Annotated in this window: 33 protein-coding genes (1 of these 33 running past the window's edge); 6 read left to right on the top strand and 27 right to left on the bottom strand. The window is 48.5% G+C overall.

Translation table 11 applies throughout. The features are described 5' to 3' along the window. Positions 1-309: 309 nt before the first annotated feature. On the bottom strand, positions 310-1,149 hold the full coding sequence (locus tag ACFPOF_RS23610; RefSeq protein ID WP_378137296.1) for a phytanoyl-CoA dioxygenase family protein: 840 nt from the start codon (positions 1,147-1,149) through the stop codon (positions 310-312). A gap of 221 nt (positions 1,150-1,370) precedes the next feature. Between ACFPOF_RS23610 and ACFPOF_RS23605 the strand changes: the two genes are divergently transcribed. Continuing rightward, positions 1,371-2,249 (top strand): helix-turn-helix domain-containing protein, encoded by an 879-nt coding sequence (locus ACFPOF_RS23605; RefSeq protein ID WP_378137294.1) that lies wholly within the window; start codon positions 1,371-1,373, stop codon positions 2,247-2,249. A 602-nt stretch (positions 2,250-2,851) separates the two neighbouring features. Here the strand turns inward: ACFPOF_RS23605 and ACFPOF_RS23600 are convergent. From ACFPOF_RS23600 to ACFPOF_RS23590, 3 genes are all read right to left on the bottom strand, one after another. Beyond that, entirely contained in the window at positions 2,852-3,070 is a 219-nt protein-coding gene (locus ACFPOF_RS23600) for a hypothetical protein (protein ID WP_378137302.1), read from the bottom strand. 110 nt (positions 3,071-3,180) lie between these two features. Continuing rightward, positions 3,181-3,516: a hypothetical protein gene (locus tag ACFPOF_RS23595; protein ID WP_378137292.1), complete on the bottom strand. Its 336-nt coding sequence runs from the start codon at positions 3,514-3,516 to the stop codon at positions 3,181-3,183. Between the two features lie 80 nt (positions 3,517-3,596). Beyond that, complete coding sequence (locus ACFPOF_RS23590; protein WP_378137290.1) at positions 3,597-4,172, bottom strand: xanthine phosphoribosyltransferase; 576 nt, start codon at positions 4,170-4,172, stop codon at positions 3,597-3,599. Positions 4,173-4,440: 268 nt separating this feature from the next. Between ACFPOF_RS23590 and ACFPOF_RS23585 the strand changes: the two genes are divergently transcribed. Continuing rightward, on the top strand, positions 4,441-5,184 hold the full coding sequence (locus tag ACFPOF_RS23585; protein WP_378137288.1) for a hypothetical protein: 744 nt from the start codon (positions 4,441-4,443) through the stop codon (positions 5,182-5,184). A gap of 383 nt (positions 5,185-5,567) precedes the next feature. Here ACFPOF_RS23585 and ACFPOF_RS23580 read toward each other — a convergent pair whose 3' ends face one another. Together ACFPOF_RS23580 and ACFPOF_RS23575 are read right to left on the bottom strand one after the other, a co-directional pair. Then, entirely contained in the window at positions 5,568-7,553 is a 1,986-nt protein-coding gene (locus ACFPOF_RS23580; protein WP_378137286.1) for a glycoside hydrolase family 15 protein, read from the bottom strand. Positions 7,554-7,804: 251 nt separating this feature from the next. Further along, positions 7,805-9,100 carry an ArsB/NhaD family transporter gene (locus tag ACFPOF_RS23575; protein ID WP_378137284.1) on the bottom strand — a complete coding sequence of 432 codons (1,296 nt, stop codon included), beginning with the start codon at positions 9,098-9,100 and terminating at the stop codon, positions 7,805-7,807. Positions 9,101-9,191: 91 nt separating this feature from the next. Here ACFPOF_RS23575 and ACFPOF_RS23570 point away from each other — a divergent pair, with 91 nt between their 5' ends. Continuing rightward, complete coding sequence (locus ACFPOF_RS23570) at positions 9,192-10,226, top strand: YkvI family membrane protein (protein ID WP_378137282.1); 1,035 nt, start codon at positions 9,192-9,194, stop codon at positions 10,224-10,226. A 16-nt stretch (positions 10,227-10,242) separates the two neighbouring features. Here ACFPOF_RS23570 and ACFPOF_RS23565 read toward each other — a convergent pair whose 3' ends face one another. From ACFPOF_RS23565 to ACFPOF_RS23555, 3 genes are read right to left on the bottom strand one after another with little or no spacing between them, the layout of a single operon-like run. After that, the gene (locus tag ACFPOF_RS23565; RefSeq protein ID WP_378137280.1) at positions 10,243-13,656 is read right to left on the bottom strand and encodes an AAA family ATPase; all 3,414 of its coding nucleotides are present in this window, start codon (positions 13,654-13,656) and stop codon (positions 10,243-10,245) included. Next, positions 13,657-14,964 carry a metallophosphoesterase family protein gene (locus ACFPOF_RS23560; protein ID WP_378137278.1) on the bottom strand — a complete coding sequence of 436 codons (1,308 nt, stop codon included), beginning with the start codon at positions 14,962-14,964 and terminating at the stop codon, positions 13,657-13,659. Beyond that, positions 14,961-16,142 (bottom strand): glycosyltransferase family 4 protein, encoded by a 1,182-nt coding sequence (locus ACFPOF_RS23555; protein WP_378137276.1) that lies wholly within the window; start codon positions 16,140-16,142, stop codon positions 14,961-14,963. Before ACFPOF_RS23555 ends, ACFPOF_RS23560 begins: the two co-directional genes overlap by 4 nt. Positions 16,143-16,237: 95 nt before the next feature. Between ACFPOF_RS23555 and ACFPOF_RS23550 the strand changes: the two genes are divergently transcribed. Continuing rightward, entirely contained in the window at positions 16,238-17,431 is a 1,194-nt protein-coding gene (locus ACFPOF_RS23550; RefSeq protein ID WP_378137274.1) for a GGDEF domain-containing protein, read from the top strand. Between the two features lie 206 nt (positions 17,432-17,637). Further along, positions 17,638-17,730 carry a YjcZ family sporulation protein gene (locus ACFPOF_RS23545; RefSeq protein ID WP_378137272.1) on the top strand — a complete coding sequence of 31 codons (93 nt, stop codon included), beginning with the start codon at positions 17,638-17,640 and terminating at the stop codon, positions 17,728-17,730. 404 nt (positions 17,731-18,134) lie between these two features. On the opposite strand, the gene ACFPOF_RS23540 is transcribed toward ACFPOF_RS23545, so the two are convergent. The 4 genes from ACFPOF_RS23540 to ACFPOF_RS23525 all read right to left on the bottom strand — a co-directional run bounded on the left by ACFPOF_RS23540 (position 18,135) and on the right by ACFPOF_RS23525 (position 22,207). Beyond that, the gene (locus ACFPOF_RS23540) at positions 18,135-18,926 is read right to left on the bottom strand and encodes a Cof-type HAD-IIB family hydrolase (RefSeq protein ID WP_378137270.1); all 792 of its coding nucleotides are present in this window, start codon (positions 18,924-18,926) and stop codon (positions 18,135-18,137) included. After that, entirely contained in the window at positions 18,923-19,768 is an 846-nt protein-coding gene (locus tag ACFPOF_RS23535) for a pseudouridine synthase (RefSeq protein ID WP_378137300.1), read from the bottom strand. The genes ACFPOF_RS23540 and ACFPOF_RS23535 overlap by 4 nt, the downstream gene beginning before the upstream one ends. 529 nt (positions 19,769-20,297) lie before the next feature. Beyond that, positions 20,298-21,101: a GTP diphosphokinase gene (gene yjbM, locus ACFPOF_RS23530; RefSeq protein ID WP_378137268.1), complete on the bottom strand. Its 804-nt coding sequence runs from the start codon at positions 21,099-21,101 to the stop codon at positions 20,298-20,300. Positions 21,102-21,112: 11 nt separating this feature from the next. Next, positions 21,113-22,207 (bottom strand): quinone-dependent dihydroorotate dehydrogenase, encoded by a 1,095-nt coding sequence (locus ACFPOF_RS23525; RefSeq protein WP_378137266.1) that lies wholly within the window; start codon positions 22,205-22,207, stop codon positions 21,113-21,115. Positions 22,208-22,444: 237 nt separating this feature from the next. Between ACFPOF_RS23525 and ACFPOF_RS23520 the strand changes: the two genes are divergently transcribed. Beyond that, positions 22,445-22,588 carry a hypothetical protein gene (locus ACFPOF_RS23520; protein WP_378137264.1) on the top strand — a complete coding sequence of 48 codons (144 nt, stop codon included), beginning with the start codon at positions 22,445-22,447 and terminating at the stop codon, positions 22,586-22,588. Positions 22,589-22,602: 14 nt separating this feature from the next. Here the strand turns inward: ACFPOF_RS23520 and ACFPOF_RS23515 are convergent, their stop codons facing one another. From ACFPOF_RS23515 to ACFPOF_RS23445, 14 genes are all read right to left on the bottom strand, one after another. Beyond that, the gene (locus tag ACFPOF_RS23515) at positions 22,603-24,090 is read right to left on the bottom strand and encodes a L,D-transpeptidase (RefSeq protein WP_378137262.1); all 1,488 of its coding nucleotides are present in this window, start codon (positions 24,088-24,090) and stop codon (positions 22,603-22,605) included. Positions 24,091-25,083: 993 nt separating this feature from the next. Then, the gene (locus tag ACFPOF_RS23510) at positions 25,084-25,323 is read right to left on the bottom strand and encodes a hypothetical protein (RefSeq protein ID WP_378137260.1); all 240 of its coding nucleotides are present in this window, start codon (positions 25,321-25,323) and stop codon (positions 25,084-25,086) included. 27 nt (positions 25,324-25,350) lie between these two features. After that, a complete protein-coding gene (locus ACFPOF_RS23505; protein WP_378137259.1) occupies positions 25,351-29,109 on the bottom strand; it encodes a YobI family P-loop NTPase in 3,759 nt (1,252 codons plus the stop codon). An 803-nt stretch (positions 29,110-29,912) separates the two neighbouring features. Next, entirely contained in the window at positions 29,913-30,557 is a 645-nt protein-coding gene (locus ACFPOF_RS23500) for a hypothetical protein (protein ID WP_378137257.1), read from the bottom strand. Between the two features lie 9 nt (positions 30,558-30,566). Then, positions 30,567-37,070, bottom strand: a complete 6,504-nt coding sequence (locus ACFPOF_RS23495) for a S8 family serine peptidase (protein WP_378137255.1) — start codon at positions 37,068-37,070, stop codon at positions 30,567-30,569. A 167-nt stretch (positions 37,071-37,237) separates the two neighbouring features. Further along, on the bottom strand, positions 37,238-40,555 hold the full coding sequence (locus ACFPOF_RS23490) for an RCC1-like domain-containing protein (RefSeq protein ID WP_378137253.1): 3,318 nt from the start codon (positions 40,553-40,555) through the stop codon (positions 37,238-37,240). Positions 40,556-40,751: 196 nt separating this feature from the next. Further along, positions 40,752-41,192, bottom strand: coding sequence for an RCC1 domain-containing protein (locus tag ACFPOF_RS23485; protein ID WP_378137251.1), 441 nt, complete (start codon positions 41,190-41,192; stop codon positions 40,752-40,754). Between the two features lie 43 nt (positions 41,193-41,235). After that, complete coding sequence (locus ACFPOF_RS23480) at positions 41,236-41,385, bottom strand: hypothetical protein (RefSeq protein ID WP_378137249.1); 150 nt, start codon at positions 41,383-41,385, stop codon at positions 41,236-41,238. A 379-nt stretch (positions 41,386-41,764) separates the two neighbouring features. Further along, the gene (locus tag ACFPOF_RS23470; protein ID WP_378137247.1) at positions 41,765-42,331 is read right to left on the bottom strand and encodes a cadherin repeat domain-containing protein; all 567 of its coding nucleotides are present in this window, start codon (positions 42,329-42,331) and stop codon (positions 41,765-41,767) included. Between the two features lie 118 nt (positions 42,332-42,449). Next, positions 42,450-42,680, bottom strand: a complete 231-nt coding sequence (locus ACFPOF_RS23465; protein WP_378137245.1) for a hypothetical protein — start codon at positions 42,678-42,680, stop codon at positions 42,450-42,452. Between the two features lie 260 nt (positions 42,681-42,940). Beyond that, entirely contained in the window at positions 42,941-43,882 is a 942-nt protein-coding gene (locus ACFPOF_RS23460) for a FecR domain-containing protein (protein WP_378137243.1), read from the bottom strand. Between the two features lie 290 nt (positions 43,883-44,172). After that, complete coding sequence (locus ACFPOF_RS23455; RefSeq protein WP_378137241.1) at positions 44,173-45,750, bottom strand: stalk domain-containing protein; 1,578 nt, start codon at positions 45,748-45,750, stop codon at positions 44,173-44,175. 22 nt (positions 45,751-45,772) lie between these two features. Then, positions 45,773-48,742: a FecR domain-containing protein gene (locus ACFPOF_RS23450; protein ID WP_378137239.1), complete on the bottom strand. Its 2,970-nt coding sequence runs from the start codon at positions 48,740-48,742 to the stop codon at positions 45,773-45,775. Positions 48,743-48,781: 39 nt separating this feature from the next. Next, positions 48,782-49,008 carry the end of a CHASE2 domain-containing protein gene (locus ACFPOF_RS23445; RefSeq protein WP_378137237.1) on the bottom strand. It continues 1,600 nt past the right edge of the window, so 227 of the gene's 1,827 nt are visible here — the last part of the coding sequence; the start codon falls outside the window, past its right edge; it ends in the stop codon at positions 48,782-48,784.

Below are 49,008 nucleotides of genomic sequence, written 5' to 3'. Positions count from 1 at the left end.
AGCTATGCCGAAGCGCTCTGGTGAGAGGCTTCGGCACCACTTAAAAAAGTGACATTTTCTCGGACGAGTTAGGGTGACATTTTCTCAGAAGTTTGACAGAAAAAAAGATATCCCCCCCTGAAAAAACGATGGCAGCACATTTTCTCTTTGTCGTTATCCCGTCCACTCAGAAAAAGTGCCGATGCTTTGCTATTGTTGCAAATGCGACGATCGGGTGGCCGATTTCCTCACCCTCAATCCCTTCAGACGCTTACTGAGTGAAAGGGATATCGACAAAAGGGGCGCGAAACGACTTCAACGTTATCGTTCTTATTTTGTCCGCTTGTACAGGAGAGGGTTAAGTTCGCTCGCCGCCAAATCGCCCGGGTTCAGCCCCGGGAACCACGACAACAAGTCACTGCGGCGGGCGTTAGTGTCCGGCTCGGCGATACGCAGTCCGTCCGCAATGTAGATGATGGTCATGACTTTGCGCATATCCGGAGTCGGATTGCCTGGCGCGCTGTGCAGCGTCCAGCCGGAATGGAAGGTGGCGTCACCAGCCGCCATAGCTCCATAGCTGACTTTATCGAATCCTTTGCCGTCGATATACTGGGCAAGCGTCCGGTGGGACTCATCGGAGATGACGAGCTTGCTAATATACCCTTCGCGCTGCGACTTCGATGCGAACACCATAGAGCCGACTTCTTCCGGAATCGGCACGAGCGGCATCCACAATGTTATTGTCTTATCCGTGTCGAGCGGCCAATAAATTTGATCTTGGTGCCACGGCGTATGCCCGCCACCCGGCTCTTTGTATAATGCCTGATCATGATACAGCCTCACTCCGTCGACACCCATCAGATCGGCTGCAATCTTCGCGAACCGCTTCGCAAGCGTAAAACGGGCCTCCTCCTCCGAATGCTGCCATAAGTTACCGATTTGGATAAACGCCTTGCCGTACGTATCGCGCTCCTCAAGCGGTTTATTTTGTCGGTTCAATGTTTGCACACATCCGCTGATGACAGGCTCGAAAGCATCAATTTCCTGTGGGGAAGCGACACCCCTAAGCAAAATATGTCCGTTCTCCTCGTAATCGGCGAGTTGCTGGGCTGTCAACTCGTATTCGCTTTCGATCGTCGGCAACGCTTGCGCATTCGTCTCGTTCGACATCGTCCATTTCTCCTTCGCTTCATTTTTATATTGTTCAAATCGATTACATTATCGCATTGCAGTCGTAGCGCTTCTACCCTGCTTGCGATACAATTCAATCTTGCAAATGTCTAGGTTACAAGTTAATTTTAATATGCGCAGATGGAAAAAACATTGTTCAAAGGAATTTTCGTTTTGTCAAAAACAACTTTCCCATTTCGAAAAAATAAGGAGACACTCGGATGCAACTATCGGAATTGCTGGCACAGAAGCCGATCGCCCCATTTATCCGTCAAAGCGATATGGCAATCCGTCGTCCTTGGACGCACCCGGAACGACGACTTCTCGACTATTTGCTTATTTTCGTTAAGGAAGGCCGTTGTCGGTTTACTGTGGATGGAGTTCCTTATGATTTCCAAGCAGGTGAATTTTGCCTCATTCAGCCCGGCCAGTTGAACGAACTCGAAGGCTTAACAAATACGATCACGCCTTTCGCCCACTTCGATATTTTTTATCATCCCGACCGCAAGCTTAGTTTTCCGACCCGCCCCGGGCAAGTCGATCTGAGTCCTTATCTGCATCTGATGCAGCCAAAGCTGAGCGACCTTCAGGGCGTGCGGATTCCCGTTCGCCTTCGGCCGCGCGACTCCGGTAAATACCGAGACATTGTGCTGCAGGCCGTTAGTCTCTGGCAGAGCCAGGATCCGCTTGACCAGTTAAGAACGCAAAACATAATGACGGAGCTTGTACTCGCTATTTTGGAAGATCATGCGGAAGAACGAGGACAGGCTAAAGAATCAGACCATACGTTAAGCTGGATTCCGTCCTACTTGTCCTACAACCTTCAGGAGTCGCTCTCCATCGAGAAAATGGCGGAGCGCGCTCACATGTCGCCTTCTTACTTCAGCGCGTTGTTCAAACGACGATTCGGACGTTCTCCCCATCGCTATTTGATCGACATGCGCATTGAGCATGCGAAGGAACTGTTATCCGGCGCCTCCTTGACACGTGATGAGATTGCATCGTATTGCGGTTTCTCAGACATTCATCATTTCTCCAAAATGTTTCGTAAAATAACGGGAATGACACCGGGCGAATGGAGCGGCAGACGTAACGGTTAAGACAAAAAAAATCTCCCGCCGAGTGTGAATTAAGTGCGTCATCAAAGAATCAGGAAGTTTTTGGAGGGTTAATCGGTTGCTCAAAAAGCAAATCGTACACTGCCAAAGAAGCAATTAACAAAGGTGATGTTGTTTACATACATCAAGTCTACTCCAACATAGAAAAATTCGACCAATTAATAACTATTATTGGATTTGTAGGAAATGTTATTAGTTATACCTACAATAATTCAAATGATAAATTTGGTGGAAGCAACAAAGGTAGACGAACAGATACTTGTTCCAAAGTATCAAGTGAGGAAAATGCTCAAGGTGAAATGGACTACACAATTAGTGGCTGTATAAAAAAAGATTCCCAAATGAGTTATTTTCTTCTACATGTAGAAAAAAAGTAAAAATAGATGATCTAAAATCATAAAATATTTACTGATTCCAAAAGAAAATGACCATCCAATATTGATGCAATTGGATGGTCATTTTGAGCGTTTGCACTTCAAAACGGATTCCTCGCCGAGTGACCGACAAAGGGATTAAATTGGCATTGCCGATAGCTACCCTCAAGCGAATTTGAAAGCAGTTTCTCACTCGGAGCCACGTCCCCCTCATGATTCCCTCAATTCCCAGCGCCGCTCCTCGCTCGCAGGTTGCATATCGTAAATCCGTTGGATTTTGACGACTTTGCGGTTAGGCCTGCGAATGAGCACGTAATCATCGTCCCACGCGACAACGATCCCCCTCACGTCGTTAATATCGAGTGCATCGCGAACGATTCTGACTTTCGTGCCGTCTTGCCGATAACGATCCAATTGTTCATCTGTCATTGCCATGAACCATTCATCCTCCTTCCTTCAAGGAGAAACCCGCCGGACAGTCGTCCATGCGGGTTTCTTCTCGTTCGTTATTCATCGCTCATGAGCGACCGCCAAAAGTATCAGCCCACATGTTCCTTCGTATCGTTCATCTCGTACCAGTAATCCAGCACTTTGCTGGACATTACTCTTTTGTTTATATACTCCGCTTGATGGGCAGTGAATTTTTCCGCCCACGGGATACCGAGCTCTTCGCACAGCTTCACGATCGTCAGCAATTCGGACCACGCAACATAACGTTTATACCAGAAAAATTGCGGATGTTCGATCATATAAGGGTATAGGTCGTCGAACTCCGTATGCTTGCTATCGATCGCACGCTCGAAATGGACTTTGGCCTGCTCCAGCTTGTTCAGCAAAAAATCGTGAGACCATTGCTCTCGATTATTGTTTTCCATCTGCTGTTCGCCTCCCTATATGCAGATTAAATATTATTATACGATATACAAACCCGAATGGGAAAGGACAAACGCCGTTTCTATTCGTCCGCGAAGGTGATCGTATTATCGTCAAGCGATTGAATCCGCACAAGCGTCTCGACGCGGTATCCATGTTCGCGAAGCGTGCGACCGCCCGCTTGGAATGCCTTCTCCAGCACGATGCCGATTCCTTTCAGACTGGCGCCGGATTGTTCGATAATCCGGATAAGTCCGCGCGCGGCGTCTCCATTGGCGATAATATCGTCGATGAACAGCACCGAATCGTCCGCACTAAGCAAGTGGCGGGAGACGATCAAATCAGTGACGATCCCTTTCGTAAAAGAAGGCACCCGCTCGCAATACGCATCAGGCTCCCCGAGCAGCGTCTTCTTCCTGCGAGCGAACACAAGAGGCACGCCAAGCACGAGCGCAGTCGCGAAAGCGACAGGAATGCCGGACGATTCCACCGTGATCACTTTCGTGACCTTCTCGTTCGAGAATCGCGCGGCGAATTCTTTGCCCATTTCCATCGTCAATTGAGGATCCACGCCGTGGTTGAGGAGAGAGTCCAGCTTAAGCACCCCCGCGTTGACGACGCTTGCTTCCTTTAATATGCGTTCTTTCAGGATGTCCATGAGTTCTCCTCCACCCGATTTCTTTTCCGTTTAACGTACCATATCCTTTTCGCAGGCGCAACACCGGGTTTTGTTGGAATAACCGACAAAATCGGCGTTTGTCCAGAAACGGTTTCATGACTATATACCCATCCGACTAACGACACACGACGACTCTATGCGACAAAAGAAGCATTTCGAGGAAATTTGCGCTTGTAACGAAACTTTTCCATGATTTGTAATGTCTCTATACATATAATGAAGTTATAAGGAAGGAGGGGACGGGCACATGACAAAACGCGCAGCAATGAGACTGAAAATAAGCATGGCAATCGTGCTGTCCGCCGTCCTCGTGTCTTGCAGTGCAGAGTCTCCGGATACCGCATCAACTGCTTCGCAGAAGCCCCCCGCGAAATCGGGCAATGCAGAGACGCCGACACCCGGTTCTGATCGAAGCGATGCATCGGATCCGTCCGGACCTGCAAGTTCAACGTGGAGCCCTGCATCCTCCCCTGCTCCATCCGCTTCGAATGCTGGAAAAGAAAACACGACGAACAGTGAACATAACGACCCTTCCGACGCCGTTGAAGCCTCGAAGCTCGAACCATCGCCACCGAAAGCCGGATCGTCGAAGGAGGCCGCTTTTAACTTCAAATCGCCTTCGCTCGCTAATATTAAACTCGGCGACACGGATGATGTTATTATTAAGAAATACGGCTTGCCCGTCGAATCTTACCCGCTGCCAGGCGATGAAGGGACGATTGACATATGGGAATACGATGGCTTATCGATCGGTCTCGATGAAACTTCAGCAGTCGTTTACATCGAAGTGAACGCCGATAAGGCTAAGACCGGTATTCTGGGACTGAAGCTTGGGATGGAGGGCTCGGACGCCGCCAAGCTGCTCGGCATCCCGGTCGACGGTATGTCGAACGTATTAACGGCTAAAGTCACCGGGGGCTGGGTCAAGCTTGATCTGGATCCGGATACCCGTGCCGTACTTACGATCCGGCTGTTGTCCTTGGACGAATAAAAGAAGCCCGTTGCCGTTCTGCCCGATTTTGTACGAATTTTCATACACATACGCTCGTCCAGTTGCTGATCTGCTCGATTTTGTACGAATTTTCATACACATACACTCGTCCGGTTGCCGACCTACCCGTTTTTGTGTGAATTTTCATACACATACCCCGTCCGGCCGCCGATCCTCCCGATTTTGTACGAATTTTCATACACATACGCTCGTCCAGTTGTTAATCGTTCGACGCTTATTCGAAGCTATCGTCGATTGTACCGTCGTAGAAAGGACCTCAGCCCCCACATTGAAGTGGTGGAAATTGAGGTCCTTTCACGTGTGCAAAGGGACGTTCGCCTGTCATGCGAACACTTTTGAACAGCCCCTTTTTGCGTATTGCATCAATTAGTCGGAAGTTCTCCGCGTTCCGCCAGCATGTGTACGGCAAGCACGAACATAGCATGCGACCAAGTAAGCGGAACGACCCAAGCGGTCTCGCCCGTCTCACGATCGACTTGTTCCGGCAGTAGTCCGGACGGCGTCGTATGTTCCAAAGCGTACTCCAAATGCCGTCTTGCCTCATCGTAACGTCCTTGCAGCGTTCTGTAATGGCCAAGCCACAACGTCGTTAGAATCCATGGATTGCCGCCGATGTAAGTGTCATTCTCGTACCGCTTGATCCCGCCGACTTTCGGGGACGTCAGCAGCGCTTCGATCGCATCCGCTGTACGAGTCATTCTCGGATTATCGACTGGAACCGCGCCGAACGGCACGGCAAGCCCAAGTAGGCTAATATCGACGATCGAGTCGTAATCAAGAACGAACGATTGATAGCTTTTGTCTCTCGGTTTTACCGTTCCACGCGCTCCGCCCGCAACAGAGGCTTCGTAATCCCATGGGCTGACATTCAGCTTGAGGCCGCGGTAATAAGCGCCCTTATCTTCGTTCCAGCAGTGTTCTTCGATCGAAGCCGCAATTCTCTGCGCGAGGGTCTCCCATTGATCTGCGAGCCCGTTGTTTCCCTTACGGCGAGCGAACGATGCAGCTGCGGACAATCCGCCGAAAACCGCTGCTGCAGAATACGTATGCTCCGCAAGTCGTTCCTCCCACAAGTCCATGCTCGGCAATGGCAGTCCGGTTTCGGGATCGATAAACTTGGCCAGGAAAGCCGCTCCCTTTTCGATGGAAGGCCACATGCGCTCCACAAATTCCGGGCGCTCACCGCTATGAAGATAATATTCCCACATCCCCCAGATGAGCGAAGAGCCTTCGTCGATCTGCAATCCCCAATGGGGTGCGAGACTGCCGTCGTGATAATGGCGTTGCTGCCAGGAACCGTCAGGCTCCTGTGCCGTAATGGCCCAGTCGTAGAACTTCTCAGTCAGAGCGCCAAGACCTGCCTTGTTAAACGCCGTCGTGACGAACGCAGCGTCTCTGCCCCAGCTATAGGCGTAACCACCGCAGCGGCTGAACGTCTCGTCGAACTCCGGCGCGGCGACGATCGTTCCCGTCGCTTCGTCCGCCATCAGCTTCATCGCAAGCAAAGAGCGTTCGTATAAGGCGGAGATACGCTCGTTCCCGCCAGGGCAAGGCGCAGCTGCGGATAAGTAATCCGCCCAATACGCAACCATGTCATTAAACCAGTCGTCGTACGTTTTCGACTTCGCCGTCTCCAGCGCTTCGAGAGCCTCTTTTCGGGAGTGCCCGGCTGCGATATAAACGGGAAGAACGACCGACTGCCCCGGTTCGATATCGGTAATCGTCCATTGCACTGAGCCGTCCGGCTTCATATCGATGCGACTGCCGTTCAAGGCACCTTCGCACGATTGCTTCCAAGCTCCTTGACCGGCTTGATAGCCGCTGCATATTGCCGTACTGCCGACTGCGAACGCGTACTGGTGGCGGAAGTGCAGAAGCGCGTCGTGATCGCCATAGAACTCCGTTGTCATATACAATTCGTTTTCCATAATTCGGAACGACCCGTAATGGAAGAAGTCCAACTTCAACGGATCGTGCCCCGTATTCGTAATCCGATATCCTCTAGCCATTATAGACTGTCCCGGTATGGCGAAATCTGTCTGTTCCACTTCGACCGGAAACGTGGAGTGCGTGGAAACGACACGGTACGCATTCGTGCCAGGCACGTAGCTTGCAGCATGAGCCCATCCTTCCGCAGGATCGTCGAACCAGGTTACGCCCCCCGGCGTACTCCCGATTTTCAATCCTGTTCGGATTTCGTCTACATGCTGAGGGTAGTCGATGTGCGGCCACCACAGTCGGTAAAGTCTCCCGGTCGAACCGAGAGAGACCAGCATAGCGGAGTTGCCTGCGATCGCATCGACAAGGTAAGGCTTCTTGCGTAAATGTTGTTGCATTTGGTCGTTCATCGTGAACTGCTCCTTTGCAGCCCGGAACAAACGGACGACTCTCCCGGGCCGGGTAGTTGTGTTTCACATCGCTGCCTTGCTCGCAAGCCAGCGCCCGAAGCGAACGTCGATCACGCGAAGCATCCGCGGCCGTCGTTACGCTCCCCCCTCGGGAACCGTGAATCGTCCTCATTCCATTGTACCCGATCCGCGTTTTCGTTCAACCCCCGCTGTCCAACGATGGCCCATCTGAACTGCTGTGCGTACGCACGTTATAACAAGCTTTGCAGCCAAAGCGCTCCCAAGGTCACGAGCAAGACGGGCAGCGTTAGCAGAAAACCGTATTTCATGTACTGTCCCCAGCCGATATGCACGCCATCCCTGCGCAGTATAGCAAGCCATAACATCGTGGCGAGCGATCCGATCGGCGTCAGCTTGGCTCCGACCGACATCCCGATAAGACTGGCGAAAGGGAACACGCCGATCTCGTTTAAGCTGGAGATCGACAACGAGGAGATCAGAACAGCCGGCAAATTGTTAAATACGGCAGCCAGCAAGGAGAACAGTGTCCCGGCACCGAACACGGACGACGCGAGCCCCCGGTCCGCCAGCGGCTGCAGCAAATCGGGAAACCAATCGACTGCACCGTGCACATACATGTTATACACGATCAAGTTCATCGCCAATGCGAACGCAACGATCAGCCATGGCGTTCTGCGCACGATGTCGGCCGAACGTACGCTTTGCGTCGCCGCTCCCGCCGCCCAGAGCAGAAGTGCACCCCCGCAGGCGATGAACGATACAGGTACATCGAGCGTTTCCGATCCGAAATATCCGATCAGGATCAACAGAAAGACAACCCATGACAGCCGAAACACGACCGGATTGACAATCGCCGTCCTCGGCACTGGAAATTGCGGCAGCCGCGGCTTCGGATTCAACGCGTCACGTCGTATCGTACGCCCAAATACGAGCAGCAGCACGGCAACCGTCGCCGCCGAAGCCGCTAGACCCGGAAAGACCATATGACGCGCATAGTCGCCGAACGACATACCGAAGTAATCCGCCGTCAAAATATTCGTCAAATTACTGACCATGAGCGTCCCGCTAGCCGTATCCGCAATCAGGCCGACAGATAAGAGAAAGGCGATTCTCGCTGATTTGCCCATGCCTAGAAGCGCTGTTACTTCCAATACGATCGGCGTCATAATTAGAATCGTGCCGTCGTTGTTGAAGAATGTCGTAACTAAACACGAAAACAACGCAAGTCCAGTCAGAAGCAACAGCCGTCTTTCGTGAAACTTGCGTACGATATGAAGCGATGCCCAGCGGAAAAAGCCGTTGCCGTCCATCACCGCCGTCAGCACCATAATGCCGATCAGCGACAACGTCGCGTTCCAAACGACCTGCCATATATAGCCTGCATCTTCCCAGGCAAGGGACCCGGTCGCGAGTAGCAGAAGCGCTCCAGGCATCGCAAGAAACGCTTCGTTAATCCCTTTCGGGCGGAGAATGATCAGTATGAGAGTAACTGCAAATACGAGAATGGATAATAGCAATAAAATCATGTCAGCAAACTCCTCAAGTCATGCCCGTCCATGCTGCCTCATAGAGTAGAAGAGCAGCCGGACAAGGTCCGTGTCGGGAGGTTCCGCTCGAATGAAGCAATGGGCGCTCAGCATTCAAGTCGCATTAGTGTTTATCGGAACCGTGGTCGGGGCGGGTTTCGCCTCCGGCAAGGAAGTCATGCAATTTTTTACCCGCTTCGGGTATTGGGGACCGCTTCTCATCTTCGTATCCACGATTTTCTTCGTCTGGATAGGCGCCAAAGTGATGCTGCTCGCGGCCAAATTGCAAGCGAAGTCGTATGAAGACTTGAACAAGCACCTGTTCGGCGAAAGAACGGGCAAGTGGGTAAGCTTGCTTATGCTCGTCATTTTACTCGGAGTCAATGCCGTCATGCTCGCGGGCGCGGGTTCGATCTTCTCCGAACATCTCAATCTAAGTTATCAGACGGGCTTGATCGTCACGATGTTCGCTTGTTTCATGCTTCTACGCAAAGGCATGAACGCTATTCTGTCAATCAATACGTTCGTCGTGCCGCTTATGATCGGATTTACCGCGTTTCTCGTCGTCGAGACGCTTAGACAGCCCGTATCCGGCGCGTGGCTAACCCGCGAAAGCGAGTTGTCTCCGTGGGCCGCTTTGTTATCGCCGTTCCTCTACGCCGCCTTTAACCTGTCAATGTCGCAAGCGGTGCTCGTTCCGCTCGGCTCCGCGATCAACAATCCGGTCGTGCTGCGCCGAGGCGCATGGCTGGGAGGCATCGGCATCGGCTTTATGCTGCTCGCCGGACATTTGGCATTGTCGGCAAAAATGCCGGATATCGCCCTTTTTGACATTCCTATGGGCGGCATCGCTTTGTCGCTAAGCGCATGGCTGCACTGGATTTATGTCCTGCTCATTTTCATGGAGATTTTCACGACGCTCGTCGCTGACATCTTCGGGCTAACGCTCCAGTTGGAGACAAGGTTGAAAACTTCGCCTTGGATCATAACAGTGGCGCTGCTTCTGCTTTGCTTCCTCGCCGGACAGTTCGGGTTCGGACCGCTTTTGTCCGCGCTGTATCCGACATTCGGATTGCTTAGCCTTGGCTGGCTGTTCCTGATCGGCCGAGACAGACCAGAAGCGTAAATCCCGCCCAATCCGCCTAGTCCGAACGCCCCAATACGAGGGTCCGCGCTGTCGGAAGACCTGAAGTTATCGCCTTCGCAACGCTTGCATGACAAGTGAACAGCAACACTTGCCGGGTGCGCGACAATTCCTCGATGACCGGTATCGTATGCTTCAGCCTGACCTCGTCGAAATGAACGAAAAGGTCATCAAGCAACAACGGCAGCGGCTTGTCCGGAGAAGCCGCTTCGCACAGCGCGAATCTCATCGCCAAGTAAAGCTGCTCTTGCGTGCCGCGGCTCAGGAAAGCACTATCGATCAGTTGCTTCTCCGCCGTTTCGGCGAACAGCGCCTTCGTCTCGCCGGGAGCCACAATGCGGACGTAAGCGCTATCCGTCATGCGGCGAAAATGGCCCGACGCCCGCAGCAGCACTTCAGGCTGCTTTTCTTCCTCGAACACCGCTTTCGTTCTTGCGATGAGCCGCTCGCTCAGAGCAAGCACCGCATACCTTTCGGCAAGCGTCTCCAGCTTGCTCTGCAGCTCCCGAAGGCGCTGTACGGCGTCTTCCTGCTCTGCATCTCCGCGCTGCCGCTCCAGCTCTTGCGCGAGTCTTCCGCGCTTGTCGAGCCGCTCCGCGCGCAACCGCTCTGCTTCTTCGAGCTTGTCATTTGCTTCGGCGGTCATGGCAGTCAAAGCGGCTGCATCATAACGGCCTAACATCTCGTACAGCCGCTCCTTCGCTTCTTCGCCTTTGCCCGCCTCGAGCCGTATGCGGATTTCCCCGGCTTCCCTTCTCAGCGCACGGCTCCGTTCATCTACGGCCAGACGGACACCCATTGCGTTTTCGTTCCGCTCCCCCGCCTCCTCCAACATCGCGGAAATGCCTTCTTCCGCTACAGCAAGTCTTAAGGTTGCCTCTTCCATTGCCAAATCTGCCTCGGCCATCAGTTGATCCAATCGCTCCGCTTCCGCTTTTGCCGCGGCCATATCCGCAGACGCACGCGCCAGCCAGCTCGCCGTTCGTGCGGCGTCTTTATCGGGCACTGCCGTCGTTCCTAGTCCGCTTGTGCTCTCGCATATCTCACGCAGCTTGCAGACTTCGGCTTCATATTCGCCGATCGTCTCATCAAGCGCTAACGCCCTTTCCAAAACGCGGTTGCGCCTTCGCAGCGCAGCCTGCCCCTGCTCGGCCAAGCCAAGCAGTTCCGGCAAGCTGTCCGGCTCCAGGCCGGTCGGCAGCTTCCGCTCTGCGAGCCAGCGCTGCCAGTCCTCGCGTATCGATCGTTGCTTCTCGCGGCACTCCGCTGCGTCGGCCAGTACGAATTCTCGCTCCCTGCGCGTTTCCTGCAGTCGGCTCATCAGTTCGCCTCGCTTCGCGTCGCCCCGCTCGGCTGCTTCGAACTCCGCCAGTCGATCATATACGGCCTCCCGCAACCGTTGCCAAATATCGTCTTCGGAAGCGGAGGCCCGCAGCAGTTCATTTAGTGGCGGTGTATCCGCCGACTGAGCATGCTCGCCTCGAATTTCTGCGCCTAGTCCGGCTGCAGCCGTCTCCGGGTGGCGAAGCAACTGCCGTAACGCTTCGCCGAAGTTAAGACGCCCACGGCGCAGCTCTGACACCGCGTGCGAAGCCTCCCTCTCGGATGGGCCTTCGTTTGCGCTCCGACCGGTCGACTGCACCATCCGGAACGTGATAGCGGCAGCGACGACGAACGCGAGCGCCAGCAACGCCGAACCTCGCGCGCCTTGCTCACCGATACCGCCCATCATATAGAGAACCGCGAACGCAATCGCAAGCATAGAAAATACGCCGCCAAGCCAGAATCTGCGGAAAGGGTCCGCCTTCCGAGCTCTCCCTGCAGTATGCCCCGATCTTGATCTTGATCGCTTCGGGCCATATGCCATTTGATTCGGTTCACCCGATGCCACCTGAGGTTCCGACATGCCGCCTGCAGCAACGGCAGCCGCCGCGCGGGTGCGCTCAAACTCGCGTCTCGTATCCTCAGCGCGATGCCACGCCTGCAACAAAGCAGATTTCGTGCGGGGAGCGAACAAGCCGAGCATCGTATCCTCTGTCGCCGTACCATCTGCCGCCGATGGAAGCCCCTCGCCCGTATTTAATTCGGCAGTGAGAGCGGCTTCCGCCCGCGCAAGCCGTTGAAATTCGCCCTGTAGCGCCGCATTCGACTTCTCCGCCTCCGCCCACATCATCTGCACGGAGCGGATTTGCCCGCGCTCGGCGGCCAGCCCGCCGAACGCGAGCAACTCTGCCTCTCCCCAACCCGAGGAAATACGCGAAATCGCGCTCTGAACGGCTTCATCGAGTGTTCTGCGCTCGGCTTCCAACTCCGCTCTCTCGTCGCGCTTGGCGGAGATCGTCTCCCTCATACCGTCCAGCCGCGCCCAATCGGAAGCGGTGGCGGCCAGCGCCTCATCCCAGACGAGTCGTGCGCGCCGTTCCTTCCTATCGTCGGCCCGGCTGCGCGCATCGACGTATACCCTCTCAGCTTCCTCCTTCACCTTCAAAAGTCGTTCCCATCTATACGTCGCGTCCTCAGCCATCAGCGATGCATTCGGGTTGTCCAGACGGCTTCTTACTTCTGCATCCTCTGCCAGCAATACTTTCCGCTTTAACCACCATTCTCTCAATTCAACGGCTTCTTGCCATCTTGCAGCTTCCAGGCGTAGATTAGGTAATTCGCGTTCCTCTCCGGCAATCGCCGCTTCCAATCGAGCCAGTTCCTCCTCGGTCTCAACGTAGACGAGAACTCGGTCTTTCCGCTCCCGGATCGCAGACTCAAGTACTCTCATCTCGACGAGCAGCTTGTTCATCTCCTGCGTTGAACCTTTCGGCCGGTACAGCTTGTCCATCTCCGCAGCGATTTTACGCCTTGCTCCCGTCAGCGCCGTTCCTCCCGCCAATCCCGCATGGTACAAATAATTGCCGATTTCCTCGCCTTGAAGTGTCCGCAATTCATGCAGCTCGTTCAGCGATACAGCAAACAGTTGGCGGAATAACCTTTCCGAGATGCCGCCAAGGTGAGTTTTCTCCCACTCGGCTTGACCGATCGTCTTCTCGAAGTCGTTGCCGTCGCGTAAAGTAAGCTCTCCGCTTCGCTCCGCGTATCGCTCGAGTATCCACCGACGACCGTCCTTCTCTTCAACGAACAACCGACCGCCATGGCGGCCGCCATGAATCGGCTCCCCGCGTTCGACAAGATCTTTTCTCGTCGGAAAACCGTACAGCATGCTCCGGACAAAACGAAGAAGCGTGCTCTTGCCCGCTTCGTTAGGTCCGTATAAGACGGTAATCGGCGTCTCGAACGTTAGCTTGACCGCTCGCAGCGCGCCGTAACCGTCGACTTGAAGCTCCGTGATTCGCATCGTCGCGCTACCGCCTTTCCCATTCGGTCCTTCCGGACCTTGCTCCGGGATTCCCCGCCTAAGCATTTACGCGCCGTCGTTCGCTTCGCCTTCGCGTAAATACGACGCGGATAGTTCCATAGCTTGCCGGACCCATGCCGATCGTTCCTCGTACGTTCTCTTTTGCAGCCAATCGCGCAACCTCGGCTGCGTCGCCAACGCTTCCGCCGCTTCTTCAAGCAAAGTCCGGGTCAGAGCTTCGTCATTTGCGACCGAGAGCCCGATACGCAGCAATTCTCCGAGAAACCCTTCTTCCCCCGATACCGACTCCAGCGACCAAACGCCTCCCGTCCTAACGACGATCGAGTCGGGCCATAACCAGCCGTCCGTCTCTTCCGGAACCCCAAGCCACTCTCTTAGCTCTTCGAGCCACTCATCGGCGACGTTCGGTTGAAGCAATTTCTCGTGCAAAGATCCCCGGCCCTCCAGGCGGAACCTTGCAACAACGGGACGTCCTGCAGCATCCGCTTGCACTTTCTCGGCCGTTGCGAGCAACCGATGCTTAAGTTCCTGTTCCGTCCCGATGCCTTCGATCGACACGGCCGCCTCCTGCCATACCACATCGGCAAGATCGCGGAACTTCATTGCCACCCTCCCCGTATCCGACACGGAGACGACGTATGCCCCCTTCGGCCCGGTCTCCTTTATGTTTCTCCCCTGCGTGTTGCCGGGGTAGACGACATGAGGGTACTCCCTCAACACACGCCGATCGTGTACATGGCCAAGCGCCCAATAATCGAAGCCGGATGCGGATAGTTCTTCCAATTTGCATGGCGCATAATTGTCGTGTTTCGCATCACCGTCCACATTCGCGTGAAGCAACGCCAAGTGAAAAGGCGCCCCCTCGCGGATGTGAAAACGGAGCGCCAAATTATCCGAGACGGCAGCCGTCGCATAGGAAATGCCATATACATGCGCGACAAGCTCGCCCGCACGGTTGAAAGCCGGCAGGCATTCAACATCGCCAGAGCTAAATACGTTCACGCCTTCCGGCCAATCGAGCTTTGCCTTACGACCGCTCTCAGGGTCATGGTTGCCATGTACGACGTACACAGCGCTTCCGGTGGAGACGATATCCGCAAGCGCCCGCTGCAACCGAAGCTGCGCCCGCAACGAACGATCCGCCGCATCGAACAAGTCGCCGGCGATAACGACGAAATCGGGCCGCTCCTGTCTCACGAGCGTACACAACCCTTGCAACGCGGCGAAGGTTGACTCGCGCAATCTGTCCCGCACCGTCTGCGGCGCCTTCGACAACCCGACGAACGGGCTGTCGAGATGCAAATCCGCCGCGTGAACGAATGTAAATGCAGCGCCGCCGCGCGCTGTCGTCATGACTCCTCTCCGTAGGTCTCCGACTCTTCTTCTGCTGCTGCCGTCTCGGTCGAGAACGACAAGTAAATCTTTTTCAGCTCGCTGATGACTCGGTTCAATCCATACGTCTTCTTCGCTTTGTTCCAGGCCGCTCTTCCCATCTCATAGCGGAAATGCGGATCGTTGATCACGGTTTCGAGCGCCCCCGCGAGAGCGATCGGATCCTCCGGCGGAACAAGCAGACCGTTCGTTCCATCCTCGATCTGCTCTGCGATGCCGCCAATATTGCTGCCGACGAGCGCCAACAAACATAGCGCCGCTTCTGCAAACACCGAACCGAATGCCTCCGCGCGGGACGGCAGAACAAATACGTCGAAGAACGGGAGCATTTCCTCTGGATGAAGCATGTAACCGTAAAAAATGGTGTCATCATATATGCCAAGTTCTTGGGACAGCATCTCCAGCTCTTTACGGATTGGACCATCTCCGATGATGTGCAACACAAACGGAGCGCCCCGCTTGCGCAATTCCGCGCATGCGTGCAGCAAAATATCGAGGCCTTTGGCCGGTACGAGTCGGCATACGGTCACCAACTGCGTGACTTCGTTCTCGTGCGGGACAGGCTTGAATCTTTTCTCATCGTATCCGTTCGGAATGACAACCGTCTTCTCAGGTTCTTGCAAATACTTGCCGATATATTGGGAGAAGGAATGCGATACGGTCATTAGCCGGTCGGTCGCATGCTCCAACTCGCCGTAGATGGAAGTCAGAAATCGGTGCTCCGGACCGCCTTCCTTGATGCGGCCGTTCAGAATGAGTTCCCGCTCGTAACTCGAATGCACTGTCATAAGCACTGGTGTGTCCGGGAATACGCGCTTCATTGCGAGCGCCGCGATCGGGTGATGGGCATGAATCAGGTCAAACTTCTGCCCGGCAAGTCTCAGTTTCACCCACCACAAATAATCTTTAAGCGTCTGAACGTATTTATCGACAATGGCGTTGCCTTTACCTGAATAGGCATGCCGATCAAACGTGGCGAATTCGAACTCTTCCTGGCCTTTGTTGCGAATCCTTCTCGGCAGCGAGAACAACTCCATCTGCCAGCCGAGTTTACGGAACCTCTCCCCGATATAGGGAACCATGGACGAGACGCCTCCGGGTTGTTCCGGGGGGAAAAACAGCGCCTGCAAAATATTCAAGGGCGATTCCTCCTTGCTCTCTCTACTCTCGGAATTTATGATATATTAGAAACATATGTTCTGCAAGTGACCTCGATCAGCCAAAGGAGTGCCGCATGTACATAACGATGACCGCCAACAATTTCGGACTCCTTTTCTCATCCGCGATGACCCTTGTTGTCGTTGCGCTTATGCTTTTTATGTCTTACCGGCTTTACGCTCGTAATCGGAGGCAAACATACCGCACGCTACTGACTTCTCTCGCCTTCGTTCTTGCTTATCACATTCTTCAGCTTGCGATCACGATTAAAATGACACCGGATACGACTGCGATTGTTTTCGTCGGGAAGCTTCTACATGTATATGCGTTTATCGTCATCAACTTCGCGATTTTCGAACTTTATCACCGAAGAAGACCGCGGACGAGAGCATGGTTTTTCGGCTTACTCGTCACAGGACTGCTTGTCGCGGCGCTCGACGCATTCGCCGGCTCGACAGGAGCCAAAGGCGCATGGACGGATCGGTTGCAATCGACGCCGGCGCTCGACGGATACTTACTGTTTCTAGGCCCATTGTTCGTGCTCATGTTCGTCCCCCACGTCGGACAGCCGCGGAAATATATGGCCAGCCTGATGATCGCCTTCACGACGCAACTGGCTGTGATCTCAGGCACGTACTGGGCACCGGAAGCGCATGCATTCAAGACGATCTCGGGACTTCTTCCCGTCTGTTATTACATTCTGCTCTTCGCCTTATTATTCGAACGCGTCGTTGAAATTCTTCAGTCGGTCTACCGCTCCTCGATTACAGACGGGCTGACGAGCTTGTACAACCGCCGCTATTTTATGGGCAGGCTGGATCAGGCGATCCAAAGCGGAAGCGCGCTCGGCGTTATCTTCTGCGACATCGACAATTTCAAGAAACTGAACGATACACATGGGCACCACAAGGCAGATGGCGTGTTGAAAATGACGGCATCCATCCTGATGGAGGAGACGGACAGCATCGGACTGGCCGGCCGCTACGGCGGCGAGGAGCTTGTCGCTTTCGTCGTTGGCACTCCCGAAACCGTGCAACAGACGGCTGAATCGATTCGCGCCCGCACGGAACAGGAGACGATCGTCACGGTAAGCGTCGGTTACAGCATCGCGATGCCCGGCGAGCCGGGCGAGACGCTAATGAAACAGGCGGACCAGGCCATGTATTACAGCAAAACAAACGGCAAAAACAGAGTAACAGACTACGCGACGTTCGGAGAAGGCAAATCATCCACTCGTCCAAAGCAAAGAAGAAGCAGCGGCAACGCCTGATTGCAGATCAAGTCGGGCGTTCGTCACCAACCGGCAATGCCCCGGCTCCGCGTTTACCCAAAATCATTTGCCACGGGTAAAATGTCCAATCCGAGAAACGCCAAGCTCATACAATAAGTGTAGACCGAGGAGAGGGGCGGCGACGCAATGCCGGCCGAAACCCGCTTCGGTATTCTAACACTCATGTACATGAAGGAGGAATTCGGATGTCTGGTGCAGTCCACGGAATGTTTGCAGCGGCAGCCATCGTTCTGGTACTTTACATCTTGCTGGTCATCGTCCTGCGTGCTGGTTACTAAGCTCTGATCTGATCGGGATTTCCCCCGTCACAGAAGCAAGCCTGAGATATCCTCGGCTTGCTGTTCTTTTTTTTTTAACAATTCACAAACAAGCGAAAGCCCCAACGGGAGAGAATAGCGTTACAGGATCACCCTATCAACTGCTCCGGCGCCTGTTGAAGAACAAATAAGGTTACGACGTAACGTTTTTCCATACTAAAACCCAATATGGGTCCTGTGGAATACCAATAACGTTATGCCACCATCTTATTCTCGCTGCCGCAGCTATTTCGGGTCGAATAAGACTGTGCCATAGCACTATTTCGCTGCCTATTGGACTTTTGTTAGTCGATTGAGCCGTCGTAGTTTTTTTAAAAAATGAAAATCGACATCTTCGCAGATGCCGACGCAACTTTATTCCAGTTTTAAGAGAACACGTAAGCTTCTAAGGCGGCGGCAACTCCGTCTTCGTTGTTCGACAACGTAACGGCGTCCGCCTTCTCCTTCACTTCAGGTGGCGAGTTGTCCATCGCCACTCCTTTGCCCGCAAAAGCGATCATGCCAAGATCATTATAATAATTGCCGAGCGCGAGAATGCTTTTACGCGGAATGCCACGCATGGCGGCAAGCCGCTCTAGCGCCTTACCTTTCGTCGCCTCGTGGGATTGAACATCGATGAAGTTGTCTCCGCTGCGCACGAATTGAAGCTTTGACTTCCATGTCCCCCACTCCGTCTCCACACCGTCCATCATTTCTTTGGACGCATATATAGACAGCTTGACGAGCCGCTCCGGGAACGCATCATCCTTACGGCGGCTGATCGGTTGTGCCTTCAGATTGCGATACATCGTCTCCGCTTCTTCTCCAATTGCCTCGGTGAATAGATCAAATGCCGTATTCATATCGAAATGAATGCCTCTTTCGCGGCAATAGTTGATGTAAGGGAAGGCCGAGTCATGCGAGATCACAGTGTCGAACAAAATGCTCCGACTTTCGCTATCGACAACGGACGCCCCGTTATGGGTAATCATTGTGCCTTGTAAGCCAAGCTCCTTAAGCACCGGCAATGCGCTCGTGGACCCTCTCCCCGTGCAAAGAACGATCTCCGCGCCCCTGCTCGCCGCCTCACGGACAGCCCCCCGAACCTTTGGCGTCAGCTCGTGATGATCGTTCAGCAGCGTACCGTCTACATCCAATGCGATCATTCGGTAGTTCATTCGTTATTGCTCTCCTTCCGGTAATTGCGCAAGATGTCAACTTCCTCTTCGCGAAGTTCGCGCCAGCTTCCTGGAGGCAAATCAGGATCGAGCTGGAGCGGCCCCATCGAGACGCGGCGTAAATAAAGCACTTTCTTGCCAACGGCCTCGAACATTCGTTTTACTTGATGAAATTTGCCCTCGTGGATTGTCAGCTCGACCCAGCTTAACGCTGCTTCTCCCATAGCGGATGATAACTTCACCGCATCGGCCAGTTGCTGGGCGTATTCACCGTTATCGTCTGCGGCGTCACCTGCGGTTAAGCCGGCAGGATGCCGTGACAAGATAGACAATTGAGCGGGCATCGTCACATAGCCATCGTCAAGCGTTACGCCCTTCGCAAACGCTGTTTTATCTTCTTCTCCGACAACGCCCGCCACGAGGGAGCGATACGTCTTTGGCACATGTTTTTTTGGCGACAGCAGTTCGTGGGCCAATTTACCGTCATTCGTAAGCAGTAGCAGCCCTTCCGTGTCCTTATCCAATCTGCCTACCGGGAAGGGGGACAGCACCGTTACGTCATCGTCCTCGATCAAGTCGAGAACCGTACGCTCACGGGTGTCTTCCGTAGCCGAAATCACACCTGCCGGTTTGTGAAGCATGACGTAGACGGTATCCCGATAGCGGATCGTCTCACCGTCCAGCTTCACGATATCCTCAAGGGGGTGAATCTGCATGCCGGGGTCTTTCACCCGCTTGCCGTTCACTTCCACTGCGCCTTGTTTGACCAGTATTTTAATACCGCTTCTCGTACCATAGCCGAGATTGCCGAGCATTTTATCGAGTCGTATCGTCGCTTTCATACGTTGTAACCTGCTTTCCTCGTTGAGGCTGTTGTGCATCTTAGTTAGGTATAACAGTAGGGGAGTTGTGCGGATTTGTCCAACGTTTTCGGTCCAAGCAGTATTTGAAAAAAACACGAACCGCCTGTTTAACGCGGTCCGTGCTTTTCCGACGCTTGGCGACGGCGCTTCTAGTACGCTGAGAGCGTGCTGCAAGACGGTTTGACCAACTTGCGACGCGACTAGTACGCTGCGAGCGTGCTGCAAGACGGTTTGACCGACTTGCGACGCGACTAGTACGCTGAGAGCGTGCTGCAAGACGGTTTGACCGACTTGCGAGGCGTCTAGCACGCTGAGAGCGTGCTGCAAGACGGTTTGACCGACTTGCGAGGCGTCTAGCACGCTGCGAGCGTGCTGCAAGACGGTTTGACCAACTTGCGACGCGACTAGTACGCTGCGAGCGTGCTGCAAGACGGTTTGACCGACTTGCGACGCGACTAGTACGCTGAGAGCGTGCTGCAAGACGGTTTGGCCGAACACGCAACTTGACTTACACTTGTCCGCCTTTGCCCGCGCGATCGAGCGCCGCTTGGATTTCCAGCGACAGCTCTTTTAATCCCCACACGTCGTCGTTTTCCCATAGTTCGTTGAAACGAAGCTGGAATTGCGCGGCTTCCCGCACCCTTCGGAAGAAATACAACTCCTGGATTTCGTTAAGCACCCTTCTGACCACGACAGAACTCTCCTCGAAGTCTTGCTGCGCGTCTACGATCTCCTGACGGATGCTGGACATTTCCGTATCCAGCAGGAATGCTGCTTCGGCTGCGTTACGCAGCCTTTCTTTGACATGAATCGGAAGCTGATCCCGGTATTTGTAATTGAGCGAATGCTCGATCGTCGCCCAGAAATTCATCGACAACGTACGAATTTGAATTTCCGCGAGTACCGGCTTAGAGCCAATAGATGTCTGTACCGGATATTCCACGATCAGATGATAGCTCCGATACCCGCTTTCTTTATAATTCGTAATGTAATCCTTCTCGTATACGAGCTTCAGATCCTTCCGCAGACGAATCATCTCCGCCACGCGGTATATGTCGTCCACGAATTGGCACATGATACGGATGCCCGCAATATCTTCGATACCAAGCTCGATACGATCCAGCGGAACGGACAGCTTGCGGGCTTTGGCCAGAATGCTCGATACCCGCTTCACCCGCCCGGTGACGAATTCGATTGGCGCATACTCGTCCCTTGCCTTCAGCTCCGAGCGGAGCGCCTTCAGCTTCACTTTCAGCTCTTCGGTCGCTTGCTCGTAAGGAAGCAGAAATTTTCCCCAGTCACGTCCGTCCATCGGTACTCCTCCTAACGATGATCAGCTCCGACCGCTTGCGTGATGCGCGAATATCCATCTTGTTTCAGCAACCTCAGCAAGCCTTTGTGCAACTCTTTTAATAACGCAGGACCTTTGTAGATCATCGCTGTATACACTTCAACAAGGCTGGCTCCCGCCTTGATCTTCTCGTATGCGTCTTCCGCCGTGAAAATACCGCCCGATCCGATAATCGGCAACTTGCCTCCGGTCATCGCGTACAGGCTGCGGACGACTTCAGTTGAGCGTTTCGTCAGCGGTCGGCCGCTGAGACCGCCCGTCTCCCCGGCGTTCCCGTGCGTCAACCCGTCCCGCCCGATCGTTGTGTTCGTAGCTATAATGCCCGACATGCCACTAAGCTGAATCGCTTCCGCCATATAGGCCAACTGCTCCTCAGAGTTGTCCGGCGCTACTTTTACAAGGATCGGCTTCGGCTGCTCGCCGCGTTTCCTTGCTTGTATCGCCATCTCGTCCTTCACTGCATCGAGTAGCCCGCGCAGCTCATCTCCATGCTGCAAAGCCCGCAAATCCGGCGTATTCGGAGAACTGATATTCACGACGAAGAAATCTCCGTAAGGGAAAAGCTTCCGGACGCAGGCGCGATAATCGTCTGCCGCATTCTCGTTCGGCGTTAGCTTGTTTTTACCTATGTTGACTGCAATGGGGATGCGTCTGCGTCCAAGCTTCGAGAGTCGCTCGGCCATCACGTCCGCCCCATCGTTGTTGAAGCCCATCCGATTAATGAGAGCTTCGTCCGGAGGAAGTCTGAACAGGCGCGGCAGCTCGTTGCCGGCTTGTCCTTTCGGCGTAACCGTGCCGACTTCCATGAAACTTAAGCCGATGCGGGACAATCCCGTGACCGCTTTCGCATTCTTATCCAGACCTGCGGCCAGGCCGACCGGATGGTGAAAATGAAGCCCGAACAAGTCGACTGCTAGCTCCGGCGTCGCTTTCGTGCCCCATGCCGCTGACAGCATCGCTGGCATCCCCGGTATTTTCGCAGCTGTTCCCATGCCGTCAATAATCAAGTGATGAGCGGCCTCAGCGTCCATTTTGAACAAAAAGGGCTTGGCTAATTGATACAACAATGAGTTCGACATCCTTTCGTCTACCCAAACGCGATCCACCTGTTCCGACTGACCGTTTGGAGAAAACCTTCCGGGTAACAGTTTAGCCTTTTCAAGCCAAAAAGAAAAGGGCGTTTCGCCCAATTCATTCCTGCGCAGCTGTCATCGCATCGTTGCCATGCTTGTCTGGCAATTCCCGCAGAAAACGATTACAATGAAGATAGTTCGCGATACATTCGTATAGAGAGGTTGATAACGATGAGCACAGCCAAAAAAAAACCACCCGTCACATCACGCCCACAGCAGAAGGAGCAAATCAACAAAAAGGCGCTAATATGGATTGGGGTAGCTTTTGGCGTAATCGTAGTGGCAATGGCTTTGCTGCTCGCGTTTGACGTGTAAGCCGCGTCATCTTTCTAATTTAACCAGTCATACACCTTGCGGGGGTTTGTCTCGTTTTGTTCGCTCTTCAGTCGGAATCGTTCCGATGGAGTGCGCAATTCGGAAGGCAAACCTCCTTTTGCTATTGTGACGGGCGTACCGAGAGGCACAAGGTCGTACAGCTCCTCGATATCTTCCTTTTTCATGCGAACACAGCCGTGGGACTCATCCTTACCGATGCTGTTCGGCTCGTCCGTGCCGTGGATACCGTACCTCGAATCGGACAACGTCATACCCCGGCTTCCGAATACGCCAGTGCTGCTGCCGTTCGGATCCTTCACCTTCTCGGAAATAACGAACGCCCCTTCCGGTGTCTTGTCACCGCCAAGCCCAACCGCGTAATTACGCAAAATAACGTCGCCGCTAACGACCGCGAGCCGATGATGCGTCTTGTCAATAACGATCTGCAGCGGCTGCTCTGCGACCGGAGCCAATTGACCTGCCGGCGTCCCATGTCCCGTCTCCGGTCCGGTATTTTCCGGCCATCCCGGCGTTTGCGGCAGCTTCCCGTCTTTCTTGTCGTTAAGCGCCGACTTCAGTTCCTCGAACCAAGGCGTCATATTGTCCGTCCAGCCGGCCATTGTATTGTTCGGATAATCCGCCGCGAGTTGTTCAGGCGATGAAGGCCATTTCCCTTTCGTTTCCTTGTAGCGAATCATCGCCGAACGAAGGACGGCTTTCTCCTCCTGGACAGGTTTCCAACCTTCCAGCTGTTTGCGAGTTGCGGCTGAAGGATCGTCCGGCTTACAGTCGCACCATTTCGGATTGTACCAACGAACGTTCGCTGTCCCCGCTTCCGGATCGTTCATCACCTCGGCGATTGGTTTTGCCGTCTTAACCCAGTCGCTCCACTTGCCAAGCTGCGGCGTTTCCACGAGCAGACGTGGCAGCGTCGACCTCTTTCCCGTAAGCAGTGAGCCGAGAACATCGCGTCCTCTAGCATCCGGCCCAGAAGCGCCGGCAATCAAGCCTGGCGGGACGAACCCTGCGGGTAATTTCACGTGATCAGGGCCGCCGTCTTTGCCGGAGCTGGGAGGAGCGCTCGCGGTTCCTTCGTAATACGGCGTTGACGGCGTTGGCTGCTGCGTCGCCCCAACTTCGTCTCCGTCATCCGAAAGGGCTCGAATCGCATAGATAGCCCCTGCAGCCAAGAGCAATGGCAGAAGCAGCGCGATCGCCCATTTCTTGCGATTGTTCCCTTTCGTTTTCTCGCCGGGCAGCACTGGCGCGGGTTTCCCCTCGAACGCCGTGTAGATGTCTCCCGCCTGCGCATAACAATACGTCGCTTTCGCCATATCGCCTTTACCTTCGTATTCCTTGCCCAGCAAATACCACGCCATGCGGCTATCTTCATGCTTCAATAAATACTCTTTAAGAGGCAGCGCATCCCCTACGTTGGGAACGTTATCATAAAAGTGTTTGATCTGTTCGTCGATCCGCGACTCTTTGCTCAGCTTCTTCACCTCGATGTATCTTTCGCTTCTTCTTACATATCGGAAGAAACGACGATTCATTTAACCCGTCAGACGTAAAACCGCCACTTCCGTGTTGGCAAGGCGGCGGTTTTTCACTTAATCGTTGCTATTTTTCCGGAAAGTCGTTGACGGTTATCGTGAACGGTTGCTCGTAGTAGAAACCCAAACTGTTCGTTACCCTGACTCGTACTTTTTAACTGTTCTTCGTTTCGAAATCAAATTTCGCTTTCAATAGATTGCCCATGATTTCGAAATTCGCATTATCGTCGTCGCCTGTTCTTGAAACCAACATATAGTTGAACGAAGTCTTCCCATCATGGTCGATCCTCGCCACTCCTGCTGAGGTTTCAACTTGTGGGCAAGCCGATTGCTCTGATCATCAGGTTAGGGCTAGTTTATTTATGCTGCTGCAAGGCTGCGATTTAAGTTTTGCTGGCCCGGCGACATCCGCGCCGTTACCCAACAAACGGCTGGCCCGTTTTGATTCGTAGGACGCAGGGGGCTTACATCCTTTCTAAGCGTTAAGACAGGATTGCTGTCCAATGGAATGGAAAGGTTGCAAGCCACGCCTGCGGGGGAATCAGCTTGTGGGCAAGCCGTTTGCTTTGAAACTTAGGCTTGGGCTAGTTTTTATGCCGCCGGAGACCGGTTGCCCGATCCGTTTTTTTCTTGACTACTCCCGCGTTGACGTTCGAGCATTGCGTCTGCAACGTTCTGTAATGAAATACTGTATCGTTTCACCTCATACCATTGATGTTCCTGTTCATTATTTGTTACACTCGCATTTCAATTACTGACTTTTTGAAAAAAATCCAGCTTAACCTGTCTATCTTTTTTCATATTACTTGGTTCAGCAAGCTGAATGAATTCCAATAGTTAGAACTCAATGTTTATGAATGCTCACAAGCTTTTTTATTTCACCTTCAATTGTGAAAATTAGTACCACTCCTCCATTTGTATTATAGCCCACTTGTAGATTGCTTACTGTGTGTCGCAGATAGATTTGCAAAAGTGCATTTCACCGGACTTTGCAGTAGCTGCTTCAGTTCCAAACTGCTTTAAATAATCTCTTCCAGCAGTTGCTCTATCGAGAAAGAGTTGAACCGCATCTGGATTCTTTAAAAGTTCGTTTGCTCTTTTGATAGCTTCGTTTGCTTCTTTATCTGAAGTTGAGCTGAAAACCTTTTTAAATACAATACTTCCATTGTTCCCAGGTTTCATGGATGATCAGCCAAATTATCACTTAAACTATAGCAGTTCAGTCGGCAAGACAGTTTCACGTGTTTTGCGTCCTCTAGCACGAAAATAGTGTGTTTCACGACTATCTATAACAAAATCCGAAATCCACCTTTTGGACTTAAATATTGATAAGATTTTTTCATTAACAACATTCCTCTTCAATTTAGGCCATTTTCCGGAGAACAAAGTTATTATTTCATTCATTCCTAATTTCTCGAAACAAGTCACTGCCTGTGTCTCATTGAGATTAATAAGGCGAGCAATTAGCAATTCTTTTTTGCATTCTACTGCTATATCAACCGATTCAAGCAACTCAATTAAAAGAGAATACGGAACATCACACTTTTCTTCAATAACTTGTTCAATATTCTCTTCACTAATAGTACGTATCATTGTTCTCACGATTGAACTTTCACGGTTGTAATTGTTGATCAAATATGAAATATCGCCGATATCGAAATTATGTTTTAAGATACGCAGTTTAATTTCTTCGGAGTACCCTTTTCCTCTCATTGAAATTGGTTCAGTTGTGAAATCGAGCAAGCTAAGCTTATAGGATTCTTTAATATCTTTCTCTAATAAGCTGAGTAATTCTGTGATTTCAAAATTCTCTCCATCAATAACTTCAGTAACATATAAAGTAATATTGAGGCTAATAAAATCCATAAGCTGGGTGTGATAGTTTTCTCTCATAAAATTTAAATTATCTTTGTTCATGCTTATAACACTATTATCAATTAGTAATTTGAGTTTATTGTCAGATATCCCACTGAATGAAAACTTCTTATAGCGTCTGTTGAAATCCTTCAAAAGCACATTATACTTGTCATCTGACAAACCTTCGCACAATACAATACTTTTAAATAGCGCTGAAGCTATGCTTTCTCCGAAATTATCCTTTATACGCACATAATCGCAATTTAAATTTGCGGGATTACCGTTAATAAATTCAATAAGCACATCATCGAGTTCGTTAGCCGTATTAATGTAGTATTGCAGAATATTGTGTTCCGTATATTGTACAATTCGGTTTTGAAGCACGTCCGGCCATAATTCGTGATCATCTACACTGTCAAGTTTATCTATTATTGTTCGGAGATACGCAATATAGGTTAATTTATGATTAGTGTCAATATTAGAGTGATTAATGATTTCAAGCGCGACAGTCTCGTCATCAGTAATAATTGAATCACAGTAGTCAAGGATTACTCGAATATACTGCTGAACATTGTTCCTTATATATGCCACAAGAGGCTCTTGGAGTTGGGAAAGTACGAGAGTAAAGTTTTTATGTTTGAAATCCTCAGTTGCTGGAAAATTGTAAATTTTATTTAGTATAAGCGTAATCATATAGATGTTTAACTGATAAAGTTCATTCTCGTAAACAGCATGGAAAAGTGAGGGGCTGGCATTATTATAATCAATTTCCTTAAACTTCACCTTTAACAAGTTAAGCTTCGAAATAATAATTGGAGTATTCGGTTCATCAATGTTCAAAAAGCTCCCATTATTTGAAATGTAGGTTGTCATACTATTTTCAGTATTAAGCGCGCTGAGGTCTTCCTCAGATGAATAGTATATGGTTGCCAGTGCATAATTTTGCTTTTGAATTTCGGAAAAATGTGAGCCCTTTAATATACTCTCCCACAAAAATGGCCAAGCGTGATTCAATGATTTAATTAAATTAGGCTTTTCTCGTTCAGTACTCCAAAACTGTTCAATAAAATCTAGTCTACTATTCTTCTTCAATTGACTAATAAATGTTTGAAGGTAGTCATGCCCTGTCCTTAATAAATGAGCAAATAAATCAAAATTAAGAATTTCCTCTTTTTCAAAATGGACATCTCTCAGTCGAGATGTAACAAGAATGGGATCTTTTATTTGATATGAAAAATCTTTTGCAAGTTCATCAGTGACACTACGCAGAAAAATTTTGTCTGCTCTGCTGAGGCTATGCTCGTAAAAATATGTCATGTAATCAGGGTAGGTTTCATCGATATATCCATTTCTTGTTAAGAACTTAATTAAGGGAAAGTATGGATTTGATTTAACATCGCTGTAGGAAAATTCTTCTCCAACTACATTATTGTATGTTATATCAAATATATTATTTACATTTTCCCTTGTGATAAGCTCACTGAGCTTAGCGCTCTTTAATATAACCTTTTTGTGTAACAATTCACTGATTGCCCTCTTTAATTTATCCAATGTTGCAGATGATTTTATTTCAATAGCTTTTTTACGTTCTATGTACTCGGTGCGTTGGAGTAACGAATCATACTCGGTTTGAAAATCGAATTGATACCTATATCCATTTTGAATTTGATAATATACATTGCCAGGATTATCTTTCATTGCTTTAATAAATGCTGCTCTCGAAGCAAATTGATCTTCATATTTACCGTCCACGTCCAAAGCTCGCGGTCCAATGAAGTAAATGGCATCTAACTCATAAATATCGTTACATAGTTCACTTTCCGCTTTTTGAATATGTTTTTCTTTCTCCAAAATTTCAATATCTAGGTTATTTATTTCAGATGCTACTACATTTGATTTGTTTTCAAACAAATTATAGACAAAGCCTCTGCCAATCTGTAATTCACTAAAATCTCTAGGGAAAATATTTTTATACGTAACAATTGCTAAAAGTTTATTGCAGTTCAATTCGGTCGATTGTATGCGAGCGTGATAAATTACATATTCATTATATATATTTTTTAGAATGCGCATGTCATCAATATAAAGAGATAACCCTTGTAAAAAGCTCTCCTCGAAATCATTAAATATATCCCCTTTTTTAAAATGGGCAACAAATTGATCGTAAGAATTAGAACCATCTACAACAGGAACAATCGGAATAATAAAGTCAAAAAACTTTGTACGATCTTTAGAGGTGAAAATATCATCGCGGATCAAATAAAAAAAACGAATAGTATTACTGGATGTCTTATTAATTAACAAATTTATTTCTCTTAATTTTTCAAAAATTTGATTGTTATTGAATCTATCAATATCTTCAAATATAATGATGTCTTTATCGGCATTGTTAAAAAGATATAGAACCTCGTTGAGATACTTGTCGAAAAAGGACTCATCCGCGTCTGCAAAAATTTCAATTTCATTGCCTTGAAGACTTATTTTTCTAAACACATTTCTGTTGTATTGAATTTTTATCAAGCCATAAAGGGTATATATAAAAATGACAGTGCTAAAAGCTCCTGCAACCAGTAGCGAACTATTATTGATGGTAAAATCAAGTCTTGATTTTAGCCATGAGCTCGTTAAATTTCCCACGAAACTTTTCCAATCATTAAACCCAAATATGTATATAAGTAATAGTGCCCCTAGAGTAAACAAAAGGGAAGCAACGAGAACTTTAATATGGGATATTTTTCTTTTAACCTTAAATTGGGATTGTGGGATTCTGTCAGCATTAATCTGATGGATTAAATGATTAAGAATTTTACCCTCAACAGATGACTCACTATTGGGAGTTTCTCTCGAACCACTATTTGAGCCATCTGCATTTACCGAATTACTTTCTGTAGGTTCAAAGTGGGCAAGAGAAATATTAATAAATTTTTTGTTGGGATGTTTGCTTATATATGATTCAATAACACTGCTTTTTCCGGCGCTATATGGCCCAGTTAGAGCAATATTTTTTAGATCTTCTTCTTGGAAAATAAAATCTAGCGCTTCCTCATAAATATTCAAATTAGCATTCTTTATGGGGGTTAATTTTTGGAAATTGTAATTGTTTGACCTCATTCTATGTGTCCTCCCCTACAGCACTAATATTAGGGCTTAGCATTACCTTCTTACCATATCTACAGGAATTTATTATCGTCAGAATAGTATAATTATACCAGAATAGAGCCGTCATTTGGGTGGTTTTGTCGAATCTTCGAAGCACAACAATCAAAAAAGGGGGGCTTTAAATCAATGGATTAGCGCCGGAGGCGGAAGGTTTTAAGATCGTACCTGACGGTGACAACCCATGCCCTGAACCCGAACCTGATGGAAACAAACGGCTTGCCCGCTGTTGATTCACGAGCCGCAGGGCGGCTTACAGCCTTTCTAAACGTTGAAGACAGGTATGCTGTCCAACGAAATGGAAAGGCTGCAAGCCACTCCTGCGGGGGAATCAACTTGTGGGCAAGCCGTTTGCTCTGGTTATCAGATTAGGGTTAGGTTCTTTTATGCTGCCGCAAGGCTGCGGTTTAGGTTTTGCTGGCCCGGCGACAGCCGCGCCGTTCACCCAAACCTGATGGAAACAAACGGCTTGCCCGCTGTTGATTCGTAGGCCGCAGGGTGGCTTACAACCTTTCTATACATTTAAGACAGTTAACCTGTCCAACGATAGTGAAAGGCTTCAAGCCACTCCTGCAGGAAATTAACTTATGGGCAAGCCGTTTGCTTCAGATAGAAGATTAGTTCTTTATGTTGCCGAAGATGTCTTTACAGTATCCCTGTACGAAAGAAAATTATCTAATTTCGAATCTCAACTCGTTTCTTAGTGTTTGAGCAAAAGAAATCACATGGAGTTGTTACACACAAATATGGTAATACTCTCACTCCAATCGTTGGGATGTCCCTGATGCAATGTCAATATCAAATTTCATTTCTGGAATTCCAAGCTCTTTTGTAGTAAATAGAGTGTAATGATTTAGAACTTCAGACGCCTCTAACCACACCCAATTGTTAACTTTTTTCGTTCCAATGCCTGCGATCCTGTCTGTTGGAATGTCAACTGGAATGGTTTTCACTTCCTTCGTGGTAACGCTTTTTACTAGCAGCCTCGCCCAGCTGTTTTTTTGAAACAAATTAATTAGCTCAATTCGATACTCATATTTGTTATCCAAAGTGTATTTTATTGAATCGCTTGTAACTTTTTCAGATAACCAACCCTCCGTATGGACACTTTTGATTAGAACTGCTGAAAGTGCAAAAAGTATTAATATTCCTGAATACAGACCTACATTCATTCCTCCACCAGTTGGAATCCATCCCTTAAATAGCAAACGAATAGATAGTACTGTAATAACAAAAGTGGGAATTCCTACAAAAACCAAAGTAACCGAAGACACTAAATCTAAAGAGCGCTGAAAATTTGCGGTCGCTCCCAATATAAACCACAATAAAGAAAATAAACTAAATAGAGATGCGAACGACCAGATAACCTTTAACCAAATTTGCACCCGCATTCCCCATTTCATATGATTACATCACCTGTTTTTAAGCCTAGGTTCAATATACTTCTGCCAAACTTTTATATTACTATGCATAATTGAATGGCTGTCAATTGGTCTTAACCTTATTTTACGCCAAAAAGATATGTCTACTTTTACATTTTCAGCTCCTTCAAACTTTCTTCCTGCTTTCCCCCCATTCAAAAGGCTTCCCCCGCTAACTTGAACGCCATCACCAATATTATAAAGTTGTATATGTTGGCCAACTTCTGTTTCCAACTGATACTCTCTCACAGGTGTTGCTATCGTGATTAAGGTCTCAACTCTCATGCCTTTCTCTGCTAAAAGATTGGCCAACATAATGGCTACATTTCCACCGTGACTGTGACCAATTAATCTAATGGGATCGTCTGGATGTTCTTTGTGCCATGTATAGACAATGTCAACAAAAGCTTTAGCAGCATTTTCTCGGGCATCAGTCGAATTACCTCCACTCCAGTTTAATTTTTCACTAGGTTCATCAAACAGCTTTTCAACATATTTTACAAATTCAGGAGTCCAAGTATCTCCATCGGACCAAGTACCATGGATTAGCCATTCTTTATGGCCACTCGGATCAGTATAAATCAATGGATTATTAGACACATACGTATAAAGATTCAACGTCAGCGGATTATCAATCTGCCCCTTATACGTATCCTCGTTAATGAACCTCCCCATACTTGGGTCATACCAACGCGTTCGGAGATATTGGAGATTCGTCGAATCATCCCAGTACTCACCTGCGTAGCGGAAAGGATTACTTACTGTTTCCGACTTCGTCAGGATATTGCCCCAGATGTCATAGGCGTAGCTGTTGATAAGAATACCTAAATCATCCCGAAGCTCCGTTATATCTCCATGGCCGTTGCTAACATAGTAACTCTTATGATCCTCATCATCTTCACGCATGACGAGTCCTAAACCGTACAGGTAACTTGCTTTTTGAGTGACTTGTTGATTCGACCCAACTTCTCCTTCAGCAATAATTGAACTGCCATCGTAATAGTAACGGGTTGTTACGCCATTTTCTTTACGACCGATCATAAGATCGTCGCCGTTATACACGTACTCTACTTCTTTTCCATCTTCCGTATTCGCCTTTATCAAACGATTCCACTGATCATACTCGTAGGACACTTGAGACGGATCATGTATGGTGCTATCTGTCGTAACAGAAGCTCGATTGCCCCGCTTATCATACGTGTAGGTCTCGTTGTATTGCGAGGAAGTGCTAATCCGATTCATCGCATCGTAGGTGAAGCTTTGGGAGGAAGACGTTCCTCCTGATACAGACTTCTCAATTGTTGCAATGTTCTGATTACCGTCATAACTGTAAGTTAGTTTGTCCAGCTCGTTCACTCCACGCTGGTGTGTAAACGTCCACAACCGTTTGGCATCATCATAGCCATACTTTGTCGTGATGCCATTAGCCTGTTGGATGGAGGACAACGGACCATTTGGTTCATACGTATAACTTGCCTGCTGTGTGCCATTCCACTTCACCGTCTGCAGACGATTCAGATCATCGTAGACATAGTCCGTAATATCACCAAATGGCGTTGTCATCTGGGTTCGCTTACCTGCGGCATCGTAGACATATTGAATTGACTTGTCATCTGGGTACGTAACCTGAGTTAGCTCTCCAGTAACAGGATCGTAGGAATAGGACGTCTCCTGGTTCCCATTATCCGTCATCGTTGCACGTTGACCGTTTGCTAAATACGAATAAGAGATCGATCCTGTCGGCCCACTTCTCGACAGCATATGATTCTGCGAATCATAGACGTACGTAAATAACTGGCCTTTTCGATCCTTATACGTGCTTACATTGTCATTGCCATCATACGTGTAGTATTCGCTTTGCCCCATTGCATCTACAGTACGCGTCACTCGGCCAAGCTGATCGTAGAACTTCAACGATACATTCTCGTCTGGATACACCGTTGCCGTTTGTTGCCCCTGGCGATTGTACTCATAGCTGTACGGTTGCAAATCCGCACCAATGGCTTTGACTAGTTGGTCCTCAACATCGTATTGGTACTGTGTAATCATGTTACCAGCTTGTACGGACAACAATCGATTGGCATTATCGTATGTGCCTGTCCAGATCGCATGGTACCCGCCGTTCATTTGCTGCTCTTGCTTGATTGTCCGGCCATATTGATCTTGTGTCGCCCGCATCACTCTTCCTTCTGTATCGGTTGTGACGACTGTTTTGGCAATATCATTAAACACAGTAGTGGATAGAACCATCCCTGACTGGGTGGTCGCGGTCACACGATTCCATTTGTCATACTCGTTTACGGTACGATGTGGAATAGCATCTTCCTGCCATATTGCACGCGCATAGGCATCATATCCCGTTTTGACTTTCGCTTTCTTATTGCTATTTTCAATAAACCCAGATTCGGAAGGTAAACCAAGCGCGTTCCATTTTGCATACGTGATTATACCCGTTTCATTTGTTTGTTGAACCTCATTCTGGCTATCCATGATGTTCGTCGAAACGATGCTGTTATTTGGCAAGTTAATCTGAATGACCCTGCCTAACGCATCGTAGCTGTACGAGGTGGTATGACCATTGCCATCGGTGAAACTGGCCATCTGCCCTGTCGCCCCATTGTACGTTGCAGAGATTTTTTGCACCCCTGCAACTCCGTACGCATCAATATATGGGCGAGAGACTTCGGTCGGATATGCATACTGATAATCACCGCTATACGTGATTTGCGTATCCAGATTGCGATCCGCTTCTTTGTTGCGAACAAGCGTAATGTTCCCATGCGTGTCATAAGCGAGTTGGACATGCTTCAACACTGTGCCTGCAGCTTTGCCACTTCTTAGCTTGCTTTCAGTAATATCGCCTTGCGCATTACGCGAAAGAATTTCCATATAACGCACTTGACCACCAGCTACAGGCTCCGTAGAAGTAACCAGACGATGAGTAACCGGATCTACTGTATTCGTTGTCGTTATGCCTTGTGGCGTTGTTGAGGTCAAAATATTGCCAAAATCGTCATAGGTCTGTGAAGTCGTAACCGGTGATGTCGTTACCGACGATGTCAAATTCTTCGTATAACTTGTCACGCTTAACGGCTGTACTCGACGCTTTACTTGATCATACGTATACGTCGTGAATTGACCGATCTGACCATCATTTTGCTGGCTCTCGGTTTGGTAATACACATTACCGATATTGCTATCGATGTAGTCTTTTAAGTACGTGACTTTCGTTTCCAGCAAACCATCGATCAATGTCGTGAAGAACGTCGTATCACTGCCATAGGAAGCCCCCATATCACCGGAGTACACGACAGACGAATAATTAAAATCCTTCGTTGTTCCATCGCTGTATGTCTCGACATCTTTACGCGAAGCTAGTCGATAGACCTGATTCACTTGATTATAACCGATATAACGAGTTACCGGCGTAGTTTCATACGCATACTCCGTCCTTGCACCCGTTGGATGCGTCACTTTCGTCAGTAACGCATAAGGGTTGCTTTGAGTCGGCGATGTGTCTATAAGGCTAAAATTTGCTTGCTTAATGTCATAGCTGTATGTTGTTATACGGTTCATCGGATCTTTAACCTGCGCAAGCAATTCCTTGCCGTTGGACGTTGTCTTTGAATATGTGACAGTACGACCGCCCGCAGTTAATACCACTTGATTTCCAGAGTATTGGATAGTAAGAATATTGCCTGCTGCATCCGTTACCGATGCCAAAACTTCGCCATATGGGGAGACACTCGAGTACGCAAACTTGGTCATATTGTCATAACCATCTTTGATCGCGATAATGTTCCCTGCAGAATCAAAATATTGGTTGAGACCCAGAGTGGATTTCAGTGCATAAGTCGATATTTTCCCGTTATAGGACACGCTGTTATCTGAAACAAATGAAAGGTCGGACCACGAGTAGTTTTTGAGCTGGCTGCCGCTAACTTCGTACAGACTGCCGTCAGTCAAACCTACATACGTTCTTCCACTATCGAACTTTAAGTAAGGAACATTCCATCTCCATCCTTTACCGATCGGGAATCTATTCTCCATGACGTCGGTTTTGGTCGTGTTGTAAGAGGACCAGCTTGTTGGAACTTGATATTCATCACTCACATCTGAATATGATATTTGATATTGGTAGTATCCCGACGCATTACTTCCTCCTGTTCCGCTCGAATTTTCATACCCGTGTCGCATGCTAAATTGCTTAAGCTTGATATCCGTATAGTTGGAAGATGGGCCATAATAAGAAGGCGTCGAAAACCCAGTCCATTCAGAATAAGTTGTCGAATATGAAGATGAGCTATAGGTATAATCTACAACATACATGCGATTGGGCTCATAACTATCACAAGTATGAACAGTCACTGACGGAATCCCCGGCGGATTATTCATCGCATAATTAAGTGCCTGCATCGTGGAGTACGTTCCACCATCTACTGTTTTGTTTCCATATGAACCTGTCCAAATGACACCACCTGTCGGTACGCCATTAGTACATGCATACTTTTTAGTCGTTCCTGAATAGATCCGACTAAGATTGTAACTTTCCGATCTTTCTCTAAAGGTTAAAATGTAGTCGAATTTATAGCCATAGGATACATTATATCCTGCATCCATGTCATACAGTTGTGAATTACCGCTATCATAAGAGCGTCCCAGTGTGAAAGAAAGTCCACTTCTACCTGGCAGCGTCAGATCATCCTCACTGATAGACACGGACCCCGATAGCATAGAAACGGTTTCATTATGAAGACTAACCTGATAGGGCGCCTCGCTGTTACGAGAGATCGGTTTAATAATTTCCTCAGGCTCCGGAAGCGTTTGAATCTTTACTTCTTTACTAGCTTCTAGTTTGTCTTTTAATTCTTCCGCTGGTTGTAGCTTCAACCTATCTTTTTGTGTATTTTCGGGCAATGTAACCACAGGATATTCAGAAACATCAAACTGAATATGTTCACCGATATCCGAAGCCACTTCACTTTGAGCGTCTAAGGACTTGTTGATGGGCTCAACTGGCACAATCTCATCAAGTTGAGCAGTTCTTCTACGTTGTTGGGGCCCCCCCGCATTTTCTCTCGCTTCCCATTGAGAATAAAAAATCTCTTGGGCAGTAAGTCCTTTGTCCAATTGTTCCTGCACCCATTGTTCGTCCAACCCAAACTCAGCGACAAGCTCTGCTTTACCGAGCTTCGCTTTATCAGCTTCGATCTGTGCACGTTCAGGTGCTAACGAACGCTCTAATTCGATTCTCCCTTGCTCAGCTTCAAGACGCAGCCGTCCAACTTCCTCCGGACTATCGGAGAGACTTTCACCTACGAGGAGCTTTTGCAAATGCTCTAAAGCCGTACCTTGATCGAGAGTCTCTGCCTCCATCTCTTTTTTCTCAGGAACTTCTTCCACTTGCTCATCAGGAGGTACAGTTTCGGCAAGGGGAGATTTCACCTTACCATAGCCATATTCAGCTACAGGTCCAAGAGGTTGAGCCGAATTCCTTAACTGCTCCCTCACTGCCTCTGCCGACAGTGTTGGAAAAGCTGCCATGACATTAGCAGCGATCGCAACGACTTGTGAAACTGCAGCTGATGTCCCGTTAATTTGCAAAGGCTTTCCGTTCTTGCCAATGCCATCGATTCCAGTTCCCAATGCCATCAATTGAAGTTCTGTTCCTTGGTTAGAGTTCGGAAGCCTTACATCTTGTTTATCCAACGCCCCAACGGCTATGACAGAGTTGAACTTCGCGGGATAATCGATTTCCAGCGCGCTGCGGTTTCCAGCCGCCGCAACAAGCAAAATGCCGTTCTGCTCAGCCAAAGTCACAGCTTCGGCAAGCGCCCGTGAATATGTCTGGCCCCCAAAGCTCATTTGAACAATATCCATTTTATTGCTGATTGCCCATTCTATCGCTTCGATGACTTTGCTATAAGAGCCTTTTCCATCCTTATCTAAGACTTCAAGGTCGTATAGCTCGGCATTTGGCGAAGTATGGTTGACAATGCTGGCAATGTAGGTGCCATGATTGTTGTCGTCGCCATGAAGTGCTCCATTTTCAGTAAATGAAGAGCCACCTTTGACATTCGAAACATAATCAGAAGCGATGCCCGTATCGATAATGGCTATTTTGACCGACTTTGCTTCCGCCGTTTCCTTAACGGCCCTGTTTTGGTCAATTGGCGTAATTGATTCTGGCAGGGCCGCACTAGGTGCAGCTTTACCCGAAATGGACACCTCTGAATCCGCTTCAATGTATTCGATATTCTGATCTTCCATCAATGCCAACAGTTCGGCACTTGTTAATTTTGCTTTGACTAACGGTAGAAATTGATAGCTGTGTGACAATTTACTACCTAGTGACTGCACACCTGACTGGATATCCTTATACTTAATTAAATAACCGCTTGAAGACTCTACTTCTTTCGCAGACGCAGTCATCGGGATGCTCGTCCAAGCTAGAATCATTATTAAAAACAGGCTAAATGTACGATTATAGCGCAAGAGGTCTCCTCATTTCGATAATAGAGTTGGTAAACATTCAGCATCAAATTTCTTTTTTAGAATATTTGAAATTTATCCATAATGCATTACTACGACCCGGTTATCACTTTCAAATAGATCACTGTAATAAACAGTGTTTAATTGGCAATGCTTATTCATAACCCTTATTAAACGACTCTAAATAACTCTCCAATTTTCAGCGGCCTTAACTGCATACTTAGGGTTCCCTCACCTAATTGCCCTGAATCCCCGTAGCCCCATAAGCTGATTTTCCGGTTCGAGCTTATGGTGATACCGATCGAGCTACCTGCCACCGCGAATTGTGCATCTCTGAGTGCTGAAATTTGTGTAGGCAGCATCCTATACCAAGCTTTCTCACCAAGCCGGATCCATCCCCACTCCCAGACTGTACCATCTTGTTTGATCGCGATATTGTACCATCCACCTGCTGATACTGTTTTCACATCACTGATTCCTAATACTTGAATAGGTACCAATTTACTATCTCTCGTCTCGTCACCAAGTTGATAGTAATTGTTATCTCCCCATGCCCAGACCGAACCATCAAACTTGGTTGCAATGCTATGAGAATCTCCTACATTTACAGCTTTCACATTACCCAGGCCTATGATTTGAATTGGGACTGTTCGCTGAGTTGTCGTCCCATCGCCTAATTGACCGTTACCATTGTTGCCCCAACTCCACACTGTACCATCCGATTTGACTGCGATACTATGTGAAGCACCTGCTGCTACTGCCACAACATTGCTTATATTAATTTGAACTGGGGTTGCTCGCTGTGTTGTTGTCCCGTCTCCTAATTGACCGTTACCATTGTTGCCCCAACTCCACACTGTACCATCCGATTTGACTGCGATACTATGTGAAGCACCTGCTGCTACTGCCACAACATTGCTTATATTAATTTGAACTGGGGTTGCTCGCTGTGTTGTTGTCCCGTCTCCTAATTGACCATTACCATTGTTGCCCCAACTCCACACTGTACCATCTGATTTGATCACAATATTGTGTGTAACGCCTGTTGCTAGTGCCACGACATCGGATATATTGATTTGAGCAGGCGTTGTTCGCTGCACTGTTGTCTCGGCTCCTAGTTGACCGTTGCCATTACTCCCCCAGGTCCATACAGTCCCATCATATTTTACAGCGACGTTATGATTTGAACCGGCTCCCACCATTGCAACATTCCCTATGTCATTTAATTGAATAGGAGATCTAAGAGTTTTTATTTCACCGGCTCCAATTTGGCCGTTTATGTTGCTCCCCCATATCCTAACTATGCCTCCCTGATTAATATAAATACTGTTATATCCCCCCCCATCTACCAAAGTTGCACTATCTAGACCAATTACTTGAGTAGGGGTTGTTCGTTGTGACACCGTCCCATCTCCGAGTTGACCGAAATCGTTGTTCCCCCAAGTCCACACGGTACCATCCTGTTTAATCGCCATACTATGCGAAGCTCCAACTGCTATCTTTGAAACATTACTTAGAAGAGTTATTTGAACAGGAGTCCTTCGACTCGATGTAGTAGCATCTCCGAGCTGACCAAAGGAGTTATTTCCCCATGCCCACACAGTGCCATTAGATTTAAGTACAATACTGTGGGCGCCACCAGCAGCAACTGCTACAACATCACTTAAGCCCGTAACCTGTGCGGGGGCACTCCGATAAAATACATTCGTCCCATCTCCAAGTTGGCCATTGTCATTTCCTCCCCAAGTCCATACAGTTCCATCTTGTTTAACTGCAATACTAAATGTAATTCCAGCTGCAACGGCTTTTACATTATTTAGACCGCTGATCTTAACAGGCGTAGTCCGTCTTATTGATGTTCCGTCCCCAGTATATCCTCCCTCTCCCCATGCCCACACTGTACCATCCTGTTTAACGGCAATACTTTGAAGAAGTCCTGCCGCTACTGCTACAACTCCATTCAAATTTTTTACTTGTACGGGTTTGTTTTGATCAACTGTTGTCCCATCTCCAAGTTGTCCAGTGTCATTTCTCCCCCATGACCATACCGTACCATTTTGCTTAATGACTAGATTGTGTGTAGCACCAGCTACTACAGTAACAACATCACTCAGACCAGCAACTTGCACGGGAGTTGATCGTTGTGTCCTCGTCCCATCCCCAAGCTGCCCATTACTGTTTTTCCCCCATGTCCAAACTGTACCATTTTGTTTGACCGCAATTATATGCGAGTCACCAGCAGACAATTCCACAAAATCAGCAAATCCTGTAACCTGAACGGGAGCTGTTTTATCTAACTTTGATCCGTCCCCAAGCTGCCCGTTGCTATTATTCCCCCAAGACCAAACTGAACCGTCTTGCTTAGCAACAGTACTGTGAGAATCTCCTGCCGTTATGGCCAAGATATTGGAAATACTAGAAATCTGAATTGGTGTTGTCCGCAGAGTCATTGTTCCGTCTCCAAGTTGGCCTTTGCTATTATCTCCCCACGTCCATAACGTTCCATCTTGCTTAACTGCCATGCTATGTCCCCCACCTGCTGCTATTGAAACTACATTGTTTAAACCAGTAATTTTAATAGGCTTCACTCGTTGTGACATCGTTCCATCTCCGAGTTGTCCGTAATTGTTACTTCCCCACGCCCATACAGTACCATCTCTTTTGATCGCCAGACTGTGAACACCACCAGCAGCTATCGACAAAACATTATCTAAACTAGACACCTGAACAGGGGTTATTCGTTGTGTACTCGTTCCATCACCAAGTTGCCCACTGGCATTGTCCCCCCATGCCCACACCGTGCCGTGCTTATCAATTACAATACTATGAGAGTTCCCCGCAGCCACAGCAATTACATTGCTCAGGTTAGCAACTTGGATAGCTATTGTTCGTTGAATCAAGGTACCGTCTCCAAGTTGACCATTTGCATTATCACCCCAAGCCCATACTGTACCATCTCGACTAAGTGCAATATTGTGTGAGTTGCCCACTACTATCGAGATAATATTTCTTAATCCGAGAACTTGAACAGGATCCATTCTTGTAGCTATTGTTCCGTCTCCTAATTGGCCCTTGTCATTTCCTCCCCATGCCCAAACCGTACCATCTTTCTTTAGCGCAACGCTATGTGAACTCCCTGAAGCCACCGCCACAACATTATTTAAGCTAATAAGCCGCATTGGAGATGTTTGAGTCAACGTGGTCCCGTTTCCCAATTTTCCATTTGCGCTACTTCCCCAAGCCCAGACTGTTCCATCTTGCTTTGTTACTAACGTATGTGTGAATCCAGCGTCAATCATAACCTTGTTTAACTGTATTTTATTAACCATATTTCCGTTACCATCAAAATAACCATTAATATCATTGATATCTCTCAATTGGTTATTCTCGTCATACTTATAGTACAGAGTTTGAGCAGTTACTGTGCTACTGGTTAACACTAATGACAAAATCATCAATACCAATACTTTATAAACTTTTGCTCCCACACGACTCGACATCCTTCCGTCATTTTTTCTTTTCTTATCATATATAATTATCCAAACAGTCCGCCAAATCCTCAATTGAAGACGGATACGCTTCAAACAAATTGATCCGATTTTCTATTGCAATAGGTTGAGCGCTTTATTTGTTTGAATTGGAGTCATCTGAATCTGGAAAAAGCCTTGTCCTAATTGCCCTGAACTACCTCCCCCCCATTGTAATTTGCACAGGCCTGGTTCGTTGCGTTGTCGTTCCATCACCAAGTTGACCATAATAATTATACCCCCACGCCCATACAGTGCCGTCTTGTTTGACCGCAACGCTGTAAGCCGCGGCTATTGCCGCCACATTGCTTAGACCTGTAACCTGGATAGGACTTGTCTGGCTTGTCGTGGTTCCGTCTCCGAGTTGACCATATCCGTTAGAACCCCATGCCCAGACTGTACCGTCCTGTTTAATGGCCAGACTATGAGTATCCCTAGCCGCTACCCCTAGCACATTGCTTAGACCTGTAAGCTGAACAGGTCTCGTCCGCTGCGTTATTGTTCCGTCTCCGAGTTGGCCACTATTGTTATAGCCCCACGACCATACCGTGCCATCCTGTTTGACGGCCAGACTATGGGAACCACTTGCTGAGATCATGAATGTACGATCTGATCTTCGATCAACCGTATTGCCATTTTCGTCAAAGATGATTCATTACCATTGTCGGATAATTGATTTGCCTCAACTGATTGTTGTCATCATACTGATAGTAAAACGACTTAGCCGTCACCGCGTTAACGAAAACCATACTGATCACAAACATGAGAAGAACAAATCTAAACGTTTTCATAATCAAATGACTCCGCTTCCTTTCGTCACAATTTTCCAATTCCACATTAGGATAATCGAAATCATTATAGTAAACAATACCATATTTGATTGTCATATGTGTATTCTTGTCGAAACATGACATATTATGAGCAAACAGTTGAAGCATGGGGTGAAGACTGCCTCAAGCACATCTTTAATATGCTCGGAACGAAAGCGGTTGAGAGTACGGAAATGCGGTCGTTGTCTACCACCTAACTGGATAAACATGACGTTTTCGCAATCGGCTTTGGCGATCTGGCGGAAGGATTTAACCCGTCAGACGCAAAACCGCCTCTTCTCCGTTATGAAGAAGTGGCGGTTCTATATCAATTCGTACGTTACCTCAATTCAATTCATTTCTATACTGGGTCTGGAAGATTGTAAATTAATATCGTGAAGGCTTGTTCGAAGGTGAACACGAACCGATCGCTCACCCTAATTCGAACGTTGTAGCTTGACTTGGATTCATAGTCGAAACTTTGTAGTGTGCGGAGCTGATCGCCCACAATTTCGAAAAATGCATTATCGGTGCTCCCTGAGCCCTCGACCAATGAAAGAGTGAAGCTTTCGCCTATATCATAATCCGTTGCCGTTAAAGTAGCGACAACAGTACCGGGGGCCTGATTTTCCGCGACGCTTGGGAATGAAGGCCCAATAGCAACTGGATCTTGATTATAGATTCCTCGAGTAATACGGACGGTATACACCATTGTTGAAAGCCCATCCGTGGCCGTCACCTTGACAATAATATCAGTCTGGCGATGCTCCTCCTTTAAGGACACTGTGTAGTCCCCGTCTGCCCCCATCGTACATATCATCGTAAGACAAGTTTGAGGACTAATAAGGTTAATGACCTCGATTTTACTTCCTGCTTTCGTCGCCGCAGGTTTAAGCTTTACAGAGTCGGTTCCTCCAGAGACGCTCATTTCGACGGTCATGCTTGGACTAGTAATAATTGTCGGACTTGGCTCTGATGACGAAGTTATGGCTATCTCCCTTAAGGTTGTGTCATTCGATATCCGATCGATGATCAGCGTATACGTTCTAGTTCGTTACTCGATCCGCCGACTTAACATTAAAAGTGAATGTCGTCGCTCCCGCATTCAAAGCCAGATTTGTCACCTTTTTTAACGGGAGCACAACGCCGTCGAATTCGACTTCCGCAGCCTCATCGCTAGTCGTAGCTAGAATGGAAACTTTCTGAATCGAGGTGCTCGCCACTGCAATATAAGTGTCAGCAGGATATCCCGCAGCCGTTGCCGGAATGATCGTCATGTTAGGCGCGGGCGAGGCTCCATCAAATCCTTCAATCGTAAAGCCCAGTAATGCCGCGTCACTCGAAGGACTTCCGCTCGGAGACTCGCTTGGGCTGCCGCTTGGAGACTCGCTTGGACTTCCGCTCGGAATTGGAGAATTCGACGAGCCGGGAGAACTCGTTGATCCTGCTGTAGTGCCGTTCGACTCTTGCTCTCTTTTTCTTTTCTCTTCCTCGAACCTTTGTCGTACTGCTTCTTCCAGACCGGTCTCGTATTGCTCTATTGCCCGTTTGTTTTTCTCCAGCAGTTCTTTGCGTTTGGCTTTCTCTCGCTCCTCACGCTCTTTCCCGAGTTGCTCGGCAAGCCATTGTTCGCGCTCCCTCGTTCTTGCTCCAGACGTTCTTCCGCTCGTTTTCGCGCTTCCTCGTCCTTCTTACGCTGCTCTTCCTTAACACGCTTTTCTTCTTCGGTTAACATTATCGACTTCTTAGTCAAATCGATCTCGACGCCAGCTTGCTCGCGAACAGCATTCAAAATCTCGTTTATCCTTGATTGTGAAATTAGCCCCTCGCTCAAAGCTTGATCGGTGATGGCACCGAGGATGTTTTCCACGTTCGTTTTCACGCGGGTTTTCTCGCTCTGGTTGTCTTGCGGGGCAAGTTGAACCAAATACTGATTCATTTTGCGGTCGTTCTCGATCTGAATTTCTCCGGCCGCTTCCATGATCGCTTGAGCAATCCGACCGTCAGACTGCTTCAGCAGCCGTGTGACATCGACGGAAGCAATCGTCACTTGCGATAGGTCTTTGCCGTCATTCACGACCAACGCGCTCTGCGTCGGATACACGTCTTTTTCGTCTGGATTGTCGGCATCGGTCGTTCGCGTATTCACGATACCCGCGGCGACGGTTAAATGCGTTGCTCCCGAGATCGGATCGACAGTAACGAGCAAGTGTGTCCCCCGAACACCCATGATGGCGGTCGGCGTCTCAAGCGAAAATGCGTCGTCCTTGTTCGTGATCGACTTTACTTCTACCCAAGCCGAGCCATTAAACATACTTACTTTCGTTATCGTCCCTTTTCGATTAGACAGCTTGGAAAAAGAGAGCGTTGACCCGGCGGTTACTGTCATTCGATCATCCTCAGCTGAGCCATTGGCGAAGGCCAATACGGCCGATCCGTTCGATCCAACGGTCAGAATATCCCCTTCGTTCAGGCTCATTTTTGCGAACGCTGTAAACTCCTTGGAGCCGCCCACCTTCTTTACTTTGACACTGCCTTTAAGTTCTTTGATAACTCTACCCGCGAGGACGCAGCCAATGCGTGCTTGCTAATGCTCCCGAATGTAGGAACAAAAATGATAAGAAAAGCCAAAAAGTAGCACAACCATTTTCTCATTAAGGTGTCTCCTACCCCAATTGCGAGGTTTTCAGTCTGATTTTACCCATCACAAATCAAGCCGGTGACCTCATGGACAGAATCGGCTTAATTGTGATGTTATGAGATTGTCAATTAGAATGTCCTATCACGAATGACGACGATTTGTGCTGCCGAATCCCATTGAATGTCCAAGTTCTCTTCCGTAGCGAAGAAACGAACGGGAATAAACATCCGATTATTCACGATAAGGCTTGGTGCGTTCAATGTTAATTGCTCGCTTTTGCCTTTGAGCGTTTTAGTTACCGTCTTCGTGTTTGGCCCTATTACATAAGTGAGTTCGCCCTTCGTCAAAATGGCGGATTTCGATTTTGGGTCGTAATCGACCGTGTAACCAAGCGCCGTTCCGACGGCGTTTACAGGCAGCAGCACCGAATTGGACTTCATTTGGGCTGGGACATCGGAGACGACACGTTTGCCTCGCAGCAACGTCTGAATGCCTTTGTCCGTCGGTAGGTCGGTCGGCTTCGTATACGACTGCAGCACGCGTACTTTATTTCCTTGCTCATCGACGATGACGAGACGTCCGTCGGACAGAACAGCTACATCCGTCGGATGGTTAAATTGTGCGGATCCCGCTACCCCGTCGATGCTTCCCGGGTCTTTCGTAATGCCAGCAACCGTAGATACTTTGCCATTTTTAATCGAACGAATCACGTGGTTTAAGCTGTCTGCTACGATCAGTGTGCCATCGGCAGCAATGGTTAACCCTTCCGGCGAAGCAAAACGGGACTGCTGCGCATCGCCGTCCACAAATCCACCCTCAACGTAGATCGCATCTTTCGCAAGCTCTCCGCTACCGGCGACCGTTGTCACTTTGTTTGCATTGAAGTCGATATAGCGAATGCGACAATTACCACGATCGCTGACATACAGATTGCCTTTGTTGTCGATCGCAAGAGCGCTAGGTTCGTTAAACTTCGCCGAAGCGATCGCACCGTCCGCGAAATCGCCTACGTAATCTACCGCTCCCGGGTGATACTCCACAATTCTCGTTGACGGCGCTGTCAACGTTGTGACCGTGCCATCCGGGCTGATTTTCCGGATGACGTTGTTCAGTGTATCGGCGACGTACACTTTGCCTGCGGCATCAACAGCAACGTCAGACGGTTCGAAGAAAGTTGCCTTTTGGCCAACTCCATCGCTCGCCCCGATCAACCCGTTACCCGCGAGCGTCGTTACTTTACCGTCTTTGGACACTTTGCGGATCGCATTATTTTTCGAATCAGCTACGTACACATTACCTTGAGCGTCGACTGCAAGCCCAAGAGGTTGCTCGAACGCTGCATGCGCCAGCTCGTCGTCGTTATAACCGCCTGTCGGCAAGTTCGATTCGTCTACGCCTACGATCTGTCCAGCATAAGCTGACACTTCACTGGCACTCACTTTACGAAGCAATTGGTTGGACGAGTCGGAAATCAGCAATTGCCCATTCGGCATTACAACAACCGAATGCGGATGGAAAAAAGTCGCTTCGCTTGTCTTCCCGTCCGTGTGGCCGAGATCGGACTTCCCTGCCCATGTGTGTACTTCGTACAGCTTGGCGGATTGGGTCCAGTCAACGTTAGGGGCTGCAGTAGCGAGATTTGGGATGGAAGCAAAGATAGCTATCCCAGCTATCAATAACGTGCACTTTCTTGTAAATCCTCTCATCGAATGGTCTCCTTTCATCTTGTTACGATGGCAACGTATTGTAGTTAATTGTTAATGTAATAACTTCATCCAAGTTGTGATTAATCGGATTCTCAATGGAGATTTCGAACTTATTTACACCAAGCACCAGGCTAAGATCGTAGGCATTTTCGGAATCTGATGCTCCATTAATTACAGTTCCGTTTGATATCCTTTTAACAGTGACAAATTTTTTGGATGTGCCTAGCGTCACTCTAGCGGTCGGCGAATAAGTTGTCGCGTTAATCGAAGCATTTAGTTCGTCGTAGGGAACAGATTCATTATTCAATTTCAACAACTCTATCTGACTTTGATTCCCCTGCTTAATAATGAGATCATATTTTTTAGTGACATTGCCGAGCGAGGTTTTAAGCGTGAATAAGTTGAGTCCAGCTTGAAGTCCGCTTAAAGTGTAATTTCCTTCCACACCAGTAAGAAGATGATCTGACGACCCAGAATAAACTTCAACTGTGGCTCCTAGTTTCCCCTGGATATAAGTCGAAACCGACGACCCTTCTGCCTCAACATAGTACCCTGGCTGACCAGAAAGTTTAGTCCAATAATTGGAATTTAATTCATAATCATCTAAGTACCACTTTGCTACCCCATTCGGCAACCGAGTTACGGCAAGGTTATAGTAAAGGTATCCATATTCCGGGTCTGCCGGATTCATCATGACAATATACAATGATGCGTTGCCATCTGGTAACGATATATCTATGCTACCGTCAGGATTAGGATAAACGCTCGAATCCATGTAGCCGACTGATTTAATTCTTAAAATGGTGTCATCCTTAGGCGTCAACGTAACGCTACTTGCGCCCTCTTCGACATAAGCTACAAGTTGATCGTCACCCTCGTTGTACATATAATTTTCATAGGGCACTTCATTATTTAAGTTATCCTGAATGTTGAAAGGCCTCGAAGTCTCAACCTCAGCCATGCCGTTTTTCACCCAAAGCTTCATTGTTTGAATGGCTGTCGAACCATTAAATAACGTTAACTGGAATGGGAGAAGTCCTTCCGTAAGTCCGTCAACCGTTTTTGTGACATCGCTTCCGTTCCAAGTGATCGTCTTCTCGTAGAATGCATCCTCTCCTGAATCCCATGCCTCATAAGTCAGCTTCGCATTCGTTGCTCCGTCACCTAACTTAAGGGTCATATCAAAAGAAGCAAAACGAACGCTATCTTCGATGTTGTTCAAGTCTGCAAAGTAAGTATTGGGCCCAACCCACTCCCAAGATAACTGTTGCGGTGCCTCGTTGCTATCCAAAGCAGACAAGCTCCACTCGGTCAATCCATCTGGAACCGCGCTCCTGTTAACAGTAATTACATACGAAGTAATTCCACTAGACTGACTATCGCTAGGTCCTGAAGATCCCGAAGACATCATATTAATTCTTATGGTCGTTGTTTCTCCATAGGGCATTTCATAAACATATCCAGACAAGCTTGGGTTATAGTAAACTGGGCAATAAAAAGGTCCGTCACAAGAATATTGAACCGATGCAATTGATTGCGACGAGTTCGTATTATTTTTGATAAGAATATTCGCTGTGTTAAGTCCGACTTCATAGGTTAAGGTGGACGACGACCCTAACGGTGTCGTTTGTTTCGTCCAAACTTGCGTCCCTATCCCATTAAAGTACAACTCAAACGGACTTGTATCAACTACAACCGGCCCACCACCCGACACCGGAGGCGGCGTAGCGGATTGCGTTTGCTGCGCCAGTTCTTGCTCACGCAACTTGCTTTCTTCTTCAAACTTCTTCCGCTGCACTTCGGCAAGCTGCTTCTCGTATTCTTCCTTCGCTTTCTTTTTCTTTTCTTCTTCAATGGCTTTGTTTGCTTTTTCCTGAGCCTCTTTTTGTTCAACCAACTTCTTCAGTAGTTCATCTTGCTTTTGTTTTAGCGCATCCTGTTCTTTCTTAGCCTTATCTTCCAGTTCCTTTTGTTTTTTTAATGCTTCAAGCTGCTTTAACTTCTCTGCATCCGATAACTTCGGATCTACAACTTTACTTAAATCTATTTTATTCGTCACAGTCTTGTTGACTTCATCAATCAGCTTCTGTAGATCGTTCCCTTGGAATTTGTTCATATCTCTCGCTTGTTTCGCCAAATTGCCAACGAGATCAAACAAGAGCTGCTCGATACGATCAAGGTCAGCTTGTGTATGATAATCGTAATTCAAAGTTTCCGGCGGCTTGCCTCCGAGCTCGTTCAGTAATTGCTGCTGTTTCTTGATAAACTCTTCGTTTTCTTTATCGATCGCTTCTTTGGACTTAATGAATTGCTCAATTACTTTCTGCGAAGCATTTTTCACGAAATTCTCGAGGCTCATTATTGAAATGTCGTCCTGCGGATTGGGCGGGATCGCCCCGGGAACCATCGTAATTTGTTGGCCTGGATAGATGTAGAATGGAGCCGGAGCCGGAAAGTCGCCCGCCGGCTTTGAGAGAATTTGTCCAAACCCGGAAGCGATGAAAAATTGAGACGTCCCCGTTAGTGAACTGACGCTAGCTAGAAGGTTTGTGCCGCGAACGCCCATGATTGCCGTAGGCGTCTCGAGAGTGAATTCATCGTCTTTGTTTTTGATCGACTTGACGGTCGACCATACAGTTCCTTTTAACATACTGACCTTCGTCGTCGTTCCTTTGCTATCGGACAGCTTGGAAAACGTTAGGGTCGTATTCGCCGAAGCGGACATCAGATCGTCTTCGGACGTACCGTTCGCAAATTGCAGAACAGCCGAGCCGTTACTGCCAACAGCCAGAATATCCCCTTCGTTCAAGCTCATTTTCTTAAATGCAGTGAACTCCTTGGAGCCTCCTGCTTTCTTCACTTTCACCGTACCCGTCAGTTCTTTGATGACGGCCACGCGCGACGTTGCCGCGGACGATTCGTTCGCGAATGCGCCAAGCAACGGCAGCAAAGCGAGCAGCAACGCCATCAATCGAATTGTCGTCTTCTTCATCACAACTCTCTCCTTTTGTTCTCACAAAATAGAATAGATTTATTCCAAAGTGCCAAGCACTTCATACACGCGAATCGGATGGGATTTGCCTTTGAACATCCGGTCTTCTCCTTCATCGAAACGGAAAAAGTCTTTTGTTTTCTCGTACACTTGCTCAGACACGTGAACTTGTCCTTTTTTCGTCTGCGATTCGATCCGGGCCGCGATATTTACGTTGTCTCCGATTGCCGTATAGTCGACACGCAAATAAGAACCGATGTTGCCGA

The sequence above is a fragment of the Cohnella soli genome (genome assembly GCF_042655525.1).
Lineage (GTDB): Bacteria > Bacillota > Bacilli > Paenibacillales > Paenibacillaceae > Cohnella > Cohnella soli.
Note: the sequence above shows the minus strand (reverse complement) of the source record. Positions and strands in the feature narration are given on the sequence as shown.

Bases quoted from the DNA above. Each gene is read 5' to 3' on its own strand.
- ACFPOF_RS23585 (WP_378137288.1), top strand. From the start codon at position 4,441: ATGACAAAACGCGCAGCAATGAGACTGAAAATAAGCATGGCAATCGTG.
- ACFPOF_RS23465 (WP_378137245.1), bottom strand. From the start codon at position 42,680: ATGACGATCATTCCGGCAACGGCTGCGGGATATCCTGCTGACACTTAT.
- ACFPOF_RS23510 (WP_378137260.1), bottom strand. From the start codon at position 25,323: ATGAAACCTGGGAACAATGGAAGTATTGTATTTAAAAAGGTTTTCAGC.
- ACFPOF_RS23455 (WP_378137241.1), bottom strand. From the start codon at position 45,750: ATGAGAGGATTTACAAGAAAGTGCACGTTATTGATAGCTGGGATAGCT.
- ACFPOF_RS23590 (WP_378137290.1), bottom strand. From the start codon at position 4,172: ATGGACATCCTGAAAGAACGCATATTAAAGGAAGCAAGCGTCGTCAAC.
- ACFPOF_RS23460 (WP_378137243.1), bottom strand. From the start codon at position 43,882: ATGAGCCTGAACGAAGGGGATATTCTGACCGTTGGATCGAACGGATCG.
- ACFPOF_RS23505 (WP_378137259.1), bottom strand. From the start codon at position 29,109: ATGAGGTCAAACAATTACAATTTCCAAAAATTAACCCCCATAAAGAAT.
- ACFPOF_RS23545 (WP_378137272.1), top strand. From the start codon at position 17,638: ATGTCTGGTGCAGTCCACGGAATGTTTGCAGCGGCAGCCATCGTTCTG.
- yjbM (WP_378137268.1), bottom strand. From the start codon at position 21,101: ATGGACGGACGTGACTGGGGAAAATTTCTGCTTCCTTACGAGCAAGCG.
- ACFPOF_RS23595 (WP_378137292.1), bottom strand. From the start codon at position 3,516: ATGGAAAACAATAATCGAGAGCAATGGTCTCACGATTTTTTGCTGAAC.
- ACFPOF_RS23540 (WP_378137270.1), bottom strand. From the start codon at position 18,926: ATGAACTACCGAATGATCGCATTGGATGTAGACGGTACGCTGCTGAAC.
- ACFPOF_RS23500 (WP_378137257.1), bottom strand. From the start codon at position 30,557: ATGAAATGGGGAATGCGGGTGCAAATTTGGTTAAAGGTTATCTGGTCG.
- ACFPOF_RS23480 (WP_378137249.1), bottom strand. From the start codon at position 41,385: ATGAAAACGTTTAGATTTGTTCTTCTCATGTTTGTGATCAGTATGGTT.
- ACFPOF_RS23580 (WP_378137286.1), bottom strand. From the start codon at position 7,553: ATGAACGACCAAATGCAACAACATTTACGCAAGAAGCCTTACCTTGTC.
- ACFPOF_RS23450 (WP_378137239.1), bottom strand. From the start codon at position 48,742: ATGAAGAAGACGACAATTCGATTGATGGCGTTGCTGCTCGCTTTGCTG.
- ACFPOF_RS23600 (WP_378137302.1), bottom strand. From the start codon at position 3,070: ATGACAGATGAACAATTGGATCGTTATCGGCAAGACGGCACGAAAGTC.
- ACFPOF_RS23470 (WP_378137247.1), bottom strand. From the start codon at position 42,331: ATGAGCGTCTCTGGAGGAACCGACTCTGTAAAGCTTAAACCTGCGGCG.
- ACFPOF_RS23550 (WP_378137274.1), top strand. From the start codon at position 16,238: ATGTACATAACGATGACCGCCAACAATTTCGGACTCCTTTTCTCATCC.
- ACFPOF_RS23535 (WP_378137300.1), bottom strand. From the start codon at position 19,768: ATGAAAGCGACGATACGACTCGATAAAATGCTCGGCAATCTCGGCTAT.
- ACFPOF_RS23560 (WP_378137278.1), bottom strand. From the start codon at position 14,964: ATGACGACAGCGCGCGGCGGCGCTGCATTTACATTCGTTCACGCGGCG.
- ACFPOF_RS23565 (WP_378137280.1), bottom strand. From the start codon at position 13,656: ATGCTTAGGCGGGGAATCCCGGAGCAAGGTCCGGAAGGACCGAATGGG.
- ACFPOF_RS23570 (WP_378137282.1), top strand. From the start codon at position 9,192: ATGAAGCAATGGGCGCTCAGCATTCAAGTCGCATTAGTGTTTATCGGA.
- ACFPOF_RS23575 (WP_378137284.1), bottom strand. From the start codon at position 9,100: ATGATTTTATTGCTATTATCCATTCTCGTATTTGCAGTTACTCTCATA.
- ACFPOF_RS23520 (WP_378137264.1), top strand. From the start codon at position 22,445: ATGAGCACAGCCAAAAAAAAACCACCCGTCACATCACGCCCACAGCAG.
- ACFPOF_RS23610 (WP_378137296.1), bottom strand. From the start codon at position 1,149: ATGTCGAACGAGACGAATGCGCAAGCGTTGCCGACGATCGAAAGCGAA.
- ACFPOF_RS23485 (WP_378137251.1), bottom strand. From the start codon at position 41,192: ATGATCTCAGCAAGTGGTTCCCATAGTCTGGCCGTCAAACAGGATGGC.
- ACFPOF_RS23605 (WP_378137294.1), top strand. From the start codon at position 1,371: ATGCAACTATCGGAATTGCTGGCACAGAAGCCGATCGCCCCATTTATC.